Origin of the sequence: Streptococcus infantis (assembly GCF_047464155.1) — a bacterium.
Classification (GTDB): domain Bacteria; phylum Bacillota; class Bacilli; order Lactobacillales; family Streptococcaceae; genus Streptococcus; species Streptococcus infantis_U.
The window spans coordinates 1-57,671 of record NZ_JASHCL010000002.1; the positions used below are offsets into that span (position 1 = coordinate 1).

Sequence of the window (57,671 nt, forward strand, 5' to 3'; positions counted from 1 at the left end):
AGTCCGTACGGGATTCGAACCCGTGTTACCGCCGTGAAAAGGCGGTGTCTTAACCCCTTGACCAACGGACCCTGAGCTTGTCAACTCTTTCTATTATACCTACTTTTTGACGCTTGTCAACTGGTTTTATAAAAAATTAGTTGACTAGAGTCAATAGCTACAAATAGAATGTCGGCAATCACAATTCAGCAATTTGATTCAAGTTTACTTCTGCTACTGTATCATTACCAAACATTGAAATTATCATTTTCACTTTGTTATTATCAATTTCAGTAATTTTTCCTGTGTAATCAGCAAAGGCACCATCGATAATACGGACAGTTTGACCTACTTCAACATTGATATTGAATTCTTGTACAGTTTGTCCCATTGATACCAAGATATCTCTGATTTCTTGTTCCAATAGTGGAGTTGGTTTAGATCTGTTACCGTGTGACCCAACAAATCCAGTAACGTTTGGTGTGTTACGCACTACAAACCAAGCTTCATCTGTCATAACCATCTCTACAAGAACATAACCTGGGAAACGATTTTCTTCAACTTCTTTTTTCTTCCCATTTTTTTCAACTTGTACAGTTTGAGTTGGGATTTCAACACGCAAGATGTTATCCAACATATTGTATGTCTGTGCACGTTGCAAGAGATTTTCTTTTACTTTATTTTCATAACCAGAATATGTTTGTAGGACAAACCATCCTTTGTCAAAACTATCCATCTTTTTTCCTTTCTTAACAGTAAACTTCTTTCAGTGAATTTGTTCTATTTTAAAAAATATTAATGAATCGAATTAATCCGCTAACGATTAATTGGTCAAAAATATAAATAATAACTACAAAGAAGGCAGTGTATTCCATGATAGATTTAAAATCTACCCAACTTTGTTTTCGAGTTGGCCAAGTTGTATCTTTAAGAAGAGTAAAGATATCCTTAATAAAACCCATTTTTATCTCCTATCTCGTTTCTCTATGTGTTGTGTATTTACCACAATGTTTACAAAATTTATTTACTTCTAAGCGAGTCGGTTTTGGATTCCCACTAATTTTAATTGAGTAGTTTCTCGAACCACAAACCGCACAGGCTAAACTTGCTTTTTTAAGTGCCATAGCGCCTCCATCTTATCTATTATAACAAGAATCCCTGTCTTTGACAAGTTAAATTGCATTCTGCATTTTCCTATTTTTAAAATAAAAAAGCCTAGGAATAATCCTAGACTCTATTTTACATTATTTTCCAAGGTAGTATTCTTTAACTACGTTCAATTTTTCGTCAAATTCGAATACCAATGGTGGGAAGTTAGGGATTTCCACATCCATGATTTCGTCGTCTGACAATTGTTTGATGTGTTTTACAAGGGCGCGGATTGAGTTGCCGTGTGCACCTACGAATACGTTTTTACCATCTTTAAGTGCTGGAGCGATTTTATCTTCCCAGAATGGAAGAGCGCGTTCCAAAGTCACTTTCAAGTTTTCAGCATCTGGAATTACTGAGTCATCAAGTGAAGCGTAACGACGGTCAGTATGAGCTGAGTACTCATCATCACGAGGCATTGCTGGAGGCAATACATCGTATGAACGACGCCAGATGTGAACTTGCTCATCACCAAATTGTTCAGCAGCTTCAGCTTTGTTTTTACCAGTCAAACCACCGTAGTGACGTTCGTTCAAGCGCCATGATTTTTCAACTGGAACCCAAAGTTGGTCAGATGCTTCAAGTGCAAGGTTAGTTGTTTTGATAGCACGTTTTAATACTGAAGTGTAAGCTTGGTCAAATTCAATACCAGCTTCTTTGATCAATTTACCAGCATCGATAGCTTGTTGAGTACCTTTTTCAGAAAGATCTACGTCAGCCCATCCTGTGAAAAGGTTAGCTTTGTTCCATTCAGACTCACCGTGGCGAGCAAAAACCAATTTTACCATTAGTTGGATTCTCCTTTTATTTTTCGAGGTTGCCCTCGTTTATCTATTCTATTTTACACAATTTTTCACAAAAAAGCTAGTTAAAATCAACGAAAAAGAGAAGAGCTCTTGGACTCTTCCCTAAAAAATAATTTATTCTTCAATTCTAAATTGTTTCAAGCTTGCTAGGTACAACGCTCCACCAATGACAAGGACGATTCCACCAATCCACCCAAGGAAAGGAATCAAGGCAACTACAGATCCAACGATAAATAGAATCGATGGTGCTAGTGAAATACGATTGTCATCCTTATAGTAGACAAGTGAGAGGATTCCAAGAATGAGGGTTGCAATTTTCACTAAAGAGAAAACAATGAAAATAATGCCCAAAATTAGCCCTGCAGCATCTTCGTCTTCAGAAATGGCTGCAAGAAATACCATAAAAATTGGTAAGAAAGCTAAAATTGCCCCTGCAATAATACCAATAAAGCCATCTACTTGTGCTAGTGTTTTTGTCTTCATAAATATCTCCTTTTATTTTAATAAGGTATATTATACCATATTTTTATTAAAGTTTTTATTTTTTAAAAAAATACAGGAATTTCTCCTGTATTTTTGTTAGACTATTTAGCTTCAAATCCTTCTGCTACTGCATCCGCAAAGTTTTCTTCAACGATGTTTGCACAGTGATCACAGACGGTCGCATTATAGCTACGTTCTGCTGTTGTTGGATCGATACGACGACAACGGTCACAAACTTCACCAGCTGCACGGTCAACTGTGAAGGCCACATCTTCAAAGGCCACTGCACCTTCTGGAGCTGGTCCTTCTGCGATGGTTAATTCAGAAACAATCAAGAGTTGTGCTACATTGCTATCAACAGCTCCAAGAAGAGTTTTCACCACTTCATTTGGATAAACAGTCAAGTGAGCTTCAAGAGATTTACCGATGATTTTTTCGTTACGCGCTTCTTCCAAGGCTTTTTGAGCTTGGCCACGGAAGTCCATGAAGGCTGACCAGGTATCCAAGATTTCCTCTTGATTCGCAAATGTTTGTGCTTCTGGCAATTCTGACAATTGAACAAATTCTTCCGCTTCAAACTCGAGGTAAGACCAGATTTCTTCCGCAGTGTGAGGAAGGATCGGTGTTAAGAGTTTGGTAATTTTTACAAGGATGTCATAGAAGACAGTTTGCATTTGACGGCGTTCAAGTGACTTAGCTCCTTCAATGTAAACAACATCTTTGGCAAAGTCAAGGTAGAAGGCAGATAGGTCAACGTTGATAAAGTTCACCAATGCCTTGTAGATTGTCAAGAATTCGAAGTTTACATAAGCATCACGAATCGTCTTGACAAGTTGGTTAAAGCGGATGGTCATGTACTTATCAACAGAACGAAGTTCTTCATAAGCGACAGCATCCTCAGCTGGATTAAAGTCAGATGTGTTAGCAATCAAGAAACGAAGAGTGTTACGGATCTTACGGTAAGTTTCAGAAACTTGGCTCAAGATATCCATAGAGATACGCACATCGTTGCTTGAGTCAACACTGGTTACCCAGAGACGCAAGATTTCAGCACCAAATTGTTTTTCAACATCGCTTGGAGCAATGGTATTTCCAAGTGATTTAGACATCTTTTCACCTTTACCGTCAAGGGCAAAACCTTGTGACAAGATTTGTTTGTATGGTGCCACACCATGGTTAGCTACAGAGGTGATGAGTGATGAGTTGAACCAACCACGGTATTGGTCTGACCCTTCAAGATAAAGATCTGCTGGATATTTGAGTTCTGGACGGTTAACCACGACACCATTCCATGATGAACCTGAGTCGAACCATACATCCATGATGTCTGTTTCTTTCTTGAATTCACCATTTGGTGAACCAGGATGGGTAAATCCTTCAGGCAAGAGGCCTTTAGCGTCACGTTCCCACCAGATGATTGAACCATATTCTTCAAAGAGTTGAGCTACATGCTCGATGGTTTCAGCTGTCATGATTGGTGTTCCGTCTTCTGCATAGAAGATTGGAAGAGGAACACCCCAAGCACGTTGGCGAGAGATAACCCAGTCACCACGGTCACGAATCATATTGTAAAGGCGGACTTTACCCCACTCTGAGTGGAACTTCACTTTTTCAATTTCGTCCAAGATTTCTTGGCGGAATTTAGATACAGAAGCAAACCATTGAGGTACCGCACGCCAGATAATTGGTTTTTTCGTACGCCAGTCAAATGGATAGGAGTGAGAGATTTCTTCTTGAGCAAGAAGAAGATTTCCAAGTTTTTCAATAACTGTTGGCACAACCTTGTCATAAAATTGACCTTCAAACTCAGCGCCAGCATTAGCCATCATGATACCGCGTTCGTTGACAGTTACAGCAACTTCAAGACCATTGGCAACACCGACATTGTAGTCGTCCTCACCAAAACCAGGGGCTGTATGGACGATACCTGTACCAGAATCAGTTGTAACGTGATCACCAAGGATAACGAGTTCATCTACAGCTGTATCCCATGGGTGTTCTGTCACGATATGGTTTAATTCTGAACCACGGTAAGTTGCCAAGACTTGAACATCCGCCCAACCGAATTTCTCAGACAAGCTATTCAACAATTCAGCAGCAACTACAAATTTACGAGTTTCGCCAGCTGGTTGCACCAAGACGTAATCAATATCCGCACCAACAGTCAAACCACGAGAAGCTGTGATGGTGAATGGAGTTGTTGTCCAAACAACAATGTAAGTATCTGTATCAAGGACACCTTTGCCATCTTTAACCTTATTAGCATAGTAAAGAGAAGTTGAAACTAAGTCATGGTATTCAATTTCCGCTTCAGCAAGCGCTGACTCAGAAGACCAAGACCAGTAAACTGGCTTAGCTCCGCGGTAGATGTAGCCTTTGTTAGCCATCTCACCGAAGACGCGGATTTGCGCTGCTTCATAGTCTGGCGTCAAGGTTACATAAGGATTTTCCCAGTCACCTGAAACACCCAAACGTTTGAAGTCTTCGCGTTGTTTATCTACTTGAGAAAGAGCGTATTCACGGCAAAGTTTCAAGTACTCAACCAAGTCCATTTCTTTGCGTTTAACACCTTGTTTAGCCAAGACTTGCTCGATTGGCAGACCGTGTGTATCCCAACCTGGGATATATGGTGCGTAAAATCCTGACATAGACTTAGAACGAACAATGATATCTTTCGAAATCTTGTTCATGGCATGTCCTACGTGGATATTTCCGTTAGCGTATGGAGGGCCATCATGAAGCGTGAAATGTGGTTTTCCTTCATTTAGCTCTTGACGACGTTGATAGAGTTTTGCTTCTTCCCACTCTTTTTGCCAAACTGGCTCTTTAGTTGGAAGTCCGGCACGCATTGGAAATTCTGTTTTCCCAAGATTGAGGGTTTCTTTAAGTTTCATGTTTACTCCTTTAATGTAAATTGACAATATAAAAACCACGACTCGCAAAAAGGACGAAAATCGTGGTACCACCTTTGTTCGGAAAAAGACCTAGTCTCTTTCCCTCTTTTCCCGTAACGTGGGCAACGTCAAATCTTACTATTTTCAGATTTGATTCTAAGAGAGGATAAATTTACCAACAGGGATTGTAGGACTTCCACCATCTCCTACTCGCTAGAAATGTGTTTGATAAATTCTTGTTCTCTAATGAGATTCTTATAAAATTAGAACTGACTCTTGTTGAGTGTTAGGATCGTCTTGAGGTCCTTCCTCATGCGATGGTTCAACAGGAGTTTCAGCAACTGGCTGAACTTCAACTGCAGTTTCAGTTGACTCTTCAGCATTTTGTTGCGTTTCCAACAATTCTTTGTTAGCTGCTTCAATACGTGCTTGAAGTTCTGCAACTTCTTCTGGAGAGAATTGACGAGTCATGTCAATCGGCTCTTCTTCATGGTATGACGATACATCTTCACCTAGAACCTCTCGGACAACTTCCTTGAAAGCTTCGTCACTCGTTTGAAGATAAGTTGCAGTCGGACGCAAAATTTCTTCCCAATCTGATGAATCAACAATAGCCAACTGACTTTCGATTGTTGATTTCAAACGTTGGTGGAAGACGCGACTCTTGTTCTTCAACTCTTCAGTTTCCACAGCAACTTTTTTAGCATTATCTGTAGCTTGTCGCAAAATTTCATTGGCTTTATACTTAGCTTCATCAAGTAAACGTTGAGCATCTTGCTCAGCCTGCTTAATGATGTTATTAGAACGGTCATTCGCAGCTTGTTTTACACGTTCAGCTGTGTCTTGGGCAATCAAAACTGACTGACTCAACGAATCTTTGATTTCGTCAAAATAAGATAGACGCTCTTCTAAATTTTTGATATGTTGATCCTTTTCATGATTGCTACGAACTAAATCTTCATAGTCCCGAACAACAATATCTAAAAATTCATCAACTTCTTCACGGTTAAAACCTCTAAACTGAACACCAAAGGTTTTATCCTTAATTTCTAACGATGTAATTGGCATATTTTCCCTCACTTATTTAATAAAAAATAGAATCATTAATTGCTTCTGGTTCTTGCTCGTTTGTTACTGTTCTTTTAGGAATATCAGTCGTATAATAGGAAAGACGTTCTTCTAGTTTTTTGATATAGAGTTCAGTTTCCTCTTTGTATCGGATTAATTCCTCTAATTCAAAATAAATCTTATCTAGAAATAGGTCAACCTCTTCCTGATCGTAGCCTCTGAATTTTCTTGAGAATTCCTTGTCAGTAATATCTTGTGGTGTAATTGACATATTTTCTCACTTGCTTAAAAGTAGTTGGACTGTTAATTTTATCTTATCTTTCTTGGTTTGACCGTTTTCTTTAAGCAAGATGATTCGGCCAAACCGTCTGACACTTATCAAATCCCCAACTTTTACTTGATAGTCAGACTTTTCAACTATATGATAATTAACCTGAACCAACTTCTTTTCAACTAGGGCTGAAGTTTGTGAACGTGATAATTTCAATATACTAGATAAAAAGGCATCTAGTCGCAGGCTTGAAACCAAGATTTCCTTTTCTTGATACTCATCTTTAGACTCTATCTTATCTGAAAAAGGACGTTCTACTAAACTTACAGGCAGCTTGGAAATCTTTTTAATCCCATCCTGGAAAAGAGTGGTAAATCTTCGATCGACAATAATTTGGGCTTTCTCTTCTGTTACCAGAATGTCTCCAAATAACTTTCGGTCAATACCTAGCCGATTGAGAACTGTTCCCAGAATTTTTGAATGGGTTAGTTGTTGAAACTTGCTGGAATACTCAATCTCAAGCAAGGTCATTTCAAAATCTTCCAAACTTGGCGTAAAGTAATCCGGCGCTAGAATGACCCGAGCATACTCTGAAGGTACAAAACTAGTACTAGCAAAAGTCTTTACTCCTCTATTATTTCCCAATGTTTCTAAGATAAAGATTTGGTGAGGGTTTATAAAAGGAGATAAAATCGGTGCGTAATGTTCTTCTACCTGTCCTAACCACTCCAAACCCTTGTCGATAAAAGGGATATCTTCTGTTGCGAAATGTTGGTAAAGTTCTTTACTCATAAAACTACCAACAAATTGATGAGATAGCGACTTATCATGCGCAAGAGAATTAGGGCTATCCAAACAGAGAAATCCAAACCTGCGATTTGAAGAGGTAGACGTTTTAGAGGTTCAAGAATTGGTTTACACAAAGTCTCTAAAAACTTCCCCAACTGGGTGTTATAGGCATTTGGAAACCATGATAATAGAGCAAAAGCTACAAGTATCAGCGAATAGATATCTGTAGCATTTTGGATAAAACGAATTATTAGAAACATTAACGTACTCTATTTCTCTTCATGTCAAAGTCGTATCCTTCGCTTTGAGCTTCTTCAGGTAAACGAATATCTTCAATGTTTACCACAACACCAACAGGTGTCAAAAGATACATTGTGTTCGCTACTTTTCTTAACTCACCAGCAAGAACATGACGTGCTCCATCCAAGTAATCCAAACAACGACGAGCTTGAACTTCTGTCATATATTGGAAGTCAATCAAGATACTTTCATTTCCAGCCAACAAATCAACAATATCTGTTGCATCTTCATAACGGCGTGGGTAACGAACATCGATGGTTACTTTTTCAGTAGAGTGATGGCTTTCAATTGCTAGTTGTTGCTGACGGGCATGAAGTTTTGTAATATTCTTCTCTTTTGTCTCAACTGGTGAAGGTTCTTGAGCAGCAGAAGCTTGCTGAGGTAATTCTCTCTTTGGAGGAACTGAAGCTAGTGGACGTTCAGAACGTGCAGCGACAACTTCTGAAGCAACTTCATCTCCATCTTCTGTAAAGTAATCTATAAATTTATCAAATTTATCTTTTAATGACATGATTATTTCCTATTTAAAAAATGCAGTACCAATTCGAACGAAAGTCGAGCCACACTGAATCGCTTCTTTATAGTCACGGCTCATTCCCATACTTAGTTCTGTCATTGGCATATTGGGGAGTTGTTGTTCACGAATGTATTGTTGCAACTCTTGCGTTTCTTTAAAGATTTTTTGCAACTCTTCTGTTTGGGCTTCAAAGGGAGCCATGGTCATGAGACCAACATACTCGATTTTATCCAAGCTAGACAAGTCTGGCAAGACTGTCAATAGTTCTTCTTTTGAAAAACCATGCTTGCTTTCCTCTCCAGAAATATTGACCTGCAAAAAACATTTAACCGTACGATTGGCACGTTTTTGAATTTCTTGAGCTAATTTCAAAGAATCTAAAGCGTGAAAATAATCAACATAAGGAATGATATCCTTGACTTTTCTTCTTTGTAAGCTACCAATCAAGTGCCAAGTAACATCTTTATCACTTAAAGCATGATACTTCTCAAGAAATTTGTCAACACGGTTTTCACCAATGTGTTTGACTCCTTGGTCAATCAAATTTGCTGCAGTTGCAATATCAACATATTTTGTTACGGCAATTACAGAAACCGAACCGTCTTCACGGCCGGTTTCTTGAATTGCTTTTGTAACCTGTTGAAATACCTGATTTGTATTTTCTTTTAAATCCATCTCTATTAACGGTTTTTAAAGAATGGTGGTGTTTCCAACTCATCTTCGTCAGAAGATGGTGCTTCGAAACGTTCAACTGGAGATACGACTGATTCACCTTGACGAACAATTGAATCACGTCTCAAGTCCCAATCACCAAAAGCCGATGCTTTAGGAGCTTCAGTTTGACGTTGTGAAGGAGTTGGAAGTTCAGCTGTTTCAGCCAAATCAAAATGACGGTCATAAGTGTGAGTGTGAGCAGTTCTTACTGGTTCACGGAATGACGCTTGTCTTGGTTGTGGCGCTACAACTTTATCGACTGCATCTTGACGAACTCCAGTAGCAACAACAGTTACACGGATTTCATCTTTCATTGATTCATCAATAGAAGTACCGAGCCAGATATTTACGCCATGTCCAGCAGCTTGATTGACGATTTCAGAAGCTTCTTCTGCTTCAATCAAAGTCATATCCAAACCACCAGTTACGTTCACGATAACATCTTCTGCTCCATCGATAGTTGTTTCAAGAAGTGGTGAGTAGATAGCTTTACGAGCCGCTTCAATAACGCGTTCTTCTCCGCTACCGATACCAATACCCATAAGGGCATTTCCTTTGTTTGCCATCACCGTCTTCACGTCTGCGAAGTCCAAGTTGATCAAACCAGGATTTGTAATCAAATCTGTAATCCCTTGAACACCTTGACGAAGAACGTTATCTGCTTCAGACAAAGCTTCAAGAAGTGGAGTTTTCTTGTCAACAATTTCTAATAAGTTGTTGTTTGAGATAATCAAGAGAGTATCAACATGTTCGCGAAGTTCGTTGATCCCTTCGACTGCAAATTGACCACGTTTGCTTCCTTCGAAACCGAATGGACGTGTCACAACAGCAACAGTCAAAGCACCTAAACCTTTAGCGATACGAGCGATAACTGGTGCAGCACCTGTACCAGAACCACCACCCATACCAGCAGTGATGAAGACCATATCTGCACCACTGATAGCTTCAGTAATTACTTCTTCGCTTTCTTCAGCAGCCTTACGACCAACTTCAGGCTGTCCTCCAGCACCAAGTCCACGAGTTAATTTTGGACCAAGTTGGATAACTGTTTCAGCTTTTGTACTGCTCAAGGCTTGTACATCTGTGTTGGCTGCGATGAACTCAACACCTGAAACGCCTTCGTCAACCATGCGGTTAATGGCGTTTCCACCGCCACCACCGACACCAATTACTTTAATTACTGCACCTTGTGCTGCTGCTGTATCAAATGAAAATGTCATATTTTATCCCTCTATCCTATTCATCAAACATGCTTCCGATTAAGCTACGGAATCGCTCAGTCAATTTTGGTTTTTCTTCTGATTGATTTGAAGTTGCTGAGTCAGCAGTATAAGTCGGTTCTGCTGATTCAGTTGAAGTTGTACCAAACACTGAACGTTGAGAAGTTGCAGGTTTTTCCTGACTTGAAGTTCTGAAATCAATCGGTTGTTGACGCAAAACTTGATCTCCTCTGATAGCTCTTTGAGCCAAAACATTAATTTCTGTAAGGCTTCCAGCAAATTCAGACAAACTAATCACATGAGCAAATGCAGGATTGCGGATACCCACTTGGTTTGGAACGTAAAGTTTTACACGAACTCCAAGTACTTCTTGGGCAAGCTCAACGATACCTGGTAGAATAGCATTTCCACCAATCAGAGCAATACCACCTGGCAAGTCCAACAAATGTCTTCTTTCCAAATCTTGTTTGATTTGTTCAAAGATGTGTTTCAATCGAGCTGAAATAATTTGAGCCAAGTATTCTTCTGTAACTTCTACAGGTTCTACTTCACCAATCACTTCAACTTGGAAAGTTTCTTTGCTTGCAAGTTGCGGATAAGCTTCACCATAGTTCAGTTTCAAACCTTCTGCAATTTTCTTAGAAGTTTTAAGAACTTTTGAAATGTCTTTAGTGACGTAATCGCCACCTTCTTGGTAAACATTTGTGTATTGAAGCTCTTGATTACGGATAGTAGCAACGCTTGTTTGGCCACCACCCATATCGATAACTGTTGCTCCAAACTCACGTTCGCCTTCGTTAAGAACAGAGTTTACAATTGCAAGTGGTGAAATAATCACGTTATCGACTTGAACTCCAACACGTTCTACAGTTTTACGAAGGTTGTGAAGAATGGTTCTTGGACCTGTATAGAGAAGTCCACGCATTTCCAAACGAACACCCATCATACCACGAGGGTCACGAATACCTTGGAAGCCGTCTACTACAAATTCTTCTGGCACAAACGTAATCACTTCACGATCAGGTGTCATGCTCTTTGTCAAAGCAGATTTGACAACATTCTCAACATCTTGATCTGTAATTTCTTTTGTATCTGATGTTACAGGAATCATTCCCTGAGTTGGTTCCACTTGCAACAAGTTTGCTGGAAGCCCAACGTTTACTGATTTGATTGAAATTCCTGCTTTTTCTTCTGCTTGAGAAATAGCAGATTTGATAGCCGTTGCTGCGGCCTCGATGTCAACGATAATTCCATCCTTGACACCTTTACTTTTGGCGTTGCTAACACCGATTACATTTACTTCACCATCTACAAGCTCAGCAACTAATACTTTAATTGAGCTTGTTCCAATATCTAAGCCTGTAAAGAAACCATTTCTAGTCATTACATTGCGTCCTCTCTATCTTCCAAGTTTCACACTTTGATTTTTTAACAGCTACAAGAAGGCATAGCTATTCACAGAATATTATATCACAAAAATCCGATTCGTGCCTAATTTTTTGTGACTTTATCGAAGGTTTTTCATTAAAATTATTTTAATATTCCATTACAAGTGATTGTTTTTATCTTTTTCTCTGAAAAAGAGTGAAAGACAACCAGAAAAGCTGAAAGACAGATGTGAAAGTTACTGTTTTTTCCAAAATTTGTTTATTTAATTACATTTATTTTCATTTTTGTTTTCATGACAAGGGTAATACCAACTTTCACTAAACAATCTTGGCTTATTAAAGGTGTCTCATTTTTCTTAAAGAAAAAAAGAAGCTAGAAACTAGCTTCTTTTTATGAAAATTCTTTCTCCACAACTTCAAGTGCACGCTCAATAACCACGTGCATGTCGTAGTATTTATAGTCTGCCAAACGTCCACAGAAGATAACCTTGTCATTTTTTGCTGCTTCTTTTTGGTACTTAGCAAACATGGCGTTGTTCTTTTCATCGTTGATTGGGTAATATGGTTCATCTCCACGTTTCCAATCAGCTGGGTATTCACGAGTGATAACTGTCTTTGGTTGGGTGCCATACTCGAAGTGCTTATGCTCAATGATACGAGTATAAGGAATCTCACGCTCGGTGTAGTTGACCACGGCATTTCCTTGATGATTCTCCTCATCCAAGACTTCGTGTTCAAAACGAAGACTGCGATACTCCAACTCACCGTGTTTGTAGTCAAAGTACTGGTCAATCATCCCTGTAAAGACAACTTTATCAGCTGATGCTTCAAGCTCTTCACGATTAGCAAAGAAATCAACACCAAGCTCTACTTCCACATCACCTAGCATGTTTTCAATGATGACGTTGTATCCACCGATTGGAATTCCTTGGTAACGGTCATTAAAGTAGTTGTTATCAAAGGTCAAACGAACTGGAAGACGTTTGATGATAAATGGAGGAAGGTCTGTTGCAGAGCGTCCCCATTGTTTTTCTGTATAGCCCTTAATCAACTTTTCGTAGATATCTGGACCAATCAACTTGATCGCTTGTTCTTCCAGGTTTTTAGGTTCAACATCCTTCATGTCAGCCGTTTGCTCTGCAATCTTATCCTTGACTTCTTGTGGTGTCTTAGTTCCCCACATAGCGTAGAAGGTATTCATGTTGAAAGGAAGATTGTAGAGGCTGCCCTTGTAGTTAGCCACTGGTGAGTTGATATAGTTATTGAATTCAGCGAACTGGTTCACATAGTCCCAAACCTTTTTGTTTGAGGTATGGAAAATGTGGGCACCATACTTGTGGACATTGATGTCTTCAACATTTTCACAGTAGATATTTCCACCGATGTGATCACGCTTGTCAATCACTTTTACTTTTTTGCCACGTTTTGTAGCTTCATGTGCAAAGATTGCTCCAGACAAACCTGCACCAACGATAAGATAGTCGTACATTTTATTCTCCTTTTTATAATTTGACGATTCGATTGAAATAAGGAATTTTCATTAATAGACTAACAACAATAAAACTTATACATAAAGTGAATATCGGAAAAAGCAAATATGCACCTGTATAACTAAAACCAAGTAGTTTTTCCAACACTTTCATAACATAAGTATGTACTATGAAAACTCCCATTGTTTGATTAGAAAAGGAAACAATCCATTTGCTTTTATTTTCATCCAAAGAAAGTGTAAATACCGTCAAGAAAATTCCTAAACTTGTAATTTTTACAAATAGAATATCATAAAAATATTCAGCAAAAAGATTATGGTAAATGGTTTTTGCTAAGAAAAATAGTATTACTGGGGAAATCAACAGCAACAGTATTGCAGCTACTTTCATCCATCTCTTAAACCCATTTTTTATAAAATCTTTATCAAATTGAGCTAGCAAACCTCCTAACAGATAGTAGAAAAACCACGTCCATAACCTAAAGGTTTGTATAACATATGACTGTAACGGCATTTGAAGTATAATATTTGCTAACTCAAACATTAAACCAATAGCGATAAGGCAAGATAGAATGTATAAATATTTTCTTTTTGAGTTCAGAATTTTTTTCAAAACAGGTAGGCATAAATAAATAAGTATTAGTGCACCAAAAAACCAGAACTGAGAGAAATACCCTTTTTGCAACAGAGAGCCTACAATTTTTTTTATTGGATTAACTGTAAAGTCTCTTTTAAAGAGCCAAATGATTATGGTCCATGATGATACTATTATTAAAAACCATTTGACTTTCGGCAGTATGTAGGAATAGGTTACATTACTCTTTCCTAACAATAAATAACCATTGACCATAAAAAACAGAGGTATAGAGTAGGTGCCTAAGTAATATAAATATGCCAAAAGATTCCAAGAACCAGTTTCTTTAAATCCTATCATTGTTGTATGAAGTAGAACGACTCCAATACATGCAAGCACTTTTATTAAATCCAAATTAATATTCCGAGTTTTATGCATTCTATTTTTTCCCAATGATTTGTTTTAACTCTTTCACATCTATCACTTTCAAAGATAGAATTGCAAAAAGATAGATAATTCCACCAAGCACTGCAAAAACTAGAACATTTATGGTTGGTGAAAAATGAATAACTATTTTTGAAACAAGCAAAAGACCATACATGATAGCTGATGCTAGGATGATTTTTGTCAAAGATCCGATAATAGGAACTTCTTTTAGATATCTGCGGGTAAAGAACAATTGAATTGCCCACACTAGCGCCTCTGTTAAGACAGAAACAATTGCTGCTCCGATATAACCAAGCTTAGGAAGGAATAACAAGTTTAATCCTACACTGATAATTGCAGGAGCCGTTGTTGAAATCATGAATTCTTTATTTCGGTTATGAGGGATCAATATCTGAATTCCCATAATATTGGTCCAACCGATAAAGAACATACGGAAGATCATAATTGCAATTGCATAGCGTGCATCCTGAAAATCTTGACCAAGGAAAAATTGAACAAAATCATCATTGACAATCAAGATTCCTGCCATCATTGGAAAAATGACTAAATTATAAATGAGGAAGGACATTTCATGCATCTTATTGACTGCCTTATGATCACCTGTGGCTAATAAATGCGCAACACGAGGTAGCATAACACTCCCCAAGGAAGTTACCAAGGTCAGAAGGATATTTACCAACTTTAGAGCCTGGTCATAAATCCCTACATCCTTTGTAGAAGCTAAAGCTCCAAGCATGGTACGGTCTAAGGTAACATATAAGGAAATCGCTACTTGAGGAAGGAATAATAGTATAACAGGCTTCAAATGATGCCTAGCATATTCTATGTCAAAATGAGGTCTACCGATAAACTCTCGAGCAGGCAACCACATACTTAGTTGCCCCAAAAGCTCAAATATGGTTAGTAAAAAAACATAGAGATATAGGTCGTTTGCAGATTTGACAAAGAGAAAGATAGAGGTAACCCCAACGATTTTAACCGTGATGTTTCGAACAGTAATCTTTCGAAAATCCTCCAACCCTTGAAAGAGCCAAGAGATGTCTAAACCTTTAGAAACTAAACTCAAGCCTAGAATGTAGGCTACCGGATTTTGCATAAAGGGAAGAGCCATACAAAGAAGGCCATACAAGGTTAGAGAAAGAAGAGTTGCACCTAATTGCAGGGAGTAGATTCCCCAAAAGTTTTTTTCGATTTCCTTGCGATGCCCTGAAATGACCTTGGTTCCATAGTTGGCAACTCCTAGCGTCGCTAAGAGGATGAAGTAAGTAACGATGGAATTAAAATAACCATACGTCCCTAAATCATCCGAAGAAAAGACCCGTGTCACATAGGGAGTCGTAATAATCGGGAGTATAATCACCAACAATTGATAAGAAAGATTGTAGGCGTAGTTTTTTAATACTTTCATGTCAATCCGTCCTATTTATAATCAATCCGTGAAATTAGAAATTGTGACCGAACAGACTTATAATGGGCAATTATTCTAAAAGCTTCTATCATATTTCCTCTTTCCTACATTTTTTTGATATTTGTTGCAAATTAAATTGGTTTTATGCACGATACTATCGTAGCAACAAATACAATTTAGGGCTAAACATAAAAATAAGGTATTTTAGTTTTACTTTCCATGATAGCTTACTATTTTTTAGCAACTCACTCATTTCGACTTTCAACAACTCTTTATCTTTTGAAAAATCTTTTAAGCCTGAGTCAGCTTTTGCACCAATCACTACAAAACCACCTACTAATTTTTTAGCTTGCAAAGCTTGCTTTAATGCCGGGCTCTGAATGTACTCTCTTTTAACAACTTCCTCATTTTTTGCAACAGCTTTAAAGAAATCATATCTTTTTTCAGTAAATGTTGAACGAACTATACTCCCTTCCCTACGATAGTAATTGTAGGTTTCAAGCGGGCTTATCACGATTCTTTCAGCCAAAGCAAGGTGTTCTCCTACAACATAAAAATCCTCATAGATTTTCCCAACTGGAAAAGGGACGCGTTCCAATATGCTTTTTTTATAAAGCTTAGCACAGGCAGAAACCGTTGCAACTTTGTCGTCCAACATTAGTTCCAAGGCCTTCTCCTTTGTAATCACACTCAAGCTTTCATAGTCTGACTGTTTAAGATGATACGAACTATAATCATCATACTTTGAAGTTGCTTTGACCTTTGTTGAAATCAAGTCTGCTTGATGTATTTCTTGTATTTTTACTATTAATTCAAGCGTGTAGTCTTCAAGGTAATCATCTGGATCTAAAAAGAAAATCCAATCTGAACTCGCTTTAGAAACTCCAAAGTTACGTGCGTCAGATAAACCACCATTTTCTTTGTGAAAAACATGGATATTTTCATACCGATTTGCATAATCCTCGCATAACATAGGAGAATTGTCTGTTGAACCGTCATTTACAAGAATTACTTCAAAGTTTTGATAGGTCTGTTTCATTAGACTATCTATCGCATAGTGCAAATAATCTGCAACGTTGTATACCGGAACAACAATGCTGATAAACATTCTAAATTCCTCTCTCTTTTTCTTTCTTCTTAGAGTACTTCTTCAAAATCGAACTAAAAATAAAACCTAGAATATAGTTGGTTCTATAGTTTAGATAAGATAATTTATCAAATCTTTTCGTAGGAATATAGTCATAAGAACTTTGTTGGATTTTACTATATAGTTCTCTTGAAAGCTTCTCCGAACCATCAACCATCCAGGACAAATCTACCTGCAAGCTAATCAAATATTCTAGAACAGCTGCAACGACTTTTTCTAAAACATTATTATCTTTTATTCTAGAATAGTAGTCTAGGATAGAATTGGTTACAATCAAATGATGACGGACATTGCGCTTCATACTCTCAATATTCATACTCTGTTCAGGCCTTCCAATATAGTATTGATAAACATCGTAATTCCAGTAGACAAAACTATGAACATACTCCAAAGGAAACAGAGTGTACTGCATATCAACGTAAAAAGTTTTTTCACTCAATCGAATGTTATTCTTCGATAAGATAGATGTTTTATAAGTAACTGAATGCATTGGAATTCGCACATCAGGAATTCCCGTATAAATATTACCAACTTCATATTTATCAATAAAATCATTTCGGATAGCAGTACTATTATATACATGTTGTTCCGTAAAATCGGTAATAATCATTTCTGCATCAGTAGTTTCAAGACTATCCAAAAAATTTTCAAATTCTGACGGAATAACCCAATCATCCCCGTCAATAACTTTAAAAAATTTCCCTTTTGCTTCTTGGATACCACGATTGATGGTTGAACCATGTCCACCATTTTCCTTCGTTATTACTCGTCCATTCAGTAGAGGATCTTTCCCCAAAAGTTCTTCTGCTACTTTTTCTGTATCATCTGTACTACCATCGTTTACAATTAAAACCTCAAATTTTTCTTTGTACTTTGAGTCTACTTGTTGAAAGGATTGAATCCCTTTTGAAAGGTAGTCCTGAATATTATAACTGGGCATTACAATTGTTAACAAACAATCTTTCATTTTATCTCCTAAATCGTTTCAATCAATTCAATCCACTGATTAAGTATTCTATTTTTATCAAATTTATCCATATTGTCTTTAGCATGTGCTGAAAAAGAATGTCGCAAGCTTTCATTTTCCATTAATTTGAGAAGCTTTTCACTCATCTTATCAGTATCATAACAATCTACCAAAAATCCATTAACACCATCTTCAACAATCTCACTAGGTCCCGTCGGACAACAGAAACTAACGATAGGAAGATTGTATTGCTGAGCTTCTAACAATACCAAGGGCAAGCCTTCGTAACGAGAAGTCATGACGTAAATCCCTTTATCCCCATATATTAGATCTTGATTTTTTTCAAGCCCTTTAATCAATAACTTATCCTGTAAATTATTTTCCTTGATTAGTTCCTTGATTTTGTCTACTTCATCTTGATTGCCGGAACCGTAAATTTCCCAGGTCCAGTCAGACTTCTCAGACAAAACCTTTTTGGCAACTTGAACAAGGTAATCATATCCTTTTTGGGAATCAAAGCGACCAACTGTCACAATTTTAGTTGATTTTTTATTATAGGATACATCTGAAAGAGCATCCTCTTTCCAATTATAGATGTAGCAAATTCTTTCATCAGAAACACCGTATTTTTTTATATAATTTTCACGGTCCTCTTGAGTAAGGGTCACGAGTTTATCAGCAAATTTCGCTCCAATATACCTTTGTATCTTCTTAACTTTAGTATCAATATCTACTATAGAATTTGTATGGTCGCAGGAAACAAATTTTGTTCTCAAACCAATTGTGCTTGCTACACCAACTGTATTCATACTCATTCCGATTCCAAAAACAATATCAATGTTCTCTTCTTTCAGATAGTTTCTCAATAACTTGACCGCTTCGAGAAAATTTTTACTCATTGATATTTTCTTTGATGATAAGTTTTGATATCGAACCGATTGTTTCAGCGAGAAGAAATTGTTTTCTGTAGAAATCATCGAGAGAAGATAAACTTCATACATAGTTGATAATTCATTTGCAAGGCTGGTTGCTACTTTCAGTCCTCCATCTGTTCTATCGATACTCCATTTCACTAAAGCGATTTTTTTCATCTTTAAACTACACTTCCCCTTCATTTTCCCCAAGTGATATAATCTCGTAGTGGTGAAGAGCCCTTTTATCTTCTGGTGGCAATTGCATATAATCCACTCCGTAAATGGCTGTTAGATATTCTTTGTATTTGCAAGGACAACAAAGTTTAAGATCTTCAAACTGTAATAGGACCGGTTCTCCAAAGTAATCACTCGGTACTATCTCTCTTAATTTGTAAGCTCCCGCAAAATTTCCTGCGTAAGCTTCATCAAACGAATATTTTTTTATCGTTTGTAAATATTTTTTCTGCGCCCAGGTAAAGGAAATAATCTTCTCAATATTAACAGCATTCGCAAAAGCAATAATTATCTTTTCAATGAATGGTCGATTTTCTTTTTTCTGATTCACCAAACTATTGAATTGTGAGAGTTGAACCATCATCCTTGCGTACAAGTATCTCAAAGAATGAATTTTTTTCTTTAAAGCATTAGATGGCATACCATCTAGCGGAAAAATGTCTATCCACAAACTTTCTACCAATTCTTCTTTACTATAATTCATGATGATTTTTGTAGAATCATCTCGAATCACAGAGAAAGCTTTTTTATAGTTTAATGTATCTTCGCTTAAAAACTTGTAGTTTTCTGGCAAGACATTTGAAGCTATTTTTTTAAACTTTTCGTAATCCTCTCTCGGCATACCGATATCAATGTCATCATCCCAAGGTATGAAACCATTATGACGTACCGCTCCTAGCAAGGTCCCACCTAGAGCATAGTAGGTCAAATTATTTTCTTCGCAAATACTAATGAACTCCTTCAAGATAGATAAAATCTTATCTTGAATGATTTTGATATCTGACATACTTTTCTCCTTTTATAAATCGAAATTAAACCATCTTCCCAGTCTATGCTCATTTAAGTTCTCATTAAATACTTATTACCATTTCATCATACGATTTTTTCAAACGAATGTTCCCCTAGCTCTTCATCGCTTTCATCAGAAAACTGATAATCCGGGTAGATTAAAGTACCTACCAATACCCAAAAAATATTGTAATGAAGATAGAAATTCAAATCATCAATCATGGAATGAAAACTCATCATTATCAAAATAAAAGCAAGAACCCATTGGCGTTTCTTAATTACTTTAGACAAAGTCAAAGTTAGGACTGAGAGCATCAATCCCAGGATGAGTAAGCCAAATCTTTGTAAAACTTGGACATACAAATTGTCTACATACAGATAATAGGTCTGATAGTTTCTAATTCCCTCAACAGTCAGACCGTTACCGTACCATTCAACCGGTCGTCCTAGCAATCCAAAACCATACAGATTTAAAGATTTATTTGCTAAGTATAGACGGCCGCCTAACATATGATTCACTTTAAAAAGAAGGTCATTAATAAAAGAATAACCTGAATTGAGATAGGTAAATGAGACCCAAAAACTAATGATTGCATTTACAATAAAAGTCAATTTAAAAGCTTTAAAAACATATCCTAGTTTAGATAATAGCTCAGGGAACCATTTTATTAGCAAACTGCATGCCAACAATATACAGGAACTGAAAAATGTTAAACGAGAGTCCGTTTGATCATATACCCAATACACAGAAAGGGATAACAGTAGCCATTTCCAATATTGGATTTTGTTTTGCTTTAAATAAAACACAATAGCGACTATGTCCATCAGTAACATTGATGGGAATAAGGCGTAACGAAATCCTAGATAACTTCGTACTCGAGACCCAGAAACTTCTATATAATTCGTTATTATTCCTAATTTTGCGCTGATGATAACAAACAACAACAAACACATACTAACGACTAAAGAAGTTTGTGCTACCTTCTTGAAGGGGACATCTCGTAAAGCGTAAATAAATAATATACTTACAGAAAGCTCTGAACTGAGAGCTGTCATTTTCCCCACGATAAAATAAATTAAAATTGTTGCAAACAATCCAATGAGCGCTCTATAATCGTACTTTCTTTTAAACATCTCTTTAACGAACAAAAGAAAAATCGAGAAAGCTATCGCTAATTTATAAACTGTTCCAGGCATATATCGAGCATAAAAAGTTACATTTAATATCGAAACCGTTAAAAATATTCCTAAAGCAACAAGAGCCAAGAGCTCTGGCAAAGATTTTATTTTTACTACTAATTTCATCCTTTTTCTTTTATCCCTATCTAAAAACTCTGTCCATATTTTTTACCGAAGAATTTTGCTTGTAGGAAGGATTTCCCTTTTTGAATCAAGTCAATTTTCTCCATATAGATAAACGGAATCTCTTTTACCCGCAAATCTTGCTTTGCCAACCAAACATTGAACAAGCGTTCGCTGACACGACCAAATAATCTAGCATCAAATGCAGAATAATCTCTAATATCTAATCTTCTATAGAGAGTATCGATAATCGGGAACAACCATTCACAATAGGCTACTACATTTTCTTTGGACATGATAAACATATTGAACATATAACCACTGCGCTGTTTCATGACCCGATCAAAGACCTCGATATAATCCGGTCTCAACTCGCTAACAATCTGGCGGGTCACATCTAAATGAATGGCATCATGTGTATGTGCGTAGTGTGAGTATAGTGTTTCAATGTAATATTTCCGTTTTTTAGGAACAATCACATCATTTTCTGCTAACAAATCTTGCAATTCTGCCTTGGACAGGATAATATCATTCATATCAATCGTTTCACTATAAGAATGACGTTTTGCGGTGAAATAGCGACGATAGTGCACCAAGCCGAGATAGTCACATTCTAAATTTTTCCACGCCCAATAAAGTCCAGTCAATTCGCAATAATAGGGATTCAAACTTGAAATATTATCTCCTTCATTATCACATTGGTATCCTAACTTTTCTTTTCCTTCACTACCGACATGGATGGGTAGGTAAAGATCAGTATCAGCAGGCATAGTAAATTGTTTGTGTGTTGCTACGATAATTTTATAATTCTTTGTCATTTTAACCCCCTTCATTTAGATTGAACTGTTTGCTCTAAAAAAGAAATCAAACACTCGCACCCTAGTTTCATAGAGTTCACCTAAGAAACTAGTTGACTCTTTTGCCATGTTTCTAATAGACTACTCTGATTATATAACTTCGGAAGAATATTCTAAAACATGACTACCAGTATTTGATTTCGTATCAATTCCATTTTAAATTCATCAACAGATCATAAAATCCTAACAAAACATATCTGTTATTTAATGAGCCCCTTTTCCTGACAAAACTTGCTTAATGGTTAGTAAAAATATCTTTACATCCAATTTAAAAGATTGATTTCTAGGATAGTACAACTCCATCTCGCAACGCTCAGGATAATAGACTTCACTTCTCCCAGAAACTTGCCACATGCCTGTTATCCCTGGTTTGACTGAAAGCAGAAGCTCCTGTTCCTCTTGGGAATATTCTTCTAATTCCTTATCAAGGATTGGTCTAGGTCCTATAAAGCTCATTTCACCTCGCAAAACATTTATAAACTGAGGAAATTCATCAATACTCGTTTTTCTAATAAAATTCCCAATAATCGTTAAGCGCGGATCTTCGTTAGGAGGCAACTTGTAGCTGTTATCAATATATTTCTGATGCAGCTCTCTATTGGCCAAGAGAATTTCTTCAGCATTCTCAACCATTGAACGAAACTTAATGATTTTGAATTTTTTTCCATTCAAGCCTACTCGGTATTGAGTAAAGAAAATGCTACCCTTATATCCTTTTGCTTTATATATGATGAAAATAATCACGGAAGCTGGAAAGGCTAATACAATAGTTCCAACCAATCCAATCAAAAAGTCTGCAAGTTGCTTAAAACTTTTGTATAAGACTTCACTAATCTCCACTTAAACTTCACCTACTTTTCATATAATCTTCTTTTCAAAATCTACTTTTTCTTATTTTTTCCCATAGGAACCGTAGTTCCCGTATGATCCGTAAGAACCATATTTTTCAAGCTGGATATTAAATTTATTCAGAATAACTCCTAAGAATGGTGTTCCTGTTTGCTCTAACTGGTCTTTAGCTTTTTGAACTTCTCTCCGTTTTGTTGCAGAGGCTTCAGTTACCAGGATAGAGGCATCACATTTTTGTACGATAATAGCCGCATCAATGACAACACCGATAGGGGCTGTATCCACAATGATATAGTCAAAGTATTTGCGTAAAGTCTCAATCATTGCTTCAAATTTGTCACTTTGAAGAAGGGCAGTTGGATTTGGTGAAACAGCACCAGATTGAATGACAAACAAGTTTTCCACATTTGTTTCGCACAAACCGTGCGACAAATCTTTGGTCCCTGATAAGTAGTCTGTTAAACCTGTAATCTTTTCTCGAGACTTGAAGACACCTGACATGACTGAATTACGAATATCGGCATCGATAAGGAGTGTCTTATAACCTGCACGTGCGAAAGCCCAAGCAATATTGGTGGAAGTTGTAGACTTCCCTTCTCCAGGTCGAACCGAAGAAAGTGCAATCACTTTGAGACCATCCCCACTCAACTGGATATTGGTACGTAGAGCATTATAATACTCTTCAGCTTTTTTTACAGAGTTTAATCGTTGTTGTGATAATTCTAACTTTGCCATATTTCCCTCTTTACTTTAATTTCTCAAGATTTGGAATAACACCCAAAAGTGAGAGGTGCATAACTTCTTCGATGTCTTCTGGACGCTTCACTCGATCATCCAATAATTCGACTAAAAGCACAACAACTATAACAATTCCTACACCTGCTATAGTGGCCATCATTGTGTTTCGACGAATATTTGGTGAAGATGGAGATGTTGCAGGTCTTGCTTCCTCAAGTGTTGTCACATCTGACACTCGTGTTACTGAAATAATCTTCTGAGCCGCTACTTCTCGTAGAGCGTTGGCGATACGACTTGCTTCTTCAGGATTGCCATCTCGAACTGAAATGGATACGATACGAGTATCTGCAGGAACTGTTACTGAAACTTTTTTCCCAAGAGTTTTGGCATCAATGGTTAAATTTTGATCAGCCACCACTTTTTCAAGTACATCCTGTGAGAGGATGATTTCACGGTAGTCTTTTACCAAGTATGAACCTGCCTGCAAATCTTGGTTAGTCAAACCTGGTTTATCTGCTTGGTTACGATTGACAACATAGATGCGTGTGGTACTAGCGTACTGCGGCTTAATCACAAACGAGCTATAAGCAAACGCTGTTACGCCTGCTACTAGCGCAACTAAGGCGATGAGGAATTTTCGTTTCCAAAGCACTTTTACTAATTGAAATACATCAATTTCAAATTTTTCTTGTTCTTTCATCATTTCTCCTAAATAAGTTGATCATTTATAATTTTTGATGGATTTGTTATAAAAAGCTCACGAGCTTTTCCTGGTCCATATTTTTTAGCAATAAGTTCATAAGCTTCTCTCATATAAGGTGGACGATTATCCAAATTGTGCATATCGCTAGCCACTACATGTACTAAGTCCTTGTCCAAGAAATACCTAGCACGTTTTTTCATAAACTTGTAGGTGTCACCAAATAGTCGCGGTTTTAATACACTCGAGCTATTAATCTGCATATAGCAGCCCATATTGATGAGCTCTCTAACTTTTTTCTCATCATTTTCCAAGGTGTGATAACGCTCAATATGAGCAACCACAGGTGTAATCCCCGACATTAGAACTTTTGTCAAGGCGCTATGAATATCTCTGTAGGGTGTATTCATGCTAAACTCGATCAAGGCATAACGAGTACCATTGAGTTTTGGGATGATGTTTTGCTCAAGTTTTTCTATAACATCACTTGAAAAATAAATCTCAGCTCCGTATACTACATTCAAGTCTGGAGCAACTTCTCGAGCCAACTGTTTGACTTCGCTAAAATTAGCTGCAATTTTATCTTCTGGTGTTTCAAACATCCCTTTTCGACGATGAGAGGTCGAAACAATGGTTCGAACACCTTGTGCATAGGCTTCCTCAAGAAGAGCCTTGCTATCAGCTCGATTTTTAGGCCCATCGTCAACATCGAAAACAATATGCGAATGAATGTCAATCATCTTATTTTCCTTCCATGGTATCTTTAATGGCCGCCTTAACAGTCTCCAAGCTCGTTGGATCAATTTCTAACATGTAAAGATTGCTATCTGGCATGGCGTAAGACGGAAGACCCATACGTCCAGTCCCTTTCAAATCTTGATTGGTAACGGTATATTTCCCACCGCTTGCTAATTGAGTATTTACAAGACTAACCATTGTTTCTGGTGGCATATTGGTCTGGATAGAATCCTGCAAACTTTGAATGATGCTGTCGTAATTTTTCAGAGCTTCCGCCGAGGTTAATTTCTGAATAATCGCCGCAATGACTTTTTGTTGGTTACGACCGCGATCCCCATCACCGTTCGTCAAGGAGTAGCGTTCACGAACAAAACCTAAAGCCAGTTCTGAATCAAGATGGATATTTCCAACCGGGTAGTGTTTGCCATTTGTATGTGCAGTAAACTCTTGGTCATTATAGACATCAACGCCACCGAGAAGATCAATCAACTTCAAGAAAGAGGTGAAATTTAGACGAGCATAGTAGTTCAAGTCGATACCATAAAGATTTTCTAAGGTATGGATAGAAGCATCTACACCATAGATACCCGCATGCGTCAACTTATCGTTTTGGTTATTCCCGCCATCTGCGATAGGAACGTAGGCGTCTCGAGGAGTTGTCGTCAAAAGAATCTTCTTGGTATCCTGATTAACTGTCATGATGATATTGACATCTGAGCGCGAAACAGAACTGATCGGACCATAGGTATCAATCCCGCTGACATAAACATTGAAGGAATTTCCTGTAGCAACCTTAGGCGCTTCCACTTTCTTTGTCAAATCCTTAGTATAGATTTTCTTAATTTTTTTAGCATGGTCAGGATATTCCTGTTCAATTAGATTTTCAAAAACGCCATTCAAGACAATCGCTTTGGTTTCTCCATTTATCAAACTCTTATAGGATGCTAGGTAAGAAGAAGCTTCCTCAACTGTCAATTCCTTACTTTGAGTTGCTTTAATGTCATCTATCAATTTTTGAATATTCTCACCATCTGTTCCTGTTGGAGCAGTTACACTGGATAATTGAGAAACATTATTGATTTCACTGTCAGCTAGTACCGCCACACTCATAGAGTAGCTTGAATAATTTGACGTTGCATTGAATTGATTGGCAAGTCCTACAAATCGATTTACAGCTACCAAAGCTACAGAGCTGAATAAGACAGAGAGCAATAGCACTATCAAAGTGAAAATCTTGGCTTTGCGCTTAACTATCAACAACAGGGATAACAAAGCTACGAGCACTAAGACTACTGCCAAGATAACATTAAAATAACTGACCGCTAAAATCTGATATCTAAAAATCAAAAACAATAAAAAAGAAGCTAGAGCAGCATAGATTAACAACAAACCTACATTTAAACTCTGCTGAAACTTACTAGATTTACCTTTTTTAATGCGTCTACTTTTCATGAAACACCTCTACAAAACATTTTAAGTTAATTATATCATAAATTGTCTCTCAAGGCTATCCATACCAGTCAAGGAAACGTTTACTTTCCAGAAAGTATTTTCGTTGTTTATATTTATTATTGCTTTTGATACCTTTTGTGCTCCCAAAATACAACTATAATAAAAAATAGAGCTCTTAAAAAGCTCTATTTTTTATTATTTAACGTGACTTTCGAATTCTTTTTGACTCTTTTCGACTGAGTTTTTACGTTCTTGTTCCCATTTGGCTTTAGCTTCGTCAAATTGAGCAGTTGTTACCACTTCGGTTTGCAATTTCATGTACTTATAGTTACTTCCAGTACCTTTGATTCCGACAAGTGAGTAAGCTCGTGTAAATGGTGTCACACGTGTTACTGAAGCTCCACCACCGTTTGAATTTACAGGGAGCAATAGCGAACTATCAATCAGCCAAGCTTGTGCATCTGCATAATTTTCATAACGTTTGGCTACGTCTGTATTTTCTGCATCTGCCACTTTCAATTTTTGAGTATATTGGTCCAATCCGACACTTGTAATCTTATCAGTATCCTTGCTTGGATCAAGTCCTAAAATCTTGAGATAGAATCCATCCTCAGCATTGAAAGGATTGAGATAAGTCGATGGATCTTGGTAGTCTGCAGACCAACCATCCAAGTTCAAGTCATAGTCATGATCAGCTGTGGTTGGCGCTTGGAATGTCGCATTAGCATAGTCTTCTGTTGAAATTTGAACGACATCAATCACTACATTTTCCGCCCCAAGAGTTGATTCGACAGATTGTTTAAGCGAATGAATCTTTGGAAGCAAGGTTTTGTTAACTTGGTCTACAGGCAAGTCCAAATGAATTGGGAAGGTCACACCTTGTGCTTCTAATTCTTTCTTAGCCTCTGCAAACTGAGCTTGTGCTTTTTCTTTATTGAAGTAGCCGTCTTGAGCGTCATCAAGATTCATATTTGACCACTGCGTACCGTAGTTTACCAACTTAGATGCGACTGTTTCACCAAAAGTCTTGTCACCTACTTGCACGAAAGTTGGTGGCACAAGTGTGTTACGAAGAGTGTTTTTAGCTGCTTCTTCTCCATTAGACTGAGCCGAATAAGCTGTACGGTCAATGGCAAAGTTGATTGCTTGACGGAAATTTTTATTTAAAATCGCAGCTTGGGTAGCTTGTTTTTGCTCATCGCTAGTCTTAGCTGTATGATTGTATGTTTGGCGATTAACGTTAAAATTATAGTACCAAGAAGTCGCATCCTGTAAGCTATAGACGATATTGTCCTTGTATTTTTCCTTTGTCTTAGCAAAGTTTGAACTGTTTGGATAGACTCCTGCAGATGAGTAAGCACCACTTTCAAAGTTACGAATCGTCATATCTTGATCAGAACCATCAACATAAGCCAACTTAACTCTTTCAATCGTCACTTTTTCTTGGTCATAGTAATGAGGGTTCTTCATGTACTCGAGTGATGATTTTGATGTGAATTCTTTTAACAAATAAGGACCACTGTAGAGAATGCTATCTGGTTTTAATTCCCCAAATTCTTTACCTTTAGAAGTCAAGAATTCTTCATTGACTGGAAAGAGGATACTATTGGTTGTTTTAGAGTTCCAGAATGGTTCTGGACGTGTCAAAGTATATTGGACAGTGTAATCATCTACAGCTTTCACACCAACATTTGAAAAGTCAGTATTTGCGCCTGTCACATAATCATCTAATCCCTTGATTGAGTTCTGAATCAAATCAAGCGCTTGACTCTTGTTATCCGCTGCATACTTGATACCTGTGACGAAATCTTGTGCTTTAATTGGGGCGTATTCTTCCCCGTCAGCCGTGAACCATTTAGCATCCTGGCGAAGTTTGTAGGTATAAGTCAAACCATCCTTTGAAACACTCCAATCTTCTGCAAGAGCAGGAATAAGATTTCCATAATTGTCATTTTCAAGCAAACCATCCACCAAGTTGGTTACAACAGCAGTATTATCTCCAGAGTAGTCCAACAGGTAGTTAAAGGTTGTTGGGTCAGCACCAAATGTTGACGAGTAGGTTTTAGCATCTGTCGCTGTTTTACCACATGCCGTCAATAAGACCGCCGCGGCAAGCGTCAACCCCGCTCCAATCAGTCGTTTTTTGAGTTTCATGATTCATGTTCTCCTTATATGTTAGGTTTTATGACATATAACCATTTTATCAAATTCTGCCCCAAAAGTAAAGTTATATACTAATCGATCTCTCATCGGCAATAAAACAAAAAAAGAAATCCAGCTTAAAAACTGGATTTCTTTACTCATTGGCAAAAGCTATTTAACGTGGTTTGCTAACTCTTTTTGGTATTTAGCATTTGTTTCAAGTTTTTCTTTTTGCCATTTTTTGAGAGCTTCTTCGTATTCTTTAGTGGTCACAATATCATTTTGCAACTCTAAACCTTTAAATACAAACGGATCTCCCTTGATACCAACTTGAGAGTAGGCTTTCGAGAATGGTACTGTACGACTAACTGTAGGAGAACCTCCTGAAGACGCTACAGGAATGAGGAGTGAGCTATCAGATACCCAAGCCTGTGCTTTGGCATATTTTTCATAGCGTTTGTTAAGGTCGGTTGTTTCTGATGCTGCATCATCCAAGAGTTTCTTGTACTCATCAAGACCAACTTGAGCCATGACTTCTGTATCTTTACCTTTTGTGATACCCAAGTGTTTAAGGGCAGAACCCTTCTTAGCATCCAGGATATTAAGATAAGTAGCTGGATCTTGATAGTCTGGTCCCCAACCAGTTCCATTCAAATCATAGTCTTTCTGTGAAGGAACCTTAGCTTGAGAAGTAATACTCATTTTCTCATTATCTGTCATTTGAAGGACATCGATGACAACATTTTCAGTTCCAAGTGCTGCTTCGACAGATTGTTTGAGGGAGTTGGTTTGTTGAACAGCAATGACATCTGTTTGTTCAACTGGAATATCCAAATGGATTGGGAAGGTTACGCCCTTAGCTTGCAATTCTGACTTGGCTTTTTCAAAAGCAGCTTTTGCTTTTGTTGGATTGTAAAGAGTGTCTTTACCATCTGTCAAAGCTACATCTTTCCACTGGTCTCCGTATGTTACCAATTGTTCTTGAGCCAATTCACCGAAGGTCTTTTCACCGACCTGAACATAGTCATAAGGTACAAGACTGGTACGGATAATCTTGTCCGCTCCTTCTTCACCATTCATCTGAGCAGAATAAGAATGACGGTCAAGAGCAAAGTTGATTGCCTGGCGGAAGTTTTTATTGAGAAGTGCTTCTTTTGTAGAAGTCTTTTGTGCTTCATCTGTCTTAGCTGTTTTATTGTAAGACTGACGATTTACGTTGAAAGTAAAGTAATAGCTAGTTGCTTCTTGCGGGCTATAAACAATCTTATCCCCGTATTCCTGCTTAGTTGAGTCAAAGTTTGAACTTGTTGGGAAGAGACGAGCTGTTGTGTAGGCTCCTGATGAGAAACTACGAATCAATGATTCTTGGTCAGATCCATCGTAGAAAGTAAGTTTGACGTGGTCAATCTTAACATTGTCTTTATCCCAATAATTTGGATTTTTTTCGTACTCGATCACTGATTTTGAAGTGAAGTTCTTTAAAATATATGGTCCATTGTAGAGAATACCTGAAGGTGTTGCTGCACCATAATCTTTCCCTTGAGAATTTAGGAATTCTTCATTAACTGGGAGCATAGTCGCTGTTGTTACCTTAGAATTCCAGAAGCTTTCTGGCTGGTTTAAGGTGTATTGAACAGTGTAGTCGTCAATTGCTTTAACTCCAACTGTTGAGAAGTCATTGCTTTCACCACTGACGTATTCTGCCAAACCTTTGATAGAATCTTGGATAAGAGTTAGACCATCTGACTTACCATCAGCAGCATGCTTCAAACCAGTCACAAAGTCTTGAGCCTTGACCTCAGCGTACTCTTCCCCTTCAGAAGTATACCATTTGACACCTTTACGTAGCTTGTAAGTATAAGTCAAGCCGTCTTGTGAGACTGACCAATCTTCGGCAAGCGACGGAATCAAGTTCCCGTATTTGTCATTTTCCAAGAGTCCGTCGACCAAGTTGGCGATGACGTCTGATGTTGAACTTTTACTAGTAATGCTATAGTCCAATGTTGTCGGATCGATGGCATATACGTATGAAAATGTTGTCGGAGCATCTGCTTTTTTCTCAGCCTTGTTACAAGCCGCTAAAAGTAGAGCTGCGCTCATCGTTATCCCTGCTATTGCAAGCCACTTTTTCGATTTCATCGGTATTCTCCTTTAAAATACTATTTTTCACCATTATACCCTATTTTCATATAAAAGCAAGGGTTTTCATGGAATTTTTTAGAAAATTCAAACTAATATTTTTTAAAGAAATTTCTACACTTATTTTAGAAAAAAACTCAAGCATCTTAGATACTTGAGTTTCTGGTTTTAATCAGCTAGTTCGACACAGAAGGCATCCCATGGAGCCAAGGTCTGTGTAGCTAAAACTTTTTCTACTGAGGTATTTTCAATCAAGTTAGACTTAACTGACTCTTCTACTGCAAACTCTTGCTTTTGGTTGGATAAATTGGCCACAACTAGGAAACGACGGTCTCCATCTCTACGGATATAAGCAAAGACTTTTTCAGCCGTATCAAGAAGTTCAAAGTCAGCACGAATCAACCAGCTATTTTCCTTACGAATTTCTACCAGTTTTTGATAAGTGTAAAAGATTGATTCTGGATTTGCTAAAGCTTCTTCTACATTTATCTTCGCATAGTTTGAATTGACTGCAAGCCAAGGTTGACCATCTGAGAAACCAGCATTTTTTGTCCCATTCCACTGCATTGGGGTACGGGCATTGTCTCGTCCAATCACACGAATGCTATCCATGATTGCTTCCATTGGAACACCTTTTTCAAGAGCTTCACGCGCATAGTTGAGGGATTCAATATCCTCTACTTGATCCAAGCTTTCAAACGGGAAATTGGTCATCCCGATTTCTTCCCCTTGGTAGATATAAGGCGTCCCTCTCATGAGATGAAGTAAGATTGCATACGCTTTGGCAGATTTTTCACGGTAGTCTTGGTCATTTCCCCAGATAGAGACAATACGAGGGAGGTCATGATTGTTCCAGAAAAGTGAATTCCAGCCATCTTCAACTCCCAACTCTGTCTGCCATTTGTTGAAAATCTCTTTTAACTTCCCAACATTTAGCTCTTTTTGGTACTGCCACTTAGGTTGCCCTTCCTGATACTGAAGACAGATATGTTCAAACTGGAAGACCATAGACAGTTCTTGTCCTTTAGGATCTGAATAGAGTTTAGCGATCTCTGGTGTTGCTCCCCAAGTTTCCCCTACTGTCAAGAGCTCTTTATCGCCGAAAGTAGCTTGATTCATTTCCTTGAGATAAGGGTGCAACATGGGACCATTATTTACAACTTTCTCATCCGGAATCTTTCCGATCATATCGATTACGTCCATACGGAAACCACCGATTCCCCTATCAATCCAGAAGTTCATCATCTCATAGATTTTTTGTCGGAGTTCTTCATTTTCCCAGTTGAGGTCTGGCTGCTTCTTACTGAAAAAGTGGAGATAGTATTGACCAGACTTTTCGTCATATTGCCAGGCAGAACCACTAAAAATAGACTCCAATTCATTAGGTTCATCCCGCCAGATATAGTAGTCTCGCTCAGGACTATCAGGATTTTCACAAGCTTCGATAAACCAAGCGTGCTCATCTGATGTATGATTGACCACCAAATCCATAATGATTCGGATATCTCGTTTTTTAGCCTCAGCAATCAGCTCATCCATATCTTCCATGGTTCCAAAGATAGCCGCAATATCTTGATAATTGGCAATATCATAACCATTATCGTCCATAGGACTGTCATAAACAGGAGAAAGCCAGATTGCTGTAATCCCTAGTTTAGCTAGATAGTCAAGCTTACTAGTAATCCCAGGCAAATCACCAATCCCATCTCCATTGCTATCCTTAAAACTTTTTGGATAAACTTGATAGACGACTGCGTTATGCCACCATTTTTCTTGCATCTTTTTACCTCTTTTAATATTCACTTTATTCCATCATAGACTTTTTATCATTTTTATGCAAGCGTTTGCTTCATCTTTTTTTCTCACTTTTGCGACTCTCTAGTTTCTAATCTTCTAATTTTTTTATATAATAGAAAATAGAGGTAAAAAAATGAAAAAACAAGCTTTTAGTTCTGAAAAATATCTAAACTTACAACGCGACCATATTTTGGAGCGTATTCATCAATTTGACGGCAAACTATACTTGGAGTTCGGGGGCAAGATGTTGGAAGATTTCCACGCCGCCCGTGTCCTTCCTGGATATGAGCCGGATAACAAAATCAAACTCTTGCAAGAGTTGAAAGAACAAGTCGAGGTTGTCATTGCCATTAACGCTAGCAATATCGAGCACTCAAAAGCTCGTGGTGACTTGGGTATCTCTTACGACCAAGAAGTGCTTCGTTTGATTGATAAATTTAACGAATTGGGTATCTTTGTTGGCTCTGTGGTTATCACTCAATACGCTGGTCAACCTGCAGCCGATGCTTTCCGTAATCAATTAGAAAAAAATGGGATTGACTCTTATCTTCACTACCCTATCAAGGGATATCCGACAGATATGGATCACATCATCTCACCTGAAGGTATGGGGAAAAATGACTATATTAAAACTAGTCGCAATTTAATTGTCGTGACTGCTCCTGGACCTGGTTCAGGTAAGTTGGCAACTTGTATGTCTAACATGTACCACGACCAACTGAATGGCATCAAATCTGGTTATGCTAAGTTTGAAACCTTCCCAGTATGGAACCTTCCACTGCATCACCCAGTCAATTTAGCCTATGAAGCTGCTACGGCAGACCTTGACGATGTCAATATGATTGACCCATTCCATCTCCAAACTTACGGAGAAACAACAGTCAATTACAACCGTGATATTGAAATTTTCCCTGTTCTTAAGCGTATGCTCGAACGTATCTTGGGTGAGTCTCCTTATGCATCTCCAACTGACATGGGTGTAAATATGGTTGGTTTTGCAATCACTGATAACGATGCTGCAATTGAAGCATCAAAACAAGAGATTATCCGTCGCTACTATCAAACAGTTCTCGACTTTAAAGCCGAAAAAGTTGCTGAGTCTGCTGTCAAGAAAATCGAACTTCTCATGAATGATCTCGGCATCACACCAGCTGACCGTAAGGTAGCTGTTGCTGCTCGACAAAAAGCTGAAGAAACAGATGGACCCGCTCTAGCACTTGAGTTACCTTCTGGTGAAATTGTCACTGGTAAGAACTCGGAACTCTTTGGTCCAACAGCTGCTGCTGTGATCAATGCAATCAAAAAGTCAGCTAATATCGATGCTGAAACCAAGTTAATTGAACCAGAAGTGGTGAAACCAATCCAAGGTTTGAAAATCAATCACTTAGGTAGTCGCAATCCACGTCTTCATTCTAACGAGATTCTCATCGCTCTTGCAATTACAGCTATGCAGAATCCTGATGCAGACCGTGCTATGAAAGAACTCGGAAATCTCAAAGGTAGCGAAGCTCATTCTACGATCATCTTAACGGACGAAGATAAGAATGTTCTCCGTAAATTGGGAATTAACGTAACCTTTGATCCCTACTACCAATACGACCGTTTATATCGTAAGTAGATTGAAAACTAGTAAGAACTTCTTATCAAGTATCACCCCTCTTCGATAGATTTCGAATCTCTCTTAAGGGGTGACTTTATTTTATGATTCTGACGATTTCCGACTATCTTCTTTTCTAAATTATTCTAACATTACTTCGGGAGTTTATTAAAAATGAGAGAATTACTCAGTCAAAAAGAGCAAAGGCAATTAAAGATTTTAGAATATTTGTTTGAAAATCCTGACTGGATTTACCTAGATGATTTATCTAAAACCATTGGACACAATGCTCGCATCATTAAAAGTGATATCAAAGAATTACGTGAAATCTTTCCTGATTTTGATATTCGACACTCAACTGCGGGGATAATGATGGTGAATACGAAAAATAATGGCATTGAGCGAATTTACCAATATTTTTTACAGACGTCTGAATATTTTCAAATTTTAAAAGCATTTTTCCTTTTGGACAGCCCCTTTACCTATGAGCATCTTGCCCAGTCTCTGGATATTTCCCTTCCTTCCTTGCGAAAGAAAATTGCGGATATCAATAAGACACTTGATGGAACTTACCGCTTTAAGCTCAAGGTAACCCCAATATCTATCATTGGAGATGAAAAAGATATTCGATTTTTCTTCTCCCAATTTTTCCACGAAGCTTATAATTTTCTGGACTGGCCCTTTGAGGAGGTTAAGGAAGAAAATATAAATAATTTTGTCTCTTTCTTCATCAATTTGGCGAAATTCCCTGCAAAATATCAAAATCTTTACCAAATCAGAACACAGGCTACAGTCGATTTGCACCGAATGAAGAGAGGATATTTCGTTCAGTTATCAGAACAAAACATTTCCTGGTTAAATCCTATTTTCGACCAACTACCCGATTTTCAGCATCAGTTACAAGAATTGGCCCAAGGACTTAACATTGATATCAATCCGGAAAATCTCTATCAAATCTTCAGTCCATTTGCTGAACCTAGCCTCTTCTTCACAGTCGAAGACTTTCTAGCTGCTCGTCAATCTGACGAAAAAGTTAATTTGTCCTATCATGCTGCACGAGACATTCTGGACAACTTGACTCGAAGATTTGGTGTTCAATTTTCAAATACGGATACCTTGATTTGGAATCTGCATAACACTGCCTTGCTTGAGCGAAGAGAAATCAACTCCGAATCGATCATTTCACAAAATAAAGACTATACACTTGGAAAGATTAAAAAATTCTTCCCTAATTTTTATGAAGCAACAGTCTTTGAAATGATGCGCTATAAGAATATTATGGGACAAAAGGAGAAGATACCTGCTCTTTCTCACCTAATCTACACCCTATTTACCCACGCAGAGGGGCTTACAGATCAATTATTTGAACATAAAAAGAAAGTCAAAGTCTTAGTTCTCAGTGAGTATGACTTTGCTCATCCAGAATTCTTGATATCTCTCTACGAATTCCATACTGCAAATAATATCCAGTATGAAACTTGGGATAAAGAAACCCTAAATATCGAAGAAATTAGGCAAAGTGACTATGACGCCATTATCACTAATTTCGATATTAAAGAAATCGATAATAAGCGAATCATGAACATTAGCCGACTATCTATTCTACAAGTTGTCAACGAACTCAATAAGATTTCCATGCAAGATTTATAATAAAAAAAGTCTAGTTAAACTAGACTTTTTTGTTATTCTACCGTTACAGACTTAGCAAGGTTCCGTGGTTTGTCCACATCGAGTCCACGGTGTAGGGTTGCAAAGTAAGCGACTAATTGCGTTGGTACGACCATTGAGATTGGTGAGAGGTAAGGGTGTACGGTCGTAAGAACGATATCGTCTGTATCTTTGGCAACATTTTCTTCTGCGATGGTGAGGACCTTAGCACCACGCGCTGCCACTTCTTGGATATTTCCACGAGTGTGGTTGGCAAGGACTGGGTCTGACAAGAGGGCCAAAACAGGTATCCCATCTTCAATCAAAGCAATCGTTCCATGCTTGAGCTCCCCAGCCGCAAAACCTTCACATTGGATGTAAGAAATCTCTTTGAGCTTGAGACTGGCTTCCATGGCTACGTAATAGTCTTGACCACGTCCGATGTAAAAGGCGTTGCGTGTTGTTTCAAGGAGGTCACGAACTTTAGCATCAATCAATTCTTTTTCTGAAAGAGTTGATTCGATAGACTGAGCCACGATAGATAACTCATGAACCAAGTCAAAGGCTTTGGCTTTTTCATTGCCATTTGCTTCACCAACCGCTTTTGCAAGGAAGGCAAGGGCTGCGATTTGGGCAGTATAAGCCTTAGTTGATGCTACGGCAATTTCAGGACCTGCGTGAAGAAGCATGGTATGATTAGCTTCACGTGACAGCGTTGATCCTGGCACGTTTGTCACTGTCAAGCTTGGAATTCCCATTTCATTGGCCTTAACCAAAACCTGACGGCTATCAGCTGTTTCACCAGACTGACTGATAAAGATGAAAAGAGGTTTCTTGCTGAGAAGTGGCATGCCATATCCCCACTCAGAGGAGATACCAAGTTCAACTGGCGTATCTGTCAATTCTTCTAGCATCTTCTTCGAAGCAAATCCTGCATGGTAAGAAGTTCCAGCTGCAAGAATGTAGATGCGGTCTGCGTCTTGAACAGCCTTGATAATAGCTGGATCTACGACAACTTGACCAGCCTCATCTGTGTAGGCTTGAATCAGCTTACGCATCACCGTTGGTTGCTCGTCGATTTCCTTGAGCATGTAGTAAGGATAAGTCCCCTTACCGATATCAGATAAGTCAAGCTCGGCAGTATAGCTAGCACGCTCACGGCTGTTACCATCATAGTCTTGTACTTCAACGTTATCAGCTTTCACGATTACCAACTCTTGGTCATGGATCTCCATGTATTGGTTAGTCTCACGAATCATGGCCATAGCATCTGAGCAGACCATGTTGTAGCCATCGCCAAGACCAATCAAAAGAGGTGATTTGTTCTTGGCTACATAGATGACATCTGGATTTTCAGAGTCAATCAAGGCAAAGGCATAAGAACCACGAATGATGTGAAGGGCTTTTTTGAAGGCTTCGAGAACTGATAAGCCGTCTTCTTCGGCAAATTTCCCAATCAAATGTACGGCGATTTCCGTATCTGTTTGTCCCTTGAAGTGGTGTCCCGCAAGGTATTCTTCCTTGATTTCAAGGTAGTTTTCAATCACCCCGTTGTGGACCAAGACAAAACGTCCAGTCTCAGATCGGTGTGGGTGAGCGTTGTCTTCCGTTGGTTTTCCGTGAGTAGCCCAACGAGTATGTCCGATACCAGTTGTTCCCTCAACACCTGCAGTTTTAGCAGACAATTCTGCAATACGACCAACAGCCTTGACTAGATGGTTTTCAGCGCCACCTAGGACAAAAATCCCCGCAGAATCATAACCACGGTATTCGAGCTTTTCAAGCCCTTGAATCAAAATATCAGTTGCATTTGTGTTTCCAACAACACCAACAATTCCACACATAGTATATACGACACAGACAAGCTGTGCTTTCCCCTTATCGAAATTGGTATAGTCTGATTTTCTGTTTTTAGAATCAGTGAAAACAGTATATACTTGTTTCTTTCGCTTGTCAAGAATAAAAATTGGTATAGCTCAATTACTTTTGAACCGCAAACAAAAAACCATTCAAAAAATAGCTCTTGAATGGTTTAGAAATATAGCAGATCAACTTATGTCTATACCCTATCGAATACCAGACATCACAGTTTATCTGTTCTCACTCCTCGCAGCCCATTATTTATTAGATTGGAAGGGATAAGTACTTTCAAAAGTTTCCACTATCTCTACTAAACGATCATCCAAATAGGTCATAGCTTGATCTCTGATTGGAGCAGGAATTCCATAATAGGCCTCTGCAAGACCTCCACAGATAGCAGCGATGGTATCGCTATCTCCTCCGATGGAAATAGCATTTCTGATAGCATCTTCAAAATCTTGTGACTCGAAAAAGGCTTGAAAGGCCTGAGGAACCGAACCTTGACAAGTCACATCAAAGCTATAGTCCTCACGAATTTGGTCTAGGGTAAAGTCCATCGGATAGTAGTTTTTATCGATGTAGTCTCTGATTTCAAGGCGGCTAGAACCAGTTCTAGCTAAGAAGATAGCTACTGCAACTGCTTCTGCACCTTTTAGTCCCTCAGGATGGTCATGACTCACTTCTGTCACTGCTTGGGACAAAGCCTTTGCCTGCTCTATACTATCTGCCGCAAAACCGACAGCGCTAATTCTCATGGCAGATCCATTCCCATAACTCCCATAGGGTTGAGGATCATCTGAAAAGATCCAGTAGAAAAAATGACCGCCATAGCCACAATTTGGATATTGTCTCCCTATCTCTTGCATGTATTTCACTGCATTTTTCGAGAGTTGACTCCAGTCTTCCCTACTAGCCAATAAGGCTTTGGCAATCGCCAATGTCATGATACTATCGTCCGTCGGACAAGAATCCTGAGTAAACAAATCAAACTCTTTACTCTTATGATTGTCCGCCTCAAATCGAGAACCAATAATATCTCCAATAACCGCTCCTAGCATAAGCTACCTCCTAGAAGTTTTTCTCCTGTTCACAGGTAATATTTCATGAATTTTCTTCATTATACCATGTTTACTATTGTTTCGGTATTTCCTATGCAATCTACAGGCAGTTTTGTTTCAGCCCAAGATAGGTGTAGGTTCGAGTTCGTGGACAATCTTTTTCCATCTTCACCCTAAAATAAAACCGATGTTCCCTACCGTCCTTGGCATTTTCCTTATTCAAGACAAAGTAGTCCTTTTGGTTAATAGCCATGGTTCGTAGGATGTCGTCAATCAAAAAAGTCAGGGGCACATTCATGGCAGAGTATTTTTGAAAATCTTCCTCAAAACGAATGTAGTCATCTGAGAAATAGTCCATCTGCAATTTATTTTCATAAAGCTCTTTTCTAGTCATAAACTTCCTCCTGACAAAGTTGGATTGCGAGAATGTCTTGGCCCCTTAGCAGTCTATAACCCTCATCCGTTTTAACAGAGACTTCTTGAGGAGATAATTCTCTTACTTCACCGATTATCGTGCTTTTATGATTATTCTCCTTGACCACAAAAGAGCCTTTTAGTCGATTTATATAGAGTTGAGAGAGCAAGAGCAACTTCTCAACAGGAGTCAAATCTGTCGAGAAATCGACACGATTTTTTTCTTCACTGAGCGAGCTCGTATGCTCTGATAAAAAGAAGCCCATCCACTTCTGCATCCCTGGATCCTGATAGTCCCTTGCGGATTGGAAGGGTAAATAAGAACGATCAATCATTTGAGTCCATCTAATCCTCCAGCAGAATGTCCTCCGATGAGCTTACTTCTGGCAATACTTCTCGACGCATCCTCTAAGGCAGTCGCCTTCAAAAGGGAAGTAAAGCCGAATTGTTCTCGAATGGAATCAATGGCTGTCTGGAGCCTTTCTTCTTTTTCTACTTTATCAACATCATCAAAAAGGGAAATCAACGCAAAGGATTCATCCACAAATCCTGAATAACTAACGGCAACACTCCTAACGGCCCCAGAAGTATATTTGCTGTGAAATAATTCCAGGACATGACCAACCAAAATACTGGTGTTATTGGTTGGTTCAACCTTCATCTGAGTATGGATGGAGCGTTTTTGTTCCTGCTTAGAAAAACCAAGATGAATAGATACCACTGTCGCCTTTTTACTAGCTCTTCGAAGCCTGATAGCCACCTGCTCAGCCATCTCTCGAAGGATAATTTCAATATCTCGCCGTTTGACATAGTCTCTCGGTAAAATTTGCGAATTGCCCAAGCCATGAGATTTTGGCTTATAGGGGTTATGAACATTACTCTCATCTATCCCATTAGCATGAAACCACAAGCGAAGTCCAGCTTGACCAAGTTCCTTCTTCAGGACATCAGGATTGCTATTGGCTAACTCCTTAATCGAATGAATCCCTAAACCATTCAAGCGCTTCTCCATCCGATGCCCAATCCCCCAAAAGTCAGTCATTTTAGGAATAGACCAGACCTTATCTTCCACATCTTGATAGGACCAATTGGCTCGCATGGTCGGTGTGTGCTTGGCTTCATTATCCAAGGCCAACTTAGCAAGCAGAGGATTGGCATTCGACATGCCGACCGTCGAGTAAATCCCTGTCTGCCGCCAGATATCCCTCTGAATACGAGCCGAAAGCATATCCAACTTATCTTTGCGAGAAATCTGCTGGTCTGGGACAAAATAATTGAGCGAACTAGTCAAATCGATAAAACCTTCGTCAATAGAGTAGGGATAGATATCATCTGGACTGGCATAATTCTGGAAAATGCGCTGAATTTCCATATTGACCGCGATATACTTATCCATCCGAGGAGGGACAATGACTGTCACTCGAGCCCAATCCTCGATAAATTTCACATAGGCTGGATCTGTCCGCAAGCCTTGTTTTTTGGCATTGTAGTAGGAAAATTTACGCGTCTGGATATCAAAGGGCAGGTCATAGGCACGACCGACATTTGCTTTCCCAAAGACCTTTTTGAACATAGGTGAGGAGGCAAGAATAAGCCCAACAGAATTATCCGCTCGACTCATGACACAAAGGGAGGTTTTGAGGGGATGGAGTCCTCTTTCCACACACTCAACACTGGCATAAAAGGACTTCATATCAACAAAGGCAATATCACTTTTGGGCTCTCTGGAATAATCAAAGTAGCCCATAGACTATCCCTCCATCGGTACAAAATTACCCACGATAATGCCCACAATTCGCGGATCTTCTTCGTAAGAAATGTGAATATCCTTGTATTTAGGATTGATAGAGACCAGACGCAGACCATCTTCTTCACGGTAGACCCGTTTGATATAGGTCTGGTTATTGCAAACCACTGCATAGACAGCTCCGTCATAATCAAATCCTGTCTCTCGAATCAGAGCCACGGAACCATTTTGATATTTAGGTTCCATAGAATCCCCAGACACCCATGAAGCAAAATCGTGAGCCAATTCTTCATTGAAGTAAACCGTATCAAAGTTTCGATCATCATAAACCGAAGCTCCGATACCAGCCGACATGCGTTCATAGACGTGATACTCGTAGAGTTTTTCTGAAATAGCAGTCACCTTCTTGGCTTGTTCTTCTTGAGCCAAATTACGGGCATAGACTACCACCTTTTCTTTCCCTTGGTTCGAGAGGCTATTATAGAGACGGACAATTTCGATTTGGGTGAAATAGCCTTTTGGTACTTTTAAAAGATCTTCTAGTTGAGCAACCTTCTCTTTAGAAGGCTCCTTGACTCCGCGTTCCCAAGCTGAATAAGCCTGAAAACTAATGCCAAGCTGCTCTGCAATTTCTTTCTGTGTTAGCTTTAACTCTTTTCTCCGAGCTTTGAGTTTTTCTGGTTGGTACATGTTTTACCTCCTAGCGTGATGTTTTCATCGTAGGTTGACTTTGTTTTCAAAATTCAACCATTTTGGTTTAGTTTTATTATATAAAAAAAGTAGACGAATGTCTACTAGAAATGTTGAGGTTTGGCAAACGGCTGGTAATGATGATGCTATAGATTCCTTATCTCAAATACTGCCGTATTAATCCACTCGTTATTCATTTGAAAGTCATTTTCTATGATTTTACTAAAGGTAAAACCATTTTTTAAAAGCACTCTCTGAGAAGCCAGATTGTACGTTGCCGTCCCCGCAATAATCTTATGTAAACCATAAGTAGTAAAGGCCTTTTCTAAAACGAGTTTAACCGCTTCGCTGGCATATCCTAAATTAGTAACATTTTCTCCAATCCTATATCCAAGTTCTGCTGTTTTTCTATCCTTCCCTAAAACACTTAAATTGATTCTTCCAACCATAACACCTTGTGTATCTCTAATAAGATGCATGTAGACATCATGATTCTCTTGTTCCCTTAACAATTCCCTTGTAATTTCTTTAAAACTTTCTGAATCAAAATAGTGAGCTGGTCTAGGAGGTAAACTTCGCTCAAAATACTCTCTATTTTCTTTTTCAAAAGAATAAACATCTATGCTATTTTCTTCAGACATCAACTCTAAACTTATCATTGTAAACCACCTCCTATCATTCTATAAATTCAAATGTAGTCATGTTCACACAAAGTGATATTTACAGAATTTACAGAGCTATCTTAATTTATTCATATCGCATCTACATTATAACACAACATACTATGAAGAAAAATAATATCCATCAAGGTCCTCATAAATTCCAACATCTTGCTAAACAAGCTGGAAACACCTATGGAAGCTATTTTTAAACCTACTTGCTTCATCTTCATAAAGTGATAATGACTCACAAATAAAGAAGAAAACCATCTCATCAAATCTGAGATGGTTAATCATTTAGTCTACTTTATAAAAAACTTGTTCTGATTTAGTTGGAGCAGCTTGACCAGCAGTAAGCCTGTTTTTACTTAAGTCAGAATCTAACCCATCTATAATAAGTCCAGCAGGGTAAACACTCATTCCATACCCTGTAAAACCAGATCTAACACTGAATTCAATAGTTCCATGGTTACCCATGCTCACTTTCTCAATGTTTCCACTGTTTACTAATCCATTTTTATCGAATGTAAACTCTTGTCCAAGTCCATTTCTCCATGTTCCAACTAGAGTAGAGAAATCTCCATTTAGAATAGCTTGCTCATCTATTTTTTGTGACTCAGCATTCGTTTTCTCTTCTTGTGTCGAAGGTCTTTCCTCCTCCGTAGTAGTAATACTATCTTGGGAAGTCGTTGAACTAGTACTTGGTGAACTAGTCGTTGTCGTACTAGTAGTAGAACGCTGTTCCGTTGTAGGAGTAGTCACTACTTCTGCATCTTGCTTCTTATGATTAAAAAAGAAGAAGAGAGAACTAATCAGCACTATAGCAATTAAGCAACTTAACAGAATCAAAAGCCAATTTATGCCTTTTCCTATTTTCATTTATAACACCTTTCGATTGTTGTCATCTTAATTATATCATACTAAACTTATACAAGGAAGAAATTGTATAAGACAAAGACTTGTGGGATGAACTGGGGGTGAATTTTGTATTTTTGAAACAAAAAGACATCCAAAAGAAAATTCTTGAACGTCTGTAAATGTTGATAGTATCGTATTGATTAACGTTTTGAGGCAACTGACTTTGTCAGGTTGCAGCCACATTTGTAAGCGACTAAAGTCGCAACAACTGTGTCAATTGCACCAATTTAGTAAGAAAGTATAAAAAAGAACACCCCGAAAGGTGCTCTTTGTAAGTATCGTAATTCTTTCGAATTAATGTTTACTAAATTATGATACTTTACGAGCTTTCTTAAGGCCTATTGAAAATATATTATTTTTATGCTAATAAAACAAGAAGCCTACTCATACCTAAAACTGTTTTCACCCAAATTAACCTTAAAATATTTGAACCTCTTGTCTGAATCTGGAATCGAGAATTCGAAGCTTTGTTTAGTTCCATTTTCCCATAAATATCTTGTTTCAAACTTAAAACCAGAATAAATTTTATCATTTTCATCATAAAAAGAAATATTTATATCTATGTAATTGATGCGATGACCTGTAGTATTTTCAAAATTCCCCACGTAGCGCTTCTCTTTTTCTGATCCATCTTCAACCTCTTCAACTACAAAGTTTTTTGCATCAAACGTATCTACTAATATTCCGTAAACTCTATTAAATTCTTTAACAGCTTCACCGGACCTCAATATATTATTTAAACTATTTTTATCTTGAACAGGGATTTCACTTATTGAATTAATATCTAAAAGTAATTCATAACGTTTATATTGGAGTTTGTTCCACTCGTTTCTAAAGATTCTATCCAAGTATTTTCGATTTATTGCCGTTTCCTTTTCATTCTTAAGGACATCAATATAGGTGTCAGCTAGTTTCTTTAACTCAGGATTTTCGAACTCTCGATTTTTATATTTCTTAAGTTCATTTAGTTCATAATCCACACAGATTCTATAGTTTTTTAGTGATTCTTTATCATAATCCCTTTTGGCAACAAACTCCCAACGTTTATCTAACCCTTTTGCTAACGAAGTTAAAAATTCATTATCATAGGTATTATTGTTGTTTTTACTTGCATTAAATATAAGCAAAAGCATTAGTAGAAGTATTGAAACTACACCTAATAGTTTTTTCCCCACACTCAATCTCTCATTTCTATCTTTTTTTCTATTATAACACTCCTTTGATTACTGTCAAACTAATAGATGCTTTTGAAAAGTATTGTAAATATAGGCCCTTTTCTATTTCAAATGAATTTCATATATTTGAGAAAAGTTGTCGATAAAAAATAACTCAAGAAAAATTTTGTGATAAGTCTTACTTTTTAACAAAAAAAAGAGCACCCCGAAAGGTGCTCTTTGTAAGTATCGTAATTCTTTCGAATTAACGTTTACTAAATTGTGATGCTTTACGAGCTTTCTTAAGACCTGGTTTGGAAAGTATGAATTTCAGTCGGACTAAAAACAGCGTAATATCAAGACTTTTCTCCGCTTTTATAAAAGCTTTTTTCCAATCAAATTCAACTAATTTTATCCGAATGGTGTGGATTTTACCCCCAAAATTACAGAGAATGGAGCTGATAAACACTAAACGTTCACACCATTAGTTAAATGATTTTTTGTTCATCATTTTTCTTAGATGATAGAACTTCTAATTTATTTCTTATTCAAGCAAAAACAACCTGCTATAAGTAAGAAAGAGGAAGATACAAGAAAAACACGGCGTAAAAACCGATTCAGTTCATTGTCCTCAATCCTTGTCTGCTTCATTTTCTTTTACGAGATCGTTTTGTGAATCTTTTTCAGAGAGTTTTTGATCAATATACTTGTCAATGTTTTCATAAAATTCCTTGGTCGCTTCACTATCTAATGTTGGCGAGTTCTGAACTTGATTCACTTTCAATTGAACAGATTGAATACCGTAAGAGGCTTGTTTTTGGTGGAGTGTTTCTAATTCTTCTTCTGAAATCGGATCTCCAACAACCGTCAAGACCAATTCATTGTTACTTGACTTGTAGACTTGATTAATAACCGTATAATTGGCGAACTCTTTTCCTACAAACTGTTTGATCCCTTCTTTGCGCGCTTGTTCTATTGTCAGAGTAACTGCCGAATAGCTAGCTGGAAGAATCAACAATACAATCAAAGATATCAAGCCAATTCTCATTTTAATGCTCAGCTCTTTAAATGAAGTTAAAGGAGATTTTCTCATCAAAATTCTTGTTCCAACAATGTTGGCTAGCATGATAAAGACACAGTTGATCAAGAAAAGATAGAGAGCCCCCAATAAAAATCGTACATTCCCATTAGCTAAACCATAGCCAGCAGTACAGATAGGCGGCATCAGAGCTGTAGCAATGGCTACTCCTGGCACGATATTGTTTGCTTCTTTTTTCCTTGAACCGATCACACCAGCAATCCCACCAGCAATAGCAATGAGGACATCCCAAATGGTTGGAGAGGTTCGTGCAATCAACTCGCTACTTGCATAAGACAAGGGAGAAATCCAGAAATACAGAGTCGAGACAAGCAAACTGACCAACACTTGAGTCAATAAAACCTCTAGAGATTGCTTGATTAAACGCGTATCAAAAATAGCTAAACCGAATCCCAGTCCAACAATCGGTGTCATGAGAGGTGAAATCAACATGGCTCCTATAATGACAGCTGTTGAATTCATATTTAGTCCGATAGAGGCAATAAAAATTGCACACATCAAAATCGCTGTATCTCTCAATCGAACATGAAGGTCATCGTATAATTTCTCACGGTATTCCCGTGTTGAATAATTGGCAGTCATTTGTCCTCTCCTCTTTCCTTATTTAAATTGGTATAATAATTAAAAATAACAGCTGATAAACAGCCAAAAAATATGAGCCCATAAATCGTCAAGAAGACACTGGTAATCCTTCCAATCAAGGTCACAGCTAGGAGATCCCCGTAGCCGACAGTCGTCGAAGTCACAAAAGCATACCAAAGACCGTCTCCGTAATTTGTGATAGCAGGTTCAACTAGGAAAAGCACGCCTCCTGACCCAAAAACAAAGGTCACAAAACTCAGAGCAAACCGAGTAAAACCCGTAACCTGCATAATATGCCATAACATTTTTAAACGTTTCATTTGTTCTCCTTATTCATACTAGCTCCTGACCGAGCCGTTTTTTTCCAATAATCAAAGTGAAGATAGGACATGATCTCCATCAGAGAAAGATAGACAAACTGATAGATCTGATTTAAGCTGATTATCAACTGATATTGTTTGAAAAATGACTGGAAGAAAGACCAGATATGACTGTCTTGAATCAGTCCCTTCTTAATATCAGACAGGATATTAGCTAAAGCTCCCAAGGACTGAAACGGTAAATCCTTGACATTTATATAGATCCGGTCCACCACATCATTCAGACTGGTATCTTGGATGGCATGAAATTCTCCAAAGAGAACTCCTGCCGCTCCAAGAGTAGAAACAAATTCCACCAAATAATTTCTGAGGAAATTTTCTCAACCTTTTCCCATAATGTGTTTAGTGCCATCCATAACGATCCCAACCAGAAAAAGGAAAGAAAACAAGCAAAGAAATTTTGCCGTAAATCCCAAAAAGCTTCAAGACTTGGTGTTGTTGGTTTTTCTAACTCTAAAACCAAGATGGTCATAATAATTGCTAGAACAGCATCTGTCAATACAATTAATCTGTCTTTCTTCATCGGATTGCATCCCCTTTCTTTTTTGTAACATTCTATCTTATCGCATAATATTGGATATTCTTTCATAATCCGACTACAAACAAAAATAAACCAAAAAGTATGTCCCTATTATACTATATTTAACTCTAGAAGTATTCATCCATCTAATTAATAAATATATCATATTTCACAATAAGTGAATACTATCAAAGATTCATCCCCTTTCACTTCATCATGTAGTGTTGCTTAGATTTATCAAAAACAACCAAATTTGTATTAATTTCAAGTATCACCTAGTTACAAAAATTTGGGGTGAACAGAAAAAGCATCCCGTATTTTTGATACGAAATGCTTTCAATAAGTTTAAATAAGTTTTAACGTTTACTAAATTGTGATGCTTTACGAGCTTTTTTCAAGCCTGGTTTGACAAGGCTTTATTTTAAGCAATTTTAAAACAGCTTTACATCAAATTCTAGCAGACTTGTACTGCTTTTTTTATTTCAAAAAATTTGTATAAGTTTTATTGAATTAGGGAAATTTCAAGTAAACAACTTAGCTGTTATTACCCTCGAATAGAGTTCCCCACTTAGTGATTGATAATGGGAGTATGGGTTTATTTTTCTTGTAAAAATCTAATAGGTCATCATTAGTTATTCGAACCACATTGCCAATCTGATTTAGATTGATTATTTTAGGTGCATACAGATATACTATATACCCATCCTCAACATATCTATTGAATTCTAAAGCATCCAATTCCTTAGCTTTTTTCCCCTTTACTTGAAGCACCGCTTTTCTAAGATTACAAACATCCCTAGAAATCATTTCACACTCGATCTTAATTGTAGTGGATTTATTTGCTATTGAATTAGACAGAACATAATAGTTCTCTTTTATTTGTAAATAAGATATTACAAGTTCCTCTAAGTCAAAATCTGGTAGATTATCCAAAAGATTACCCTCTTGTTGAATAACCTTATAATATTTACTGCTTGATAATTGATTAAAAATCGTTTTCGAATACTCAATTATTATTCCATCACGAATTTTTTCAACAGTACCACCCCGAGGTCTATTGAAAGACGATTTAATTTGGCCAGGTACTTGCATTCCAAAATTATAAGCTTCGACTGGTAAGACTGCTCCAATATCCAACCGTTTATCACATACTACTTCAACAGGCGATATAACTCTACAAATCCAGTAATTACCATCCAGATCTCGTGTCCAGAATAAGTCGTCTACTTTAGCATCCCTAAAAACGTTAATTGCTGGATTAGCTCTTCCAGATATCTCTTTAACCCTGTAATAATACTCTTGAAAGCTCTCGCGATAGAGATCTTCACTTTGACTACTCCAACCAATAGCAACATACTGTTTTTTTCTATTTAAACAGAAATCTACCAATCCCTGCCTGAAATCAGTCCCAGTCTTCAAATGTAATCTTGCTACATAATCCATGAATTTTGCCTCACCTAAGGATATAATGTTTATTTTTTTAATTTCCTAAATTATCAAACACCATACCAAGTTTTTCTGAGTTACATGACATGAAAAATCTAACTTAATTTGACAATTTAGGTATACCTCCCCGTTAACACAAAAAAACTACTGGTCTAGTTGAAATGCATTTGCTTATTTGTCTAAAGAATTAAGAAAGCCAGGTAAGAAAGTATCAAATGTCTCATGATTTAACTTTACAAATTTATTCTGACCTACTTTTCTTGTTGTAGTAAGACCAGCTTCTCGCAAAGTTTTAAAATGATACGAAGCAGCTGATTTACTAATAATGAGCAAATCGCCAATTTCTCCACAACTTAGTTCAGTATTCGCTCTGTACAGTAATCTAATAATTTTTAGACGAACATTATCTGCTAATGCTTTAAAAATTTTAACTCTTAAATCATCTTCGCTAAGGTTATATTGTTTCATAGTCATAAAGTAATTTTACTATTGAAATAAACACTTGTCAATTTTTTGTACGGCCGTCGTTGACTTTTCTGCATTATAGTGATAATATAAAATTTAATAGTTCAATAATTGTTTAACTATTAAATTTAAAAAGGAGGTGTTTTATGAAACAGAACTGGATAGCCATTATTACGTAAAGTATATATTTATAACTTATAACAAAAATATTCTTAGAAAGTGATGTTAATATACAATGAAAAAATACTCTCTTTTGTTCTTCTTAACAATGTTCATTATAGGAACTGATACATTTTTAATTTCTCCACTGCTTCCAACTTTAGCAAACCTATATAATATAAATTCTTCAGTTTCTGGTTGGATGGTCAGCGCATATGCAATAGGTTATGCTGTATTTGCCCTTATATCAGGCCCAATTTCAGATGGTCGTGATAGAAAAAAAGTAATGACTTATGGGCTGATTGCTTTTACCATTTCAACTTTTCTATGTGGTTTTGCAACAAGTTTTCCTTTAATGCTCCTTTTTCGCTTATTTGCAGGTATCAGTGCTTCATTTGTAACTCCACAAGTTTGGGCTTCAATTCCTATTGTTGTTGATAAAAAGTATATTGTGCAGGTTATGGGATATGCGACCGCTGGTTTATCCGTTTCTCAAATGGCTGGGGTACCTATTGGTGGCTATCTGGCAAACTTTTCTTGGCAAACTCCCTTTTATACGATTGCGTTTGCTTCCTTAATACTTCTCATTTTAATCCATATTTTTCTACCAAAACTTGAAATTGGAAAAGCAAATAGAATTTCTTTTACAGAGGCTTATAAAAATGTCCTAACTAATAAAAAATCAGTTAGTTATCTAATTGCTTATTTTGTTTTTCAAACAGGTTCTTTTACAGCCATTACCTTTATATCTACATGGTTTACCAATGACTTTAATATGAGTTTAACTAACATTAGTACTGCAATTATAGCTATTGGTGCGGGTAACTTATTGGGGTCTTTATTTGGAAGTCAATTGGTTAAAAGATTTGGTTTACAAAGAACTTTTAAAACTGAATTACTTACATTAATTATCCTCTATCTTATTCTACCTTTTGCTAATAATTTTTGGGTAGCCGAAATTTTATTAACAATTATCTATATAAATAATGGATTTATTTTTCCTTTGTTTATGACGACTTTGCAAGGTACTGTTGAAAATGCACGAAGTACGATTTCTTCATTATCAAATGCAGTAATGTATTTAGGTGAAACAATTGCAGGTATAGTGGGAGGAGTTCTCTTTGTGAAATTTACAGGATTCTCAGGAATTTCTGTTTTCGCAGCTATTATGATTACCTTATCATGGTTATTGTATGCACAAGCAGGGGCGTTTAAGAAAGATAAATCTTAATCTCAATATTTTAATTCTAAAAACAATATAAAATAAAGAGGCTGGGACAAAAGTCCGATCTCAAATATAAAAAGCGAACAAAACTAGTTTTCTGGTAATCAGAATTCTGCTTTGTTCGCTTTTCGCATTTAATTATAGATTTGAAGGGCTTAGTAATTAAGATTTTTAAAAATTGAAATCTTTTTGTCCCAGCCTCTTTACCCATCTTCTGTATGCTCTATCATGACTTGTAACGCACATTTTTAAATCCTTTTGGTTATCTGTGCGATTTTTTCGAGTTCTTCTTTCCGTTGACGATCACTCATATACTCCACTCGTGTAACTTGTGTCATTTTAACCGGTTTAATACCACAGGGTTTCAAGATTTGAGATTTTAGAACCTTTGCGTAGTCTTGAGAAAAAGGAAGAAAAATTTTTGGCGTATTATGCGTCGTAATGATCCACGCTTTTCCATCTAGTTGCCCCACCGGACCTCGAGGTCCATTCTGATAAGCAAAACCTGCAACAAAAACACGATCAATAAAACCTTTTAAAATAGCTGGCATTCCACTCCACCAAGTAGGGAAAATAAAAATCAACTGATCCGCCCAACTCAATAAATCTCTATACGGTTTCATGTCTTCATTATGCTGTAAATCTCTCCTTTTATGCCTTTCATCAAAACGTAAAACCGGATCAAAGTTTTCTTTATATAAGTCTACTATTTTAACCTCATGCTCTGGTGCTAAATGCTTTTGCACAGTTTGAAGGATTGATGCATTATAACTTGTTTCATTCGGATGTGAATAGATTATTAAAACATTCATCAGCTATCTCCTTTTATATAAATATCAAGCATCGTTCTGACGGTCTTTTGAACATCATTTTCTTTAAAGCTTTCTCCAACAGGACTCCTTACCAATAGAGCCAAACCAGCAATAAAACTCCAAAAATGGATCAAAATTTCTGCGTCACCACTAGAAAGATTTTCCTCATCTTTAAGTCTTAACGCTACCGACTTAAAATGTTCAAATCCTGGTAAAGAGGAGTTGACTGAAATAGTTTCCTGGGATAACTCCATATAGTTATATGGAAATTTGATAAATAATGCTTCAAATAGATAGGTTTCCTCTTGGGCAAACCTTACAAAGTTACAGCCCATCAGAGTTAGTTGAGTTCTTGCATCTATGGAAGTATCAATTCCAAGTATCATATTTTTCAAAAAGAACATTGATAAGTGTTCCATAACAACTTGAATATATCTATCTTTACTTCCAAAATGCTTATAGGGAGCTCCATGAGTCACCCCACATTTTTGAGCTATTGTACGCATAGACATCCGGTCAATCCCGTTAGTTCTGATTTCTTCAATGCCGACCGAAATTAACTTTTCTTTCAGTTCTTCCGTATTCCGTTTCATTTGACCACCTTTCCTTATCGAAGTATACGTTGTCTACTTTTTATAAAGTATACACCGTCTACTTATATTTGTCAAATAAAAAAATACTCAAAACTTTCCTTAGGAGTGTTTCTAAGATGACCTTATCTTCAATCCAAAAGGCTGAGACAAATCGTCTCAGCCTTTAATAACAGTCTCTATCCTTTAGGTGAAAATACCGATTTTATGGTATAATAAGGGTAACTCTATACAAGGAGGTGTGCCATGACTCTTGATGTAAATAAAGAAGAATTAACAATTTTAGGAATTCCCTTTGATAACTTTTCAGATTTTGATACTGTCTGGTATGCTATTGGGTCATCAATGATTGAAAATTATGAACCTACTGTTCAAGATGTGATTGATTTAAAAACTTATGTTATCAACAAACGAAAGGAATTGAATATTGGTTAAAAATCAATACGAAGGCTATGAGTACATTGACCCCAATCACCAATATACCTATCCAAATTCTACAGTCTTAATCAACAAACAAAATATTACAAATATTGAAGAAGCCTACCGGAATGAGCATTTATTCGTTACTAAAAGGCTTGCAGACTTGCGCTTGAAAACCATTGAAGTCTACTCCATTAGTGATATTTTAGCCATTCATAAATATTTATTTCAAGATGTCTATGCTTGGGCGGGACAATTTCGCAAGGTGAATATCTCAAAAAATGGGAATCCTTTTATGTCAATACAATCTTTCAGTACTGCCCAAGTATATATAAACCGCCTTATTCATACCTATTATCAAACTGCTAATTCAAAAGATGAGATTATTAAACAATTAGCAAAAATTCTTGATAATCTTAATTATTTCCATCCCTTTCGAGAAGGGAATGGACGAACTCAACGAGAAGTCATTCGTTCCTTAGCATTATCAAAAGGGTATTCTGCACAAATACGCGTGGAACAAGATGACGAGGTTTACAATCTTTATATGGACGGAACAGTCTATGGGGACTTAGGAAAGTTAGAAAAACTACTTGGTAAAATACTGGAAAAATTGTAAATTAATCTACAAAAACACTTGTATATTTTTTAAATATCCTAAATATCACAGAAAATTATAACTTACTCAAAACTTAAAGACAAAAAGCTTCTGAAATCTAACGTTTCAGAAGCTTTCTTCTTATCATAAAACGACTGCAACTATTAATCGATACCACATTATCTATATTTATTAAAATAATTAATGTTTAAGTAGTGGTCCGCTAAGATGAAATTCAAAATTTGTAACATCAACTAAACCAACAACTTTGTCACTTTGATATAATTCCATCAAAAATTGTGCCATCTCTTCACTTGTGTGATATTTAGCAAAATGCTCATCATAATCATATTCTTTAGAATCTGTAGCAACTTGACCGAATTCCGTTTTTGTGGCAGCTGGAGCTAAAACCTTAGCTTTTAATTGATGTTGATTTGCCTCTAGTTCCAATGCCAAGCCTTCTGTAAAAGCACTAACATAAAATTTACTTGCACAGTATGTAACTGCATTTGGAACCATCATGTATCCGCCTCTAGATGATAAGTTGATTAATTGAGCGCCTTTACAATCTTTATAATCTCTCACATATAGAGTTGATAGAATTGTTAAAGCTTCAATGTTTAGATGGATTAATGTTATTATCTTTTCTAAATCTTGAGATTCAACCTTATCATAATTTCCAAAACCAGCATTATTTATTAGAGTAGTAATGTGATATTTTTTCAAGCTTTCATAAAGAGCAAAAACATTACTGGACTTCGATAAATCAACAACTTTAATAACAACATCTAAATCCGGATAATGGTTCAAAATCTCTTGCTTCAATTTTTCTAGTCGTTCTTGACGCCGAGCAATTAAAATAAGATTCCTTCCTAATTTTGCAAATTGTCTTGCTGTCTCCGCTCCTATACCAGCACTGGCTCCAGTAATACAAGTATAATTCTTCGTTTGTTCCATACTATTTTCTCCTTTACAGATTGCTATTTGCATTTTTTATAAGAGTCGCTGCTCCCATTCCGCCACCTACACAGAGAAGCGATTCCATAATTTCCTTTATTTTCAATCAACTCATAAATTAGAGTACTTTATATCAAATTCCTTTGATGCTATGTATTTTACATAGTAAAGTGCACTTTATGTCAAGAGAAAACTGAAAATTTTTCGATTTTTTTAAAATTATGCTAAAATATTAAAAAAAAGGGGGAAATATTATGGCTCACTATTCTATTGGAGAATTTGCTAAAAAAACTGGACTTTCTATTTCCACACTTCGATACTATGAGCAAGAAAAATTGATTTACTCACATAGAGAAGAAAATAATCGTAGATACTATGATGACTCTGATATAGCGTGGACTCAATTCATTATTAGATTAAAAAAGACGGGAATGTCTATTAAAAATATGCAAGAATACGCTGACCTAAGATATAAAGGAGACTCCACAATTCCTCAACGACTTAGACTACTATTTTTTCAACTTGATGAGCTTCATAAGCAACAAACCGAAATAAACCAACATATTGATTTTCTTGAAAAGAAAATTAAAACTTATTTAGGTATTAATCCTAATTAGCACCATTATTATTTTCTTTATCCAAAAAGGGATTGAAAATAAAATTTCAATCCCTCAGATTGAAGACAAAGTCCTGGAACCCAAGTTTCTATGGACTTTTCTTTGTGTAAAGTCATATAATAGAGATAACGTTGGCCTTACTTTAGCATGCTTAAATATCAATAAAATTGGTGAAATGGATAGCAAATATCCCTTTTTATTACTACAATTTAAAGGAAAATAATTCTTCTTATTAACAACTATTGTAGAAAGAATTTCTTTAAATCAAAAAACTATGGTTCAACTATTTTAATTAAATAATACTTTTATATATTTTAACTTTATGTTTAAAAGATTCTATTCCACCTTCAAGATAATCAACAATATATTTTTTTATTTTATCTTCACTTGGATATCCGGAGTTTTCAATCCATCCATGTTCACCATTAGATTTCATTAATATAACTAAATCTGACAATGCATTTGTCACAATTGTAGCATTATGTGTAGCAATAATAATTTGACGATTTGATTTTACATCTCGTAATATTTTGACCAAATTATTAAAAATGTATCTGGAATCTAAGTTGTCCTCTGGTTGATCAATTAGCAATGGACGATTATCATCAGTTAATTCAGAATATGCAAGAATAAAATCAAGCATTGCAACCACTTTTTGGCCTAAACTTAAGTTGGTAACATCTTTAAAAATTGCTTTCTTATTTTTATCTGTAACTTTCGAGTTTATATTGAATTCTAAAGAGAGCTTTTCACAATTATTATATGTATCCTTTAAATAGTCTTCTATTCTAAATAGATCTAGTTTGTACCAAATACTGAAAATTTCATCAAAAATATCATGTACATTTGATTTTTTTACCTCTATTAAGGACATGTCGGAATAAATTGAATTAGAGATCCTCTGATTTGCAATTTGAATTAGTTGATTCTCATAAAGAATTTCCCTATCATTCATCATTTTTACAAAATTTGTAAATCCTATCTTGTCAAAAACAAATGATAAGTAGTCAATAATATCTTCACAGGACAGCATGTACCCTTTGAAAGGCCTTTTTAAATTTTTTCCTGGTGGGAAAAACCATGTTTCAAAGCGGTCCGGTAAAAGATAATTAAGTTCCTGCTTATAAACAATTTGTAAATTCCCCGTTTGTTGGTTATTAAACTTATCAATAATTGAATTTATAAAATTAGATTGTTTACTTAATTTCTCATCAGCAGATTCAATTGCTGGAATTATCTTTTCTATTTTATCAATTTTTTCGGAGAAGATATATTTTTTGTTCTTTCTATCCTTGAAAAGTGTACCACGTAGAAAATCATCTATTTTGCCACTACTCGCAGAATTAACTAATTCGTTAACAGAATATCTACTATCAAACATTTCATTAAGTAATGATTCTTTCTTTCTTTTTGGTACTTTAATAATTCTTTCATCATCTAGAATTTCATAAATTAATAAATGATTTTCTATTATCTTTGATTTTATTCTATTTTCATGAAACCAATATTTATCAGTACTTCTTGTTCTAACTTGATATAAATCATAGATGTCTTCATTCTCCTTTTGTTTAGGAAGATTCAACTCAATTATGTATTGTTTTTCAAGCATTTCATACCATAAATAGACTTTTGAATGTTTAGATAAAAATTCCAACTTCTGTTTTGAGTCAGCTTTTTGTGAAAGAACAAATTGAATTAATTCTAAAATAGTACTTTTCCCGGTCCCTCTTCCTCCTATAATGCTATTTAATGAGTCGGAAAACAAAATTTTAAATTTCTTATTACTTGATAAAAAAGCCTCTTTATTCGTAGGTATATATATACCTCGTATAACTTTTTTTATTTTTTTATTTGGTTTGTCTAATTTTACTGTAACATCATACTCTGATAAAGATTCTTTCAATTGTTTATAACTTCTCTTACTGAATTTTATCCACATGGGATTAATAGAATGATTTTCAATATAATGTGAATCATTATCCAGAATAAAAAATGGATTCACGCCTTTATTTATTTTGGAAATGTAATTTCTTACATTTGAAATACTGTCTTTATTTGAAACTCCAATATACTTCAAATATTCTTTCGAAAATAATTTTTTCTTATAAGCATTAGTAAAGAGTTTTCCATCTTTAAATATATCCGAACTATTTATATGAGCAATATAAGTGATAAATTCTTCCTTATTAAAAGTATCAATAACATCTAAACTAGCTTTATATGAACCCTCTTTAATACCCATAAGGTTTTCTTCTAGCCATTTTTTGATAATTTCACTTTTCTCATTTGGAAAAGCTACAAGAACATGTATTCTATCAGCACATGAAATTTCCACCCCATTTATTACTTCAATATACTCCTTACCTTTATTGATATTCAATTCAGATACAATTTTTATAGCTTTTTCCATTTTCTTAATTCCTGAAATTGTATTATGATCAGAAACCACTATTGTTGAAATATTTTCTCGATATAAACTCTGAGCAACTACCAAAAATGATATTTGCTCTTTTTCATTTTCAAAACCATTTTTTTGATAGTTATTATAAATAATACTATCACCATCTTTTGTTTTAAAAAAGTCCTCTGGAAAAAGCTTATTATTTTTTACTTCTAAAAGATAATCTTCTACAGATAGTTTATTCCATTCTTTCTCTGATAAATCGTTCCAAACTTTAAATAACCTGTAATCATGGGATACTGGGGTATGGATGTGAAACAATGTTTTACTGTATTTTCCACATTTATTTTTAGTTTTCAGTAATTCATCATATGCCTTTTTTATTTCATTATTTTCTTTTTTCATTTTCAATCTCCATAAACAAAAAAATAGTACACTATTATTATTTTACATTAACAATATCACTGTTCAACAGGTAAGAAATTCCCTACAATAATCCCTACAATTCTAGGATCTTCATCATACGAAAGAAAAATATCTCGATATTTTGGATTGATAGAAACTAACCGTAAACCCTGTTCTTCCTGGTAAACTCTTTTAATGTATGTCTGATTATTACAGACTACTGCATATACTGCACCATCATAATCAAACCCTGTTTCACGAATGAGAGCCACAGAACCATTTTGATATTTGGGTTCCATTGAGTCACCAGAAATCCATGAGGCGAAATCGTGGGCTAGTTCTTCATCAAAATAGACAGTATCATAGTTTTGATCGTTATACACCGATGAACCGATACCAGCAGACATTTGTTCGTAAACATGGTATTCGTATAGTTTTTCTGACATTGAAACAATGTTCTTACATTTTTCTTTTTGAACTAGGCCTCTGACATAACTAAGTGCATTATTCTTACCTTCATCCGATAAAGTATTATATAGTCGGACGATTTCGACCTCTGTAAAATAACCTTTTGGAACATTTAGAATCTGCTCCAAAAGCTTTATTTTTTCTCTAGATGGTTGTTTTATTCCGCGTTCCCATGCAGAATAGGCTTGGTAGGTAATACCTAATTGATCTGCAATATCTTTTTGAGTCATTTTTAGCTCTTTTCTACGAGCCCTTAGTTTTTCTGGTTGGTACATCGTTTCCCTCACATTAATAGTAATTTCAATTCAGCTTTTTGTTTTGCCTCTTTGTCCGTTAGCTTATTTTTATCCCAAACATAAGCTATAGATTTTCCTTTGTCATAAATGAGCCATATTTTTACATTGTCACAGCTAGTCTTTATTGTTTTCCAATTCTCTTGATTCAGAAGTTCGGGATACTCTTGGCTAGTTACGAAGCCTTTTTTGATTACTGATTGCTCAATCTTATTGATTAGAGAAGTCT

At 36.6% G+C, this 57,671-nt stretch carries 58 protein-coding genes, 1 tRNA gene and 1 pseudogene (1 of these 60 running past the window's edge); 6 read left to right on the plus strand and 54 right to left on the minus strand.

The genetic code is table 11. The features are described from left to right. The 33 genes and pseudogenes from QM810_RS04280 to QM810_RS04440 all read right to left on the minus strand — a co-directional run bounded on the left by QM810_RS04280 (window position 1) and on the right by QM810_RS04440 (window position 32,243). Window positions 1-71 (minus strand) — tRNA-Glu (locus QM810_RS04280). Window positions 72-178: 107 nt separating this feature from the next. Then, complete coding sequence (nusG, locus tag QM810_RS04285) at window positions 179-715, minus strand: transcription termination/antitermination protein NusG (RefSeq protein ID WP_006149705.1); 537 nt, start codon at window positions 713-715, stop codon at window positions 179-181. A 49-nt stretch (window positions 716-764) separates the two neighbouring features. Next, entirely contained in the window at window positions 765-941 is a 177-nt protein-coding gene (gene secE / locus QM810_RS04290) for a preprotein translocase subunit SecE (protein ID WP_004254104.1), read from the minus strand. Window positions 942-950: 9 nt separating this feature from the next. Further along, the gene (gene rpmG, locus QM810_RS04295) at window positions 951-1,103 is read right to left on the minus strand and encodes a 50S ribosomal protein L33 (protein WP_001809375.1); all 153 of its coding nucleotides are present in this window, start codon (window positions 1,101-1,103) and stop codon (window positions 951-953) included. Between the two features lie 120 nt (window positions 1,104-1,223). After that, on the minus strand, window positions 1,224-1,916 hold the full coding sequence (locus QM810_RS04300) for a phosphoglycerate mutase (protein WP_016466134.1): 693 nt from the start codon (window positions 1,914-1,916) through the stop codon (window positions 1,224-1,226). A 132-nt stretch (window positions 1,917-2,048) separates the two neighbouring features. Then, window positions 2,049-2,417: a hypothetical protein gene (locus QM810_RS04305; protein ID WP_004254107.1), complete on the minus strand. Its 369-nt coding sequence runs from the start codon at window positions 2,415-2,417 to the stop codon at window positions 2,049-2,051. Between the two features lie 101 nt (window positions 2,418-2,518). After that, window positions 2,519-5,311 (minus strand): isoleucine--tRNA ligase, encoded by a 2,793-nt coding sequence (ileS, locus tag QM810_RS04310; RefSeq protein WP_414253983.1) that lies wholly within the window; start codon window positions 5,309-5,311, stop codon window positions 2,519-2,521. Window positions 5,312-5,566: 255 nt separating this feature from the next. Beyond that, window positions 5,567-6,379, minus strand: a complete 813-nt coding sequence (locus QM810_RS04315; RefSeq protein WP_254730833.1) for a DivIVA domain-containing protein — start codon at window positions 6,377-6,379, stop codon at window positions 5,567-5,569. Window positions 6,380-6,395: 16 nt separating this feature from the next. After that, window positions 6,396-6,650 carry a DivIVA domain-containing protein gene (locus QM810_RS04320; protein WP_178894633.1) on the minus strand — a complete coding sequence of 85 codons (255 nt, stop codon included), beginning with the start codon at window positions 6,648-6,650 and terminating at the stop codon, window positions 6,396-6,398. A 6-nt stretch (window positions 6,651-6,656) separates the two neighbouring features. After that, a complete protein-coding gene (locus QM810_RS04325) occupies window positions 6,657-7,442 on the minus strand; it encodes an RNA-binding protein (RefSeq protein ID WP_414253984.1) in 786 nt (261 codons plus the stop codon). Next, entirely contained in the window at window positions 7,439-7,699 is a 261-nt protein-coding gene (locus tag QM810_RS04330; protein ID WP_006153053.1) for a YggT family protein, read from the minus strand. The genes QM810_RS04325 and QM810_RS04330 overlap by 4 nt, the downstream gene beginning before the upstream one ends. Beyond that, window positions 7,699-8,250 (minus strand): cell division protein SepF, encoded by a 552-nt coding sequence (locus QM810_RS04335; RefSeq protein ID WP_254730830.1) that lies wholly within the window; start codon window positions 8,248-8,250, stop codon window positions 7,699-7,701. The genes QM810_RS04330 and QM810_RS04335 overlap by 1 nt, the downstream gene beginning before the upstream one ends. Before the next feature lie 9 nt (window positions 8,251-8,259). Next, on the minus strand, window positions 8,260-8,931 hold the full coding sequence (locus QM810_RS04340; RefSeq protein ID WP_414253985.1) for a YggS family pyridoxal phosphate-dependent enzyme: 672 nt from the start codon (window positions 8,929-8,931) through the stop codon (window positions 8,260-8,262). Window positions 8,932-8,936: 5 nt separating this feature from the next. Then, window positions 8,937-10,190 carry a cell division protein FtsZ gene (ftsZ, locus tag QM810_RS04345; RefSeq protein ID WP_414253986.1) on the minus strand — a complete coding sequence of 418 codons (1,254 nt, stop codon included), beginning with the start codon at window positions 10,188-10,190 and terminating at the stop codon, window positions 8,937-8,939. A gap of 16 nt (window positions 10,191-10,206) precedes the next feature. After that, window positions 10,207-10,407: a cell division protein FtsA C-terminal domain-containing protein gene (locus QM810_RS04350; protein ID WP_414254204.1), complete on the minus strand. Its 201-nt coding sequence runs from the start codon at window positions 10,405-10,407 to the stop codon at window positions 10,207-10,209. Beyond that, window positions 10,383-11,574, minus strand: a pseudogene (gene ftsA, locus QM810_RS04355) (cell division protein FtsA); the annotation flags it as partial. The pseudogene ftsA and the gene QM810_RS04350, both read right to left, overlap by 25 nt. A 395-nt stretch (window positions 11,575-11,969) precedes the next feature. Continuing rightward, window positions 11,970-13,067, minus strand: a complete 1,098-nt coding sequence (glf, locus tag QM810_RS04360; protein ID WP_414253987.1) for a UDP-galactopyranose mutase — start codon at window positions 13,065-13,067, stop codon at window positions 11,970-11,972. Between the two features lie 13 nt (window positions 13,068-13,080). Further along, window positions 13,081-14,079 carry an acyltransferase gene (locus QM810_RS04365; RefSeq protein WP_303407584.1) on the minus strand — a complete coding sequence of 333 codons (999 nt, stop codon included), beginning with the start codon at window positions 14,077-14,079 and terminating at the stop codon, window positions 13,081-13,083. A 1-nt stretch (window position 14,080) separates the two neighbouring features. Then, the gene (locus QM810_RS04370) at window positions 14,081-15,496 is read right to left on the minus strand and encodes a flippase (RefSeq protein WP_414253988.1); all 1,416 of its coding nucleotides are present in this window, start codon (window positions 15,494-15,496) and stop codon (window positions 14,081-14,083) included. Between the two features lie 154 nt (window positions 15,497-15,650). Next, on the minus strand, window positions 15,651-16,604 hold the full coding sequence (locus tag QM810_RS04375) for a glycosyltransferase family 2 protein (RefSeq protein ID WP_414253989.1): 954 nt from the start codon (window positions 16,602-16,604) through the stop codon (window positions 15,651-15,653). A gap of 1 nt (window position 16,605) precedes the next feature. Further along, a complete protein-coding gene (locus tag QM810_RS04380) occupies window positions 16,606-17,610 on the minus strand; it encodes a glycosyltransferase family 2 protein (RefSeq protein ID WP_414253990.1) in 1,005 nt (334 codons plus the stop codon). 8 nt (window positions 17,611-17,618) lie between these two features. Further along, a complete protein-coding gene (locus QM810_RS04385; RefSeq protein ID WP_414253991.1) occupies window positions 17,619-18,701 on the minus strand; it encodes a glycosyltransferase family 4 protein in 1,083 nt (360 codons plus the stop codon). 7 nt (window positions 18,702-18,708) lie between these two features. Continuing rightward, window positions 18,709-19,545 carry a LicD family protein gene (locus tag QM810_RS04390; RefSeq protein WP_414253992.1) on the minus strand — a complete coding sequence of 279 codons (837 nt, stop codon included), beginning with the start codon at window positions 19,543-19,545 and terminating at the stop codon, window positions 18,709-18,711. Window positions 19,546-19,631: 86 nt separating this feature from the next. Next, on the minus strand, window positions 19,632-20,852 hold the full coding sequence (locus tag QM810_RS04395) for a polymerase (protein WP_414253993.1): 1,221 nt from the start codon (window positions 20,850-20,852) through the stop codon (window positions 19,632-19,634). Between the two features lie 20 nt (window positions 20,853-20,872). Continuing rightward, window positions 20,873-21,667: a DUF4422 domain-containing protein gene (locus QM810_RS04400; RefSeq protein ID WP_414253994.1), complete on the minus strand. Its 795-nt coding sequence runs from the start codon at window positions 21,665-21,667 to the stop codon at window positions 20,873-20,875. Between the two features lie 243 nt (window positions 21,668-21,910). Continuing rightward, on the minus strand, window positions 21,911-22,546 hold the full coding sequence (locus tag QM810_RS04405; RefSeq protein ID WP_414253995.1) for a sugar transferase: 636 nt from the start codon (window positions 22,544-22,546) through the stop codon (window positions 21,911-21,913). Window positions 22,547-22,597: 51 nt separating this feature from the next. After that, window positions 22,598-23,290, minus strand: a complete 693-nt coding sequence (locus QM810_RS04410; RefSeq protein WP_414253996.1) for a tyrosine-protein kinase — start codon at window positions 23,288-23,290, stop codon at window positions 22,598-22,600. A gap of 10 nt (window positions 23,291-23,300) precedes the next feature. Beyond that, window positions 23,301-23,993, minus strand: coding sequence for a CspC family polysaccharide chain length determinant protein (locus QM810_RS04415; protein ID WP_414253997.1), 693 nt, complete (start codon window positions 23,991-23,993; stop codon window positions 23,301-23,303). Window positions 23,994-24,001: 8 nt separating this feature from the next. Further along, entirely contained in the window at window positions 24,002-24,733 is a 732-nt protein-coding gene (cps4B, locus tag QM810_RS04420) for a capsular polysaccharide biosynthesis protein Cps4B (protein ID WP_414253998.1), read from the minus strand. A 1-nt stretch (window position 24,734) separates the two neighbouring features. Then, on the minus strand, window positions 24,735-26,183 hold the full coding sequence (locus QM810_RS04425; protein ID WP_414253999.1) for an LCP family protein: 1,449 nt from the start codon (window positions 26,181-26,183) through the stop codon (window positions 24,735-24,737). Between the two features lie 195 nt (window positions 26,184-26,378). Continuing rightward, the gene (locus QM810_RS04430; RefSeq protein ID WP_414254000.1) at window positions 26,379-28,337 is read right to left on the minus strand and encodes a peptide ABC transporter substrate-binding protein; all 1,959 of its coding nucleotides are present in this window, start codon (window positions 28,335-28,337) and stop codon (window positions 26,379-26,381) included. 159 nt (window positions 28,338-28,496) lie between these two features. Then, window positions 28,497-30,464, minus strand: coding sequence for a peptide ABC transporter substrate-binding protein (locus QM810_RS04435; RefSeq protein WP_414254001.1), 1,968 nt, complete (start codon window positions 30,462-30,464; stop codon window positions 28,497-28,499). Window positions 30,465-30,632: 168 nt separating this feature from the next. Further along, window positions 30,633-32,243 (minus strand): glycoside hydrolase family 13 protein, encoded by a 1,611-nt coding sequence (locus QM810_RS04440; RefSeq protein WP_414254002.1) that lies wholly within the window; start codon window positions 32,241-32,243, stop codon window positions 30,633-30,635. Window positions 32,244-32,394: 151 nt separating this feature from the next. On the opposite strand from QM810_RS04440, the gene QM810_RS04445 reads away from it, so the two are divergent. Together QM810_RS04445 and QM810_RS04450 are read left to right on the plus strand one after the other, a co-directional pair. Further along, complete coding sequence (locus tag QM810_RS04445) at window positions 32,395-33,879, plus strand: DUF1846 domain-containing protein (protein ID WP_178894609.1); 1,485 nt, start codon at window positions 32,395-32,397, stop codon at window positions 33,877-33,879. A 153-nt stretch (window positions 33,880-34,032) separates the two neighbouring features. Next, on the plus strand, window positions 34,033-35,508 hold the full coding sequence (locus tag QM810_RS04450) for a M protein trans-acting positive regulator PRD domain-containing protein (RefSeq protein ID WP_414254003.1): 1,476 nt from the start codon (window positions 34,033-34,035) through the stop codon (window positions 35,506-35,508). 32 nt (window positions 35,509-35,540) lie between these two features. Here the strand turns inward: QM810_RS04450 and glmS are convergent, their stop codons facing one another. From glmS to QM810_RS04525, 15 genes are all read right to left on the minus strand, one after another. Further along, complete coding sequence (gene glmS, locus QM810_RS04455; protein WP_414254004.1) at window positions 35,541-37,349, minus strand: glutamine--fructose-6-phosphate transaminase (isomerizing); 1,809 nt, start codon at window positions 37,347-37,349, stop codon at window positions 35,541-35,543. A gap of 273 nt (window positions 37,350-37,622) precedes the next feature. Then, window positions 37,623-38,423 carry an ADP-ribosylglycohydrolase family protein gene (locus tag QM810_RS04460; RefSeq protein WP_414254005.1) on the minus strand — a complete coding sequence of 267 codons (801 nt, stop codon included), beginning with the start codon at window positions 38,421-38,423 and terminating at the stop codon, window positions 37,623-37,625. A gap of 100 nt (window positions 38,424-38,523) precedes the next feature. Then, entirely contained in the window at window positions 38,524-38,817 is a 294-nt protein-coding gene (locus QM810_RS04465) for a DUF5960 family protein (RefSeq protein WP_414254006.1), read from the minus strand. Further along, entirely contained in the window at window positions 38,810-39,172 is a 363-nt protein-coding gene (locus QM810_RS04470; RefSeq protein ID WP_178894604.1) for a hypothetical protein, read from the minus strand. Before QM810_RS04470 ends, QM810_RS04465 begins: the two co-directional genes overlap by 8 nt. Next, window positions 39,169-40,584 (minus strand): Y-family DNA polymerase, encoded by a 1,416-nt coding sequence (locus QM810_RS04475; protein WP_414254007.1) that lies wholly within the window; start codon window positions 40,582-40,584, stop codon window positions 39,169-39,171. Before QM810_RS04475 ends, QM810_RS04470 begins: the two co-directional genes overlap by 4 nt. 3 nt (window positions 40,585-40,587) lie before the next feature. Then, window positions 40,588-41,274: an XRE family transcriptional regulator gene (locus QM810_RS04480; RefSeq protein ID WP_178894602.1), complete on the minus strand. Its 687-nt coding sequence runs from the start codon at window positions 41,272-41,274 to the stop codon at window positions 40,588-40,590. 146 nt (window positions 41,275-41,420) lie between these two features. After that, complete coding sequence (locus QM810_RS04485; protein ID WP_178894601.1) at window positions 41,421-41,933, minus strand: GNAT family N-acetyltransferase; 513 nt, start codon at window positions 41,931-41,933, stop codon at window positions 41,421-41,423. Between the two features lie 297 nt (window positions 41,934-42,230). Further along, window positions 42,231-42,752: a DUF6287 domain-containing protein gene (locus tag QM810_RS04490; protein ID WP_414254008.1), complete on the minus strand. Its 522-nt coding sequence runs from the start codon at window positions 42,750-42,752 to the stop codon at window positions 42,231-42,233. A gap of 479 nt (window positions 42,753-43,231) precedes the next feature. Further along, complete coding sequence (locus QM810_RS04495) at window positions 43,232-44,026, minus strand: FxLYD domain-containing protein (protein WP_254730769.1); 795 nt, start codon at window positions 44,024-44,026, stop codon at window positions 43,232-43,234. Window positions 44,027-44,636: 610 nt separating this feature from the next. Further along, on the minus strand, window positions 44,637-45,686 hold the full coding sequence (locus tag QM810_RS04500) for a DUF389 domain-containing protein (RefSeq protein WP_000126416.1): 1,050 nt from the start codon (window positions 45,684-45,686) through the stop codon (window positions 44,637-44,639). Continuing rightward, window positions 45,683-46,006 carry a potassium channel family protein gene (locus tag QM810_RS04505; protein ID WP_000825751.1) on the minus strand — a complete coding sequence of 108 codons (324 nt, stop codon included), beginning with the start codon at window positions 46,004-46,006 and terminating at the stop codon, window positions 45,683-45,685. The genes QM810_RS04500 and QM810_RS04505 overlap by 4 nt, the downstream gene beginning before the upstream one ends. Further along, window positions 46,003-46,362: a hypothetical protein gene (locus QM810_RS04510; RefSeq protein WP_000397555.1), complete on the minus strand. Its 360-nt coding sequence runs from the start codon at window positions 46,360-46,362 to the stop codon at window positions 46,003-46,005. Before QM810_RS04510 ends, QM810_RS04505 begins: the two co-directional genes overlap by 4 nt. Beyond that, the gene (locus tag QM810_RS04515) at window positions 46,287-46,589 is read right to left on the minus strand and encodes a TMEM175 family protein (protein WP_006151097.1); all 303 of its coding nucleotides are present in this window, start codon (window positions 46,587-46,589) and stop codon (window positions 46,287-46,289) included. Before QM810_RS04515 ends, QM810_RS04510 begins: the two co-directional genes overlap by 76 nt. A 531-nt stretch (window positions 46,590-47,120) precedes the next feature. After that, complete coding sequence (locus tag QM810_RS04520) at window positions 47,121-48,029, minus strand: ribonuclease D (RefSeq protein WP_070458768.1); 909 nt, start codon at window positions 48,027-48,029, stop codon at window positions 47,121-47,123. Window positions 48,030-48,203: 174 nt separating this feature from the next. Next, window positions 48,204-48,506, minus strand: a complete 303-nt coding sequence (locus QM810_RS04525; RefSeq protein ID WP_006146248.1) for an ArsR/SmtB family transcription factor — start codon at window positions 48,504-48,506, stop codon at window positions 48,204-48,206. Between the two features lie 226 nt (window positions 48,507-48,732). Here QM810_RS04525 and QM810_RS04530 point away from each other — a divergent pair, with 226 nt between their 5' ends. Continuing rightward, a complete protein-coding gene (locus tag QM810_RS04530; RefSeq protein WP_070458766.1) occupies window positions 48,733-49,887 on the plus strand; it encodes an MFS transporter in 1,155 nt (384 codons plus the stop codon). Between the two features lie 242 nt (window positions 49,888-50,129). Here the strand turns inward: QM810_RS04530 and QM810_RS04535 are convergent, their stop codons facing one another. Further along, complete coding sequence (locus tag QM810_RS04535) at window positions 50,130-50,693, minus strand: NAD(P)H-dependent oxidoreductase (RefSeq protein WP_070458764.1); 564 nt, start codon at window positions 50,691-50,693, stop codon at window positions 50,130-50,132. Continuing rightward, entirely contained in the window at window positions 50,693-51,286 is a 594-nt protein-coding gene (locus QM810_RS04540; protein WP_049503230.1) for a TetR/AcrR family transcriptional regulator, read from the minus strand. Before QM810_RS04540 ends, QM810_RS04535 begins: the two co-directional genes overlap by 1 nt. Window positions 51,287-51,529: 243 nt before the next feature. Between QM810_RS04540 and QM810_RS04545 the strand changes: the two genes are divergently transcribed. Further along, entirely contained in the window at window positions 51,530-51,718 is a 189-nt protein-coding gene (locus QM810_RS04545; protein ID WP_000171299.1) for a hypothetical protein, read from the plus strand. Beyond that, a complete protein-coding gene (locus tag QM810_RS04550) occupies window positions 51,711-52,322 on the plus strand; it encodes a Fic/DOC family protein (protein ID WP_070888896.1) in 612 nt (203 codons plus the stop codon). Before QM810_RS04545 ends, QM810_RS04550 begins: the two co-directional genes overlap by 8 nt. Window positions 52,323-52,502: 180 nt before the next feature. Here QM810_RS04550 and QM810_RS04555 read toward each other — a convergent pair whose 3' ends face one another. After that, window positions 52,503-53,258, minus strand: a complete 756-nt coding sequence (locus QM810_RS04555) for an SDR family NAD(P)-dependent oxidoreductase (protein ID WP_070888895.1) — start codon at window positions 53,256-53,258, stop codon at window positions 52,503-52,505. 254 nt (window positions 53,259-53,512) lie between these two features. Here QM810_RS04555 and QM810_RS04560 point away from each other — a divergent pair, with 254 nt between their 5' ends. Continuing rightward, a complete protein-coding gene (locus QM810_RS04560; RefSeq protein ID WP_002888280.1) occupies window positions 53,513-53,875 on the plus strand; it encodes a MerR family transcriptional regulator in 363 nt (120 codons plus the stop codon). A gap of 292 nt (window positions 53,876-54,167) precedes the next feature. On the opposite strand, the gene QM810_RS04565 is transcribed toward QM810_RS04560, so the two are convergent. The 3 genes in view from QM810_RS04565 to QM810_RS04575 are tightly spaced (at most 56 nt apart) and all read right to left on the minus strand, a layout consistent with a single transcriptional unit that may run on beyond the window. After that, window positions 54,168-56,681 carry a Spaf_1101 family AAA-like ATPase gene (locus tag QM810_RS04565; RefSeq protein ID WP_261035782.1) on the minus strand — a complete coding sequence of 838 codons (2,514 nt, stop codon included), beginning with the start codon at window positions 56,679-56,681 and terminating at the stop codon, window positions 54,168-54,170. 56 nt (window positions 56,682-56,737) lie between these two features. Then, entirely contained in the window at window positions 56,738-57,424 is a 687-nt protein-coding gene (locus QM810_RS04570; RefSeq protein WP_070888893.1) for a helix-turn-helix transcriptional regulator, read from the minus strand. Between the two features lie 8 nt (window positions 57,425-57,432). Next, window positions 57,433-57,671 carry the end of an ImmA/IrrE family metallo-endopeptidase gene (locus tag QM810_RS04575; RefSeq protein WP_070888892.1) on the minus strand. The gene runs 622 nt beyond the window's last position, so the window shows 239 of its 861 coding nt (coding positions 623-861); the start codon falls outside the window, past its right edge; the stop codon is at window positions 57,433-57,435.

Excerpts from the sequence above, each read along its gene's own strand:
- ftsZ (WP_414253986.1), bottom strand. The coding sequence starts at position 10,190 with ATGACATTTTCATTTGATACAGCAGCAGCACAAGGTGCAGTAATTAAA.
- QM810_RS04560 (WP_002888280.1), top strand. The coding sequence starts at position 53,513 with ATGGCTCACTATTCTATTGGAGAATTTGCTAAAAAAACTGGACTTTCT.
- rpmG (WP_001809375.1), bottom strand. The coding sequence starts at position 1,103 with ATGGCACTTAAAAAAGCAAGTTTAGCCTGTGCGGTTTGTGGTTCGAGA.
- QM810_RS04565 (WP_261035782.1), bottom strand. The coding sequence starts at position 56,681 with ATGAAAAAAGAAAATAATGAAATAAAAAAGGCATATGATGAATTACTG.
- QM810_RS04505 (WP_000825751.1), bottom strand. The coding sequence starts at position 46,006 with ATGAAACGTTTAAAAATGTTATGGCATATTATGCAGGTTACGGGTTTT.
- nusG (WP_006149705.1), bottom strand. The coding sequence starts at position 715 with ATGGATAGTTTTGACAAAGGATGGTTTGTCCTACAAACATATTCTGGT.
- QM810_RS04410 (WP_414253996.1), bottom strand. The coding sequence starts at position 23,290 with ATGGCAAAGTTAGAATTATCACAACAACGATTAAACTCTGTAAAAAAA.
- QM810_RS04430 (WP_414254000.1), bottom strand. The coding sequence starts at position 28,337 with ATGAAACTCAAAAAACGACTGATTGGAGCGGGGTTGACGCTTGCCGCG.
- QM810_RS04535 (WP_070458764.1), bottom strand. The coding sequence starts at position 50,693 with ATGAATGTTTTAATAATCTATTCACATCCGAATGAAACAAGTTATAAT.
- QM810_RS04320 (WP_178894633.1), bottom strand. The coding sequence starts at position 6,650 with ATGTCAATTACACCACAAGATATTACTGACAAGGAATTCTCAAGAAAA.
- QM810_RS04375 (WP_414253989.1), bottom strand. The coding sequence starts at position 16,604 with ATGTTTATCAGCATTGTTGTTCCGGTATACAACGTTGCAGATTATTTG.
- QM810_RS04515 (WP_006151097.1), bottom strand. The coding sequence starts at position 46,589 with ATGAAGAAAGACAGATTAATTGTATTGACAGATGCTGTTCTAGCAATT.
- QM810_RS04395 (WP_414253993.1), bottom strand. The coding sequence starts at position 20,852 with ATGAAATTAGTAGTAAAAATAAAATCTTTGCCAGAGCTCTTGGCTCTT.
- QM810_RS04545 (WP_000171299.1), top strand. The coding sequence starts at position 51,530 with ATGACTCTTGATGTAAATAAAGAAGAATTAACAATTTTAGGAATTCCC.
- QM810_RS04470 (WP_178894604.1), bottom strand. The coding sequence starts at position 39,172 with ATGATTGATCGTTCTTATTTACCCTTCCAATCCGCAAGGGACTATCAG.
- QM810_RS04465 (WP_414254006.1), bottom strand. The coding sequence starts at position 38,817 with ATGACTAGAAAAGAGCTTTATGAAAATAAATTGCAGATGGACTATTTC.
- QM810_RS04435 (WP_414254001.1), bottom strand. The coding sequence starts at position 30,464 with ATGAAATCGAAAAAGTGGCTTGCAATAGCAGGGATAACGATGAGCGCA.
- QM810_RS04400 (WP_414253994.1), bottom strand. The coding sequence starts at position 21,667 with ATGACAAAGAATTATAAAATTATCGTAGCAACACACAAACAATTTACT.
- QM810_RS04500 (WP_000126416.1), bottom strand. The coding sequence starts at position 45,686 with ATGACTGCCAATTATTCAACACGGGAATACCGTGAGAAATTATACGAT.
- QM810_RS04475 (WP_414254007.1), bottom strand. The coding sequence starts at position 40,584 with ATGGGCTACTTTGATTATTCCAGAGAGCCCAAAAGTGATATTGCCTTT.
- QM810_RS04540 (WP_049503230.1), bottom strand. The coding sequence starts at position 51,286 with ATGAAACGGAATACGGAAGAACTGAAAGAAAAGTTAATTTCGGTCGGC.
- QM810_RS04415 (WP_414253997.1), bottom strand. The coding sequence starts at position 23,993 with ATGAAAGAACAAGAAAAATTTGAAATTGATGTATTTCAATTAGTAAAA.
- QM810_RS04440 (WP_414254002.1), bottom strand. The coding sequence starts at position 32,243 with ATGCAAGAAAAATGGTGGCATAACGCAGTCGTCTATCAAGTTTATCCA.
- QM810_RS04305 (WP_004254107.1), bottom strand. The coding sequence starts at position 2,417 with ATGAAGACAAAAACACTAGCACAAGTAGATGGCTTTATTGGTATTATT.
- QM810_RS04325 (WP_414253984.1), bottom strand. The coding sequence starts at position 7,442 with ATGAGTAAAGAACTTTACCAACATTTCGCAACAGAAGATATCCCTTTT.
- QM810_RS04460 (WP_414254005.1), bottom strand. The coding sequence starts at position 38,423 with ATGCTAGGAGCGGTTATTGGAGATATTATTGGTTCTCGATTTGAGGCG.
- QM810_RS04385 (WP_414253991.1), bottom strand. The coding sequence starts at position 18,701 with ATGAAAAAAATCGCTTTAGTGAAATGGAGTATCGATAGAACAGATGGA.
- QM810_RS04530 (WP_070458766.1), top strand. The coding sequence starts at position 48,733 with ATGAAAAAATACTCTCTTTTGTTCTTCTTAACAATGTTCATTATAGGA.
- QM810_RS04555 (WP_070888895.1), bottom strand. The coding sequence starts at position 53,258 with ATGGAACAAACGAAGAATTATACTTGTATTACTGGAGCCAGTGCTGGT.
- QM810_RS04520 (WP_070458768.1), bottom strand. The coding sequence starts at position 48,029 with ATGGATTATGTAGCAAGATTACATTTGAAGACTGGGACTGATTTCAGG.
- QM810_RS04365 (WP_303407584.1), bottom strand. The coding sequence starts at position 14,079 with ATGCATAAAACTCGGAATATTAATTTGGATTTAATAAAAGTGCTTGCA.
- QM810_RS04480 (WP_178894602.1), bottom strand. The coding sequence starts at position 41,274 with ATGTACCAACCAGAAAAACTCAAAGCTCGGAGAAAAGAGTTAAAGCTA.
- secE (WP_004254104.1), bottom strand. The coding sequence starts at position 941 with ATGGGTTTTATTAAGGATATCTTTACTCTTCTTAAAGATACAACTTGG.
- QM810_RS04315 (WP_254730833.1), bottom strand. The coding sequence starts at position 6,379 with ATGCCAATTACATCGTTAGAAATTAAGGATAAAACCTTTGGTGTTCAG.
- glmS (WP_414254004.1), bottom strand. The coding sequence starts at position 37,349 with ATGTGTGGAATTGTTGGTGTTGTTGGAAACACAAATGCAACTGATATT.
- QM810_RS04340 (WP_414253985.1), bottom strand. The coding sequence starts at position 8,931 with ATGGATTTAAAAGAAAATACAAATCAGGTATTTCAACAGGTTACAAAA.
- QM810_RS04300 (WP_016466134.1), bottom strand. The coding sequence starts at position 1,916 with ATGGTAAAATTGGTTTTTGCTCGCCACGGTGAGTCTGAATGGAACAAA.
- QM810_RS04450 (WP_414254003.1), top strand. The coding sequence starts at position 34,033 with ATGAGAGAATTACTCAGTCAAAAAGAGCAAAGGCAATTAAAGATTTTA.
- QM810_RS04485 (WP_178894601.1), bottom strand. The coding sequence starts at position 41,933 with ATGATAAGTTTAGAGTTGATGTCTGAAGAAAATAGCATAGATGTTTAT.
- QM810_RS04390 (WP_414253992.1), bottom strand. The coding sequence starts at position 19,545 with ATGTCAGATATCAAAATCATTCAAGATAAGATTTTATCTATCTTGAAG.
- QM810_RS04570 (WP_070888893.1), bottom strand. The coding sequence starts at position 57,424 with ATGTACCAACCAGAAAAACTAAGGGCTCGTAGAAAAGAGCTAAAAATG.
- QM810_RS04425 (WP_414253999.1), bottom strand. The coding sequence starts at position 26,183 with ATGAAAAGTAGACGCATTAAAAAAGGTAAATCTAGTAAGTTTCAGCAG.
- QM810_RS04445 (WP_178894609.1), top strand. The coding sequence starts at position 32,395 with ATGAAAAAACAAGCTTTTAGTTCTGAAAAATATCTAAACTTACAACGC.
- QM810_RS04525 (WP_006146248.1), bottom strand. The coding sequence starts at position 48,506 with ATGACTATGAAACAATATAACCTTAGCGAAGATGATTTAAGAGTTAAA.
- QM810_RS04380 (WP_414253990.1), bottom strand. The coding sequence starts at position 17,610 with ATGAAAGATTGTTTGTTAACAATTGTAATGCCCAGTTATAATATTCAG.
- QM810_RS04370 (WP_414253988.1), bottom strand. The coding sequence starts at position 15,496 with ATGAAAGTATTAAAAAACTACGCCTACAATCTTTCTTATCAATTGTTG.
- ileS (WP_414253983.1), bottom strand. The coding sequence starts at position 5,311 with ATGAAACTTAAAGAAACCCTCAATCTTGGGAAAACAGAATTTCCAATG.
- glf (WP_414253987.1), bottom strand. The coding sequence starts at position 13,067 with ATGTACGACTATCTTATCGTTGGTGCAGGTTTGTCTGGAGCAATCTTT.
- cps4B (WP_414253998.1), bottom strand. The coding sequence starts at position 24,733 with ATGATTGACATTCATTCGCATATTGTTTTCGATGTTGACGATGGGCCT.
- QM810_RS04330 (WP_006153053.1), bottom strand. The coding sequence starts at position 7,699 with ATGTTTCTAATAATTCGTTTTATCCAAAATGCTACAGATATCTATTCG.
- QM810_RS04335 (WP_254730830.1), bottom strand. The coding sequence starts at position 8,250 with ATGTCATTAAAAGATAAATTTGATAAATTTATAGATTACTTTACAGAA.